The sequence below is a fragment of the Nitrospinota bacterium genome (genome assembly GCA_029881495.1).
Taxonomy (GTDB): domain Bacteria; phylum Nitrospinota_A; class UBA7883; order JACRGQ01; family JACRGQ01; genus JAOUMJ01.
Genome location: JAOUMJ010000007.1, coordinates 57,672 through 115,342, shown reverse-complemented (window position 1 = coordinate 115,342; position 57,671 = coordinate 57,672). Strand labels below are relative to the sequence as shown.

Here is a 57,671-nt window from a genome sequence, read left to right as displayed (position 1 = left end):
GAAACTCCCGAGGAGCGCCTGGCGTCAAAAAAAAGCGAGGAAGGTTTGATCTCTATTGCCGCCACCGCCGGCGATACGATGATGAATATTTCCGTAAAGGATAACGGCAGGGGTATTGACCCGGAAAAAGTGAAAATGAAAGCCATCAAAGCGGGACTGCTTGATAGCGTCACCGGCGGCACTCTTACGAAAAATGAAATCCTCAACTACATATTCGTCCCCGGATTTTCTACTTCAAGCACTATCACCGAAACATCCGGCAGAGGTGTTGGAATGGATATCGTACATTCATACATCACGGAAATGGGGGGGAATATAACTATCAATACTGAGATCGGAAAGGGCCTTGAGATCATATTACGTTTCCCCCTCACACAAACCACGCTTGTAAAAAAAGGTCTCGCCATTTCGGTTGGAAAGTCTGTATTCCTTATCCCTATAGAACTGGTCATAGAATCATTCAGGCTCAAACCTGGTGAAATTTCTTCCGTGGAGGGGAAAGCGGAAATCATCCGAAGGCGCGGGGAAATCCTGAAACTGGTTCGGCTTCACCAGCTTTTCAAAGTCAAATCGGATCATACTGATCCATATGAATCGATTATCGTGCTGGTACAACAAAAGAGGAGAAGAGTATGTCTGATGGTAGATATGGTTATAGGTCAACGCCAGATCATCTACAAGAATTTGGGGCTTGAGACTTTGCGAAAACCGTCTCCGTATGAAGGGGTTTCAGTATATGATGGTAGCCGGTTGGCCATGATTTTGGACATCAACGGTATAATTGAACAATCAGAGCAATAACTTTTAGCAAGGAAGTAATAATGGAAAAGAAGAATGTATTTATTTTGCCGGGTGAAATGGCCGTTTCCAAGCATCCTGCCATGTTTTCCACCCTGCTCGGCTCCTGCGTTGCTATATGCCTGTATAACCCGAAGATGAAATACGGCGGCATAAACCACTACATGCTCCCTACCGGAGAAAAGGTCGAATCCATGAAAGGGAAGTACGGCGACTATGCGACTGAAAAACTTGTCGAGATGATGATGAAACTCGACCCGGATATAAAAAATCTTCAGGCGCACGTTTTTGGCGGCGGAGCTGTAGTTGGACATCTAAGCGCCGGGGAAGGGATTGGTAAAAAGAATATCGAACTTGCCAAAACTCTGCTGGATCACTACGGAATAAAGATCAAGACATGGGAAGTGGGAGGCAACAACGGTAGGAAGATCTATTTCGACACCGAAAAAGGCGAAATAGAGTCAAAACTTATCGAACGCTCGGAAATGACCCTTCAGCTTGAACAGAAGAAAAAGGCTCTTGCCAGCAGAAAGATAAGGGTACTTGTTGTCGACGATTCATCCACCATCAGGCAGATCATCACCAATGCTCTTCATACCGACAAGGATATTGAGGTGATCGGCGACGCGGAGGATCCGTACCATGCGAGGGAAAGGATACTGGAGCTGGATCCCGATGTTATTACCCTGGATATAATCATGCCGAAAATGGACGGTGTTACATTCCTGAAAAAGCTTATGATCCATATGCCAAAGCCGGTCGTTATTGTTAGCTCCGTGGCTCAAAAGGGGAGCAAACAGCGGTTCAGGGCGGAAGAAATAGGCGCGGTAGACGTGGTGGACAAGGAAGACCTTCAGCTTTACAAAGGGCTCGAAACGACCGCAAAAATACTGATCCCAAAAGTGAAGATGGCCGCCGCTACCATTGTAAAGAAGAAGGTCAAAGAAGACATTCAACACATCTGACTTCGGCGATCAAGCCTCTTTTCATCGGCTGTTTCCGCGTATATGGCCGGCTTCCGCGCTACAGGCTTGCCTACGTCTGGAGGTTCACACAAAGTTGAATTATCATCCCGTAAAGGCAACAATATAGCTGGAATCTGATGTATATGTTTTGTATTGTTGAATTTCAAAACGCCATGAGGGAAAGATGATATCCATAAAGAAGGGGAAGATTTTCCTTTACCGCCTCCATGATATCGGCTGGTCAATAGACCTAACCGCTCTTGAAACGCTTCTGAAGGGGGATGCCCGCAGAATGAAGTTCAACAAAATACCGAACATGAAGGTTCTGGAAATTCCGAACCCCCCTGTTTCAATGGAGATGAAATCATTTGAAAAAATGGTTTTCGGGTCCAATATGAATGTCGGCGTTATCGCGAAAGCATTCGATTTCGGGGTACTTTCGATATCCTTTGTTATCGAGATACCTCCATCCGCAAGCATTCACGATATTGAAGAAACCGCCTTCGAACTTGATAACGACACAAGCCTTGATTCAAAAGCCATAGAGTATATTCATTCCTTTCTGCAGATTGCCGGGGATACGGTTAAGAACATCAGCATTAAAAAGGAGTTTGCCGAATATTTTACAGCATACCTGCTCGAAGATGTTTCGCCTCCTGCCGACTCTGCCGACTTTGGAAAGGTATTCGACCCTTCAAGGCTTATCCTCTGCGAGAAAAACAAGGTTAGCCATATGCAAAAGGAAGAAATAAACATAAACCGGTTCAGCTACTTCCCATCCGACCTCGTGGTACTGCACACCGACAGCGCCCTCGTCATAGAACCGTCCGATTCTACCGACGTACTCGACATATTGGAGTTTGCCAAGGCTCAGCTTCTCGAACTTCGATACTACGACAAGGTGCTCGATAAGGAACTTGCCGATACCTATAGCGAAGTTTCGGAAAAGAGGGATATCTCCATCTGGAATATCCGAACATACGAAAGAGCGGCGCTGAAACTCAGCCGAACAGTCATGGACATTACGGAAGTGAAAGAGAGGGTAAATGTCGCCTTAAAAGTTACCGAAGACGCCTACTACGCGAAGATATACCGCCGTGCGATGGTTCTGTTTCGCAGTCGGGAACTCGAGGAGAGCATTAAAGGAAAACTGGACGCCCTTACCGACTACTACAAAATAATTTACAATGACATCGCCACCAAACGGGGTCATCTCCTCGAATTAGGCATCATAATATTGATCATAATCGAAATAATAATGTTGCCCTTCCTGTGACTTTATGTCCGTCGCCTGGGAGCCGATGGATTATAATGATAGGGAGAGAACGGAATAGGCAACAAGCCAATGCTCCACGCCCGATTTCGTTCCGTTCTTTTGAAGCGGAGGTCTGCTATTAACGTATATAAAATGGCCTGGAGAAACGTCTGGCGAAACAAGCGGCGTACAATTGTCACCATCGCCGCCATGACCCTCGCCCTTATCGTCACAATATGCTATCAGGGGATTGTTCAAGGCTATCTCGACAACATGGAGCGCAATCTCCTCGACTACGCGGTCGGCGACGTCCAGATTTTTGCCCCGGATTACCGCGACAATCCCTCCATCTACAAACGGATAATTGATTCGGACAGCCTTCGGAAAAAGCTGGAAGACGCAGGCTTCAAGGCAACTGAACGGCTCCTTGCCGCCGGTCTTGGCGCCGCTGGAGATACCTCTTCCGGCGTTATGTTTATCGGAATAGATATTGAGCGCGACGCGAAGGTGAGCCTCATCTACACCCAGCTGATATCGGGGAAATGGCTCGACGATGATGACAGGAACGGCGTCGTTCTGGGGAGAAGGCTGGCGCGCACACTTGATATCACCACTGGTGACAAACTGGTGGTCCTCGGCCAGGCCTCGGACGGCAGTATGGCAAACGAAATTTTCAGCGTACGGGGGGTGCTGAAAGGGGTATCCGATTCCGCCGATCGTTCCGGCATTTTCATGACAAGCGGCACGTTCCGAAACCTTATGGCAATATCAGATGGGGCTCATCAGATGATAGTCCGGCGTCCGCCGGAACTGGACCTTTCCTCCGCCGCAATAAAGGTTCGGTCGCTTGCACCGGATGCTGATGTAAAAACCTGGCGGGAGATCATGCCTACTATCTCCTCGATGCTCGATTCAACCCAGGGGATGATCGCGGTGATGTCATTCATCATCTACATCGCTATCGGGATCCTGATACTGAACGCGATGCTGATGGCGGTCTTTGAGCGCGTTCGCGAGCTGGGGATAATGAAAGCGCTAGGCTTTGGACCGACAGGAGTAGTCGCGCTTATCTTTCTCGAAACGGCATACCAAACAGGATTGGCAATCGTCTCCGCGCTGATAGGCGGCGCTCCCCTCTTCTGGTACCTCTCCAAATATGGAATTAGCATGGGGGGAGATACCGGTATCGCAATGATGGGATTGGCGTGGGATCCGGTCTGGTACGCGGTCATCTCCGTGGAATCAACATATACCCCGGTCTCCATGCTCATCTTTGTCGTTGGGATGGCCGTCTGCTACCCTGCCCTGAAGGCGGCGTACATAAATCCCATAAAGGCGATCCAATACCATTAGGAGCGAAGGATGAATGAAGCGAAACTCTCGATAATGGCATGGAGAAACCTCTGGCGGCACAAAAGGAGGACATTGATTACCCTCTCCGCTATCGCCTTTGGAACTTTTCTCGCCATAATATTTACAGGTATTGGCGACGCCACCTACGGGGGGATGATAGACCTCGCCGCGCGGCTTGGCAGCGGACATGTGACTATCCAGCACCCGAAATATCTAGATAAGCCGACGCTCAACAGAACAGTGACCGGCGTAAAGGAAAAGAGCATGATTGCCATGGAAGACAGGGAGGTTTCAAAGGTGGTCACCAGGATCACCGGGAACGTCATGCTCGCGACTGCCGGCGAGAGTTACGGTGCCGGATTCATTGCCATCGACCCGGAAACGGAGGACGCAAATACCTTTGCCCTAATGGATGATTTCTCCGAGGGGGAAATGTTCGCAACCTCCCGTGACAAAGGGATCATTCTCGGCGCGGTACTTGCCAAAAACCTCGGCGCGAAGATGGGGAAGAAAGTTGTCTACACCATGACAGACAAGAACGGCGACATAACCAGCGGCCTTGCAAGGGTGTCGGGGATAATCAAAACCGGCGCTCCCGGCGTAGACCTCGGCCTCTGCATACTACCGATTGATACGGCGAGAAAGATACTAGGCTACTCTAGCGATGAGAGTACCAACGTCTCGATATTCATTAACGACCAGCGTGACAGCGACAAGGTGCGAAACCGCCTCAAGCACCGCTTTGAGCCGGAAAACGCGGTACACATCTGGAGCGAGACACAGCCGGAGCTAGCCGGCTTCATAACAATGAAAGTCTCAGGCTCAAAATTCTTTGAAATGATAATCATGATCCTCGTCGCCGCAGGGATATTCAATACCCTGTTCATTAGCGTGATGGAGCGCCTCCGCGAATTCGGGATACTGATGGCTATCGGGATGAGTCCCGGCGGACTTTTCAGGCTCGTCATGTGGGAAAGTTTCTGGCTAGGAATTTCCGGTCTTATCTTTTCGGCTATTGTTACCGCATGGCCTTACTGGTACTTGAATACAACCGGCTTGGACATGACCGCAATGGTAGGCGAAGGGAATACCGAGATCGCCGGTGTTGCATTTGACCCGATCATGTACGTAAGTATCTTCCCCGAAAACCTCCTATTGATTGTTTCGGCGGTAATGATTGCTACGCTTCTCTCCGGCTTTTACCCTGCCCTCCGCGCCGGACGCGTAAACCCGGTCGAAACCATCCGCCTCGTCTGAGTGAAGAGCTATCTCCCCCCTACTTGCTGACCTCGCCTTTCAGGTAATACTCGGCGAGTTCCTTTCGCAGGAAAAGGCGTGCGCGATGGAGCCTCGATTTTACCGCCGCGACGGAAATATCAAGAGTGCTTGCGGTCTCTTCGGCGCTGAACTCCTCCATCTCCCTTAATACGAAAACCAGTCTGTACTTCTCGGGGAGGTTCAGCAGGCTTTTCTTGATCTGCTCCTTCAATTCGTTATTTAAAAGCTCTTCAGCAGGAGCGTTATACCAGCTTTGCGCTATCCCGTCTTTCTTCTCCGCCTCACCCGGCAGGAGATCATCAAGCGACAGATGGTAGCTCGGCTCATTTTTTTTCCTCCGCTTGCTTCTCAGGCATGATGTGGACGCTATTCTGTAAAGCCACGTCTTGAAGGATGCGTCACCCCGAAAACCTTCCAGATAGCGGTATGCTGTCAGGAATGTCTCCTGCACCATGTCTTTTGCCTTTTCAGTATTCCCGCACATTCTGGAGAGAAAACCGTAGATCATGCCGTCATACCGCTTCACAAGGTCGTCGAACGCGCGTTGTTCCCCGGATCTGAACTTCGCTATGCTCTTTTCGTCAAGTTCCTTCGCTGATTCCATCCATACCATTTTACTTTGATATCTCCACTTTATCCCTTTTTTTAACCTCAACTCCAATTGAGTCGGATAATCCTTGAAAATCCACTTGTTTTGGAAAATCAGTCTGTATATTATTCATTTCCTTCACTCTTGATGTTAATATTGGGCGGTTGGGACAAACAGTTTAATCTTATTTGGAAATTCTTAAATAATGCTGAAACACTTTTTGAAACGGTTATACGCGCTGGCGCTTGTTATTATGCTCCTCCCTCTCTCGTGCAGTGGAAAGCCTGACGCCGACCTTAAAAACTCGACCTTTAAAAAGCTCTCTTCCATGCGTACGGCAAAGAAGGAAACCGTAATCTCGCACCTTGAGAGGCTATTCAAAAAAGCATCCAGGGCCGGAGAGGACAAAATCGTTGTTGACTATTTTTTCCGCCATCGCTCCAGCGACAAGAGCCTGATAAGCGCCAACCCTTTGTACTCCGCCGATGAAACGTCGCTTGAGTATTATTACGTGAAGGAACTCCATGAATTTTACGACATCCTCTTTATCGACAGCAGCGGGTTCATTTTCAGCACGATTAGAAAGGAAGCCGATTACCGGAAAAATATATTCGAAGGGGATCTGGCAAAATCGCGTATATCAACGCTGCTGAAATCCGACCCCTATGTCCGATTTGTGGATTACGACTATTATGCCCCGTCAAAAGAAGCAGCCTCCTTCATAATCAATCCGGTAAAGGAGAAGGGAGAGCTTGCCGGATGGATCGCTTTCCAATATTCGATCAACACCATAAACGCGCTTCTCACCGATGTCATAACGACCGGCGAACTCGGCAATACCGGCGAAATATACCTCGTGAATGAAGAAAATTTAATGCTCTCTCAATCCCGCTTTTTCCCTACAAATACAATTATGAATTTCAATGTTGATACGGAATCGCTTAAAAAAGCCATTGGGAAAAATGAAGGTGAAATAATCTCGGAAGATTACAGGGGAGTGCGCGTGTTCAGCTCTTTTGAAAAATTCAGCTTCATGGGGAACAACTGGATAATCGTCTCCGAAGTGGATGAAGATGAAGTGATAACAAAACACTTCAGGGAAAATATGGAATATTTTATCAACCGGATGTATAAAAAGCTCTCAATCGGGTACGACGACGGTTCGGGTATCAAGGAAATAACCGAAAACCTCATAAAGGTCGATATCAATGAATATGCCAGCGGGAAAAAGGGGGAAGCTCTTTCGACCTTAGGCATAAGCACCTGCACAGGTCTGGTAATCTCATACCCCGGACGGTTTACCTATCTAGGGCATATCTATCCGCTTGACAGCACCTTCTTCTCATCATTCGAGAGGTCGGCCATCAACATCCTTTACAAAGCCAGGGGGGAGCTTTTCGGCGATGGGACAAACGATCTGCTCGGCAACATGTTTCGCGAGATCAGGGAATTCAAGATCTACCCCTATGAAAAAAGGGAATTAAAGGCTGTAATAGTCGCCGTTCACACGGATAATCTGAAAACCATTATTGAAAGGCTTCTTGATTTCGGCTTTATGCTTTCCCAAATCACGATTGTTTACTCTTCGGATATGGATTATGCCAACATATATACCCGTGTTGGGGACGATTCCATTTCAATCGCGTGGATAAACGAACAGTCGCAGGGAAAAATCTATACAAACCCTGCAAATAATAAAAACCTTGGCGAAATATTCAAGGAAATTTCTGGTTACTCTTTAAACTAATTTTCAACTTTGCAACCGCTGAATGCCACAAGATAACTACTTGATTTTTAACAACATACTTATTCGCTCAAATCCGTCGCTTTACGCATAATTTTTCCCTTAACCTGCCAGCGGCTTTGTGATACTATCCACCCCTATTAAACGAAGGTACGCCCGGCAAATTATCGGTCGGTAATGGCTCTTTCAACGGTTATTTGGAATGATTACAAAATGTTAAAACTTCCTCTCGATTTATATCTTACGTTCGACGATGTTATGCTCCTTCCGGATCACTCCAAAGTGCTTCCAAGGGATGTCGAACTAAAGACGAATCTCACAAAAACGGTAAAACTGAACGTCCCTCTGATATCTGCTCCGATGGATACGGTGACCACCTCCACCCTGGCAATAGCTCTCGCCCAGGAGGGGGGCATCGGGATAATACACCGAAACCTCCCTATCGACCTTCAAGCGGCTGAGATCGAAAAGGTAAAGAGGTACAGTTCCGGTATGATAGCCGACCCGATAACCCTCACGCGCAAACAGACCATCAAAGAAGCGCTTGAGGTTATGAACAAATACAACATTTCCGGGATCCCTATTACCGAAGGGGACAAGCTGGTAGGTATCCTCTCAAACCGCGACCTTAGGTTTGTAACGAACATGAAACTCCTCATCGACGACCTTATGACCAAGGAAGACCTTGTAACGGCTGAAGTCGGCATCTCTATGGACAAGGCTAAGGAGCTTTTGCAGAAACACCGCAAGGAGAAGCTCCTCGTCGTCGATAAAAAAGGGAAGCTCGTGGGATTGATCACCGTTAAGGATATCGAAAAATCGATCACATACCCGGATGCCCTTAAGGATGAGAGGGGTCAGCTCCTTGTCGGAGGCGCCCTCGGAACAGGCGACGACCGGTTCGACCGCGCCGATGCCATCGTAAAATCCGGCGTAGACGTAATTGTTATCGACACCGCGCACGGACATTCCGAAGGTGTGCTGAGGACCGTCGATGAAATAAAAAAGAAACACCCTGCCATCTCCCTTATTGCCGGAAATATCGCCACTGCCAAGGCGACCAGAGCGCTAATAGACGCTGGGGTCGACGCGGTCAAGGTCGGTATCGGCCCGGGCTCCATCTGCACCACAAGGATAATCTCAGGCGTTGGTGTTCCCCAGATCTCCGCTGTCGCTCACTGTGCCGGGGAAGCGAAAAAGGACGGAGTTCCTGTCATTTCCGACGGCGGGATCAAGTATTCAGGCGATGTCGTAAAGGCGATCGCCGCCGGTGCATCATCTGTGATGATAGGCTCCCTTTTTGCCGGCACTGAGGAGAGCCCGGGAGAGAAGATCCTCTATCACGGCAGAACCTACAAGGAGTACAGGGGGATGGGGTCCATCGGAGCGATGCAGGAAGGGAGTTCAGACAGGTATTTCCAGGAAGCGGGCGCTACCAGCAACAAGCTCGTGCCGGAAGGGGTCGAAGCGAGAATACCGTACAAGGGGGCAGTCTCCCAGGTCGTGTTCCAGCTCCTTGGCGGGCTCCGCTCCGGGATGGGCTATTGCGGAACCGCCACAATACGGGAACTGCAGGAGAAATCCACATTTATCAGGATAACCAACGCGGGGCTGAAGGAAAGCCATGTCCATGACGTTGACATTACCAAGGAAGCTCCCAATTACGGAATTGAGTAACTGATGGATGACGTCGTACATCAGGAAAAGATCCTGATACTTGACTTCGGTTCGCAATATACACAGCTTATCGCGAGGCGCGTAAGGGAGATCGGCGTCTATTGCGAAATTTTTCCCTGCAATGCCCCAACTTCCAAGATCCGTGAATTCAATCCGAAAGGGATAATACTTTCCGGCTCCCCATTCTCCGTGCATCAGCGCACGGCGCCGAAAATCCCGAAAGGGGTGCTTGACGCCGGGCTCCCGATTCTCGGCATCTGCTACGGGATGCAGATAATCACAAAAACACTCGGCGGAACGGTGGAGCTATCAAAGACGCGCGAATACGGCCATGCTATGCTGAAGATCGACGACAAGTCCGACTTGTTCCGCGGGCTGGCCGACAGCGAACAGGTCTGGATGTCCCACGGCGATCGCATTGTAAAAATACCGAACGGCTTCACCTCCATCGCGCACACGGACAACTCCCCCGTGGCGGCGATGAAAAACGGGAAGGGTGTTTTCACCCTTCAGTTCCATCCGGAGGTTGTGCATACCCCAAACGGAAAAACAATACTCCAGAACTTCGTGAAGGATATCTGCGGCTGCGCGTGCAACTGGAGCATGAGATCGTTCCTCGTCTATGAAGTCGAACGCATAAAGGAGATAGTCGGCAAGGACAAGGTTCTCCTTGGGATTTCAGGCGGAGTCGACTCCACTGTCGCCGCGGCGATAATTCACAAGGCGATCGGGGATCAGCTCACTTGTCTGTTCATAGACAACGGCCTCCTTAGAAAAGACGAGGCGAAAAAGGTACTTAAAACATTCAAGGAAGAGCTTCATATAAAGGTTAAATTCAAGGATGCCTCCGATGTTTTCCTCAAGCCTCTATCAAAAGTCACGGATCCCGAGAAGAAGAGAAAGATAATCGGAAGACAGTTCATCAACGTCTTCCGCGAGGAAGCCAAAAAAATAGGAAAGAACGTGAACTTCCTCGCGCAGGGCACGTTATACCCGGATGTGATCGAATCGGTTTCCTTCAGAGGGCCGTCGGCAGTGATCAAAAGCCATCATAATGTAGGGGGACTACCGAAGGTCATGAGAATGAAGCTCCTGGAGCCGTTCCGCGAACTCTTCAAGGATGAGGTGAGAACCCTCGGCCTGGAGATGAAGATCAGCGAAACCCTTATACACAGACAGCCTTTTCCCGGTCCCGGTCTTGCAATCAGGATAATCGGGGCCGTTACGAAGGAGAGGCTTGAGATACTAAGGAACGCCGATGAAATCGTCGTGGATGAGATCAAGAAAGCCGGCCTGTACAGGGAAATATGGCAGTCTTTCGCAGTGCTCCTCCCGGTAAAATCGGTAGGGGTAATGGGTGACGAACGTACCTATGACAATGCGATAGCCGTCCGGGCGGTGAACAGCAAGGACGCAATGACAGCCGACTGGGTGCGCCTTCCGGGGGATCTTTTGGCCAAAATATCCAACCGGATTATTAATGAAGTTAATGGTGTAAATCGGGTGGTTTATGATATATCCTCTAAACCGCCGGGAACAATAGAATGGGAATAATTTGGAGGCTCATAAATGGTAGATCCTAAATGGGGTAAACGCTATACCTGTCACAAGTGTGGAGTACGATTCTACGACTTGAACAAACCTGAACCGAAGTGTCCTAAATGCAACGCCGACCCGTCAAAGGCTCCTGTCAGGGGCTCATCCTCACGCGCCAAGACAAAAGCATACGTCCCCGTTGAGGTCGAGGCGGATGACATTGTGGATACGGATGACGATACGGAACTGGTGGCAGACGATGAAATTGAAGACCTGGATGATGACCTCCCGGTGCTATAGCTGAGGAGCGGAAATGGCTCATGAGGATTTCGTCCACCTCCATCTCCATTCAGAATACTCACTCCTGGACGGCGCTATACAGTTTCCCGACTTACTAAAAAAAGCGGAAGAGTTCAACATGCCTGCCGTGGCGGTCACCGACCACGGCAACCTTTTCGGCGCGATCGATTTCTACCAGAAAGGGTTCAAAAGCCCGGTAAAGCCGATAATAGGCTGTGAAGTATACGTTGCGTCTGGAAGCAGGCACGACAAGACGTCAAATGAAAATCCGGATGACGACATCTCCCATCACCTGATACTCCTTGTAAAGAATCTGGAAGGATATAAAAACCTCTGCAAGCTCTCATCGGCCGGATATACCGAAGGATTCTACTATAAACCGCGTATCGACAAGGAACTCCTCGCACAGCATAACCAGGGACTTATCGCAATGTCGGCATGCCTCAAGGGGGAAGTAGCCCGCAAACTCCTTTCCAACAAGCAGGAGGAGGCGGAAAAAGCCGCCGGATTCTATAAGGAGCTTTTCGGCGACAGGTATTACCTTGAGATCCAGGATCACGGCATACCTGAACAGAAGATGGTCAATCCTCAGATAGTCGAGCTGGCTAAAAAGATCGGAACAAAAGTAGTCGCCACCAACGACGCCCATTACCTGCAAAAGGAGCACTCTCACGCGCACGACGCCCTCCTATGCATAGGCACGGGAAAAATCCTCAGCGATGAAAAAAGGATGCGCTTCTCCTCACAGGAGTTCTATTTCAAGTCTGCCGAAGAGATGAGGAAACTTTTCGCATGGATACCGGAAGCGATTACGAATACCAGGGAAGTTGCCGAAAGATGCAACCTCGACCTTCACCTGGGCCAATACCACCTCCCGGAGTACACGGTACCTTCCGACTACTCCTCTCCGCAGAAATACCTCGACGATCTCGTGAGCCATAACCTGGAGATACGCCTCCATGAGAAGGAGAAAAAGGAGGGGAAACTGGATGAAAAAACCGTTCAGATGTACAGGGAGAGACTAAAACTGGAGCTTGGCGTTATAAACAACATGAATTTCGCAGGATACTTCCTGATAACATGGGACTTCATACAGTTCGCATTTAAAAACAAAATTCCTGTTGGCCCGGGCCGCGGTTCCGCCGCTGGAAGCCTCGTGGCCTACTCCCTCTCCATAACCGACATCGACCCGATAAAATACGGTCTTCTCTTCGAGCGGTTCCTGAACCCGGAACGTATCTCAATGCCGGATATCGATATAGATTTCTGCATGGAGAGGCGCGATGAGGTAATCAAGTATGTCTCGGACAAATACGGCGAAAAGAGCGTAGCGCAGATAATCACGTTTGGAACGATGAAAGCAAGGGCCGTACTTCGCGATGTCGGACGTGTAATGGATATGGGGTATTCAGATGTCGACCGGATAGCAAAGCTGATACCGGAAACCCTGAACATCACTATCAAGGAGGCGATAAAGACCGAACCGAGGCTCGCCGACCTCATCAAGAAAGATCCCCGCGTAAAGGAACTGATGGAAACGGCTGAAGTGCTTGAAGGTGTGTCGCGCCACGCATCGACCCACGCGGCTGGCGTGGTTATCGCCCCTTCGGAGCTTACAGAGTACCTCCCCCTTTACCGCACAAACAAGGGGGACGTAGTCACGCAGTACCCGATGAACAACTGCGAAGACCTCGGCCTCCTGAAAATGGACTTTCTCGGACTCCGCACACTAACGGTCATCGACTGGACGGAAAAGAAGATCAAATCTAAAAAGGATCCCGCATTTTCCATCAAGTCGATCCCGATGGACGACAAAAAGACTTTCAAACTCCTTTCGGAAGCTAAAACACTCGGCATATTCCAGCTAGAATCGTCCGGCATGAGGGATATACTTCGAAAACTGAAACCTGAGAACTTTACCGACATAATAGCCCTGGTAGCTCTCTACCGGCCAGGCCCTATCGGAAGCGGTATGATAGATTCATTCATCAGGCGAAAGCATGGCACTGAAAAGACCGAAAATATACTTCCGCAAATGACCGAAGCGCTGGCGGAAACCTACGGCGTAATCGTATACCAGGAACAGGTCATGAAACTGGCTAACGTCCTGGCAGGTTTTACGATGGGAGAAGCCGATACTCTTCGCAAGGCGATGGGGAAAAAGAAGATGGACGTTATGGAAAACATGCGCGAAAAATTCATGGAAGGGGCGAAAAAGGCGAAGATCAACGAAAAGAAGGCGGGTGAAGTTTTCGACTTGATGTATAAATTCGCCGAATACGGTTTCAACAAATCACACTCCGCCGCGTATGCCCTCCTAAGTTACCAGACAGCCTACCTCAAAGCGCACTATCCGCACGAGTTCATGTCCTCCATGCTCACAAGCGAAATGGACAACACCGCGAAGGTGGTTCTTTACAGGAACGAATGCAAGGATATGGGGATCGATATAAGGCCTCCCGACGTGAACCTTAGCGGTGAATACTACTACGTTGACGGAAACGACATCATCTTCTGCATGGCAGGAATAAAGAACGTCGGCCTCGGCGCGGTACGGGAAATAATTCGCGCCAGAAATGAGAACGGTCATTTCAAGACGGTAGTCGACTTCGCAAAAGCGGTAGACACAAAACTGATCAACAAAAGGGCTTTTGAATCTCTGGTTAAATGCGGGGCGTTTGACAGTCTCCACCCAAACCGGGCGGCAATTTTTGAAGCTATCGACAATCTTTTCGATGAATCAGCAAAAGCTAGAAACGATAAAACAAGCGGACAAAAAAGCATGTTCGACCAATTGGAAACCGAACAGGAAGAGACCCTTCGGCTTGTACCCGATAAAAATCCATGGCCGGAACGTGACAAGCTATCCTACGAAAAGGAGATGGTCGGCTTTTACATAACCGGACATCCGCTGGAACCTTTCCAGAAGGATATCAAACACCTCGCCACCCATTTTGTAACCGACCTCGCCGACACGCCTAGCAAACGTGAAGTAAGGCTCTGTGGAGTAGTCAGCTCGCTTCGAACCCAGCTTACGAAAAAGAAAAAGCTGATGGCCTATGTCACGCTTGAGGATCTTACAGGCTCGATTAGCGTTATCATCTGGCCCGAACTCCTTGAGAAATCCCACTCGCTTCTGGAGAGCAACGATCCTGTTTTCCTTGTCGGCCAGCTCGACGCCGGCGAAAATGAAACCAAGATGATCGCGAGTGAAATCATCTCGCTCAAGGAGGCAAAAACCAAGTTCACAAACACAATTCACCTGAAGATCAATATGGTGGGCCTGGAAGAAAAACTGCTGGAGGAGATACGCTCCGTCGCGAAAAAACACAGGGGAAAAAGCACCCTCACCCTCCACTTCACCTTCCCGGATAAAAAGAGGGTATTCGTTAACGCCTCCGACAAATATGGAGTGACCGCGGACGACAAATTCCTGGACGAAATAGAAACTATACTCGGTCCGAACTCCGTCTACTGCTCCTGATTATGCCGACATGGCCCGTTACGGCATCTCGACTACCATCCCGAATCCGACGTAACTGTTCCCCGTGAGAGTGTTGTACCCCACATCCAGCGATACTTTAGGTAGCAGTATCTGGATACCGGCGTTTACGTTCAACCCCCATTGATCGCTCGAAGTTTTCGGTTTGTAGAAATCGGGATCCGTTCCGTTTCCTCCGCTACTTAGCGCGCTTGACAGCCAGCTTCCTGTAGAGGGCCTTCCGGATGTATCCCACCCTTCGTATGCCTTCTTCAAACCGAGACCAACCCCGGCGTATGCCCCAAACCAACTGAATATGCTTCGGGTCGCGCCAATATTCAACATGTAGTTTCTATAATAAATCCCGCGCATTTCATCCTCGGTTTGTACTTCGTTATCGGCTGAACGATCCCCAGTTAGGAAAAACGAGTTAACATAAAAACTAGTGGGGGATTCCTTCGAGAAATGGTATATCCCGATCCCTATAAGGCCAAGGTTGTTCCCGCTTCCACCGTCGACCACAGGGCCGGCAGTGAGCAATTTCCCCGCAAAAGCGGACATGGACAGATTCAGTAGCAACAGAATTGTGAAAAACGAAATTCGCGCCCCCATACAAATCCTTTCAATAATGATTATTAATGCTTAATATTCTGATTATATAACAGGGGAATGGATATCCGAAAATCAGGTACTTGAGTCCCGCCACGCTTACCGTACGCACCAGAAGCGCACCCCCTGCTCCTCAAGGAACTCCTCCGCGTTCGCGCCATGCAGCATGGCAAGCGTCGCCAGTATCCCCGCATTTGTGCATGTATCATCCGCTACGGTCACTGAGGAGGGGGCGTCCTCCACGGGCCAGCCGGTTAAAGGATTCAGTATATGCCCAAGTCTCTTGCCGTCCTTCAAAAGATATCTTTTTGTATCGCCGCTTGTAGCGAGCGCGCCGTTGGTTATCTCAAGCACCTTTGATGCCTTCTCCCCCCCGGAAGGATCCTCTATACCAACCAGCCACGGCTTGCCGTCCCTCTTCTCCCCGCCGGTATAGATATCCCCGCCGAAATTCACCAGTAACGCGATTTTTTTTGCTTCACGCAGGAGGAGAACCGTTCTGTCTACCGCGTACTCCTTTCCAATGCCGCCAAAATCAAGCTCCATCCCGGCGGGCATACTGAAGTAAGGCTTCTCCCACGTCACCTTCCCCCAGCCGACATTGGGCAGAATGCTGTCTATCAGCACCTGCTCCGGAAGGTTGCTGCTTCCGTCGAATTTCCAGGCCTTCCTTAACACGCCGGAGGTTACATCGAATAAGCCCTCGCTGAGTTCAAAACAGCTGTTTGCAAAATCGATAAGGAGAGCGGTCTCGTCGTCTACCTTTACCCTTTCCCCGTTGGCGTTGTTGATCTTGTCGATGATATTCCCGCTCACGTAGCGGCTGTATTTCCTTTCAATGCGGAAGGCCTCGCGGGCGGCTATGCGAAGGAGTTTCATGGCGAGCTTCGCGTCATCGGTCTCCATTAGTATTTCGCACGGACTCGCCATGGCGCTGAAACGCCCTATGAAATAGCTATCGGCTTTCGCAAGAGTAACGGCAGGTTCCGCCCCTGCGGGGCGGTTTGGTCTGCTTCGAGGTATGTATTTCTTTTTGCGCTTTGGTTTGCTCTTCAATAGGTCACTAGTATTTGAACAATGAACGCGTGGATAGTCGGGAACATGTCCATATCCTTCTGCACTCCGATCGCGTCGGCTGGATGGCTGTTGCCCGACTGCCTGTAATATTCAAGCCTTATGCTTGCATCCTTTTTAAGAAACATGTCGGTATTGAATTTCACGCCGACGGTGATCCCGTCCATATCGCCAAGGCGGTAATCCGCGCTCGCAAATTCAGGATACCGGCTCGCATCAGATTCATAAACGAGGCTGTGCCGGTAAAAATTGGTCGCCGACTGATGGTAAAGCCTTATATGCGGTTCGATGAAATCCTTTTCGCCGAACATGATCTGGTATGTGATATCCACCGTATTTGATACGACCCCCCAGTCATCCCAGTAGTACCTGTACGCCAGACCCGCAACATTTGTGGCAAAGTGGTATCGCCCCTGCCAAAGGAGGCTCTCCCGGATCCGTAATTCGGGCCGGTTCTCATAAACATACCTGATAGGTTTTCCGGTAGTTCTATCGACGATACTTATAAGCTTGTATGGATCATTCTGGTAGCCGTTTGTTTTGCCATATGAGTAATTAAGCTGCATGATGGCGTGGCGGCTAATAATCTGGGTTAGCCCTATAAGCCCGTCCTGAACGTCCCGGGATTGTTGCGCTTCAAACGATGCCACCTGTCCAGGTGGGATCATATTAGTCATGTGGGTTGGTATCCCTCCGGTGGGATTTATCGTGTTCGCTTCGGTCGATATCGACAGAGTTAGGGTAGTGTTCCTGCTGAACAGATCCTGAGCTATTCCAACGCCTGTTCCGAGTGACTGGAAATCGTTCTCTTTCGAGAAGTTCAGGCCGATGTTCCCTTTTGTTATTCTCGTGATCGGCTGATCCCAGGCGGCGCTAAGCGCAAGGCGGGTATCCTTAAAGTGGGGGTGTACCGGCGCATCACCCTCATTTACCGTGTAGGTCATTACCCCCGACGGGCTTGTGAATGTCTGCGGCTGGTCGGAGGGTGACGCTCCATTGGGAGAAGCACCGCTCACGGCGTCAAGCATAAGCCTCAGGTTCAGGAACCTGTCGCCTCCAAAATCCTTCTTTCCGTTTATTACCGGCTCAACGACAGTGATCCGATTTGCTTCAGTGTAGAGGAGAAACGCTCCATCTAGCTGCCATCCGTCCAGATTTGTGGCGGCAGAAGCGATGGACGTCACCCCGAGCAGTGTGCAGGTAGCCGTTGCGAGCGCGGCGCGTATCGGCCCTTTCTTTTTCAGTTGCATCCGCATCCGCCTCCGCCAAGACCGCGTCCGCCGCTTGATGCTTCCTTGCTGAAATATATATGTTCCTCAAGCGCAGTCTGGATCGGGGTGGAATCGAATTTCATCGACTCTTCTGCCAGGAGATCCCTGTCCCAAACCTGTACGCCTATCGACGCGCATCCCGACGAAAACAGCAGAATCGTGAACAGCATAAATGAAATGACCTTTTGTGAACGTGTTTTACCCATTGTTGCCAGTTCCTTCAAATATTATTTTGCAGAATTGCCGGAGGGAGACTCTCCAACCAGCTCTTTTATGTGCGCTTCGTAAGTCGATAACTGTTCCAGAAAAAATCCCTTGTGAACATACCTTACTTTCCCCTCCCTGTCGATCAGGTAGGACGTCGGCATAGCCTGAAGCTTCCACTTGTTCGCAAGTTTCCCGTTTGGATCAAGAATTACCGGAAATTTGATCCAAGGGAACTTCGCCATAAACCGGTCTACAGCATCCTTTTTTTTGTCAAGATTCACGGTTACAACCCTGAAGCCTTTTGGGCCGTACTGCTCTTCCATTTCGCTCATCCATGGGAACGATCTAACGCATGGATCGCACCACGACGCCCAAAAATCGAGAAGAATAACATCATATTTGTACTTTTCGAGATCAAGAAACTTCTCGTATTCCCTCTGCGGTGGGTCATCCTCCGCGTGAACGGAGACTGGAAGGCTGGAGACTGATAAAACAAAAAACAATATCTGAAAAAGATGTTTGAATTGCATCGGGAAAGTATACAGATTTTAAAATTTGTGGGCAAGAAAAAGAGGTTCCCAAAAACTCCAGCTACTCATATAACCAGATAACCTATTGTTATTACAGCTATATTTACTTGAAAACGGTCATGTATCTCCGGTCTTCCTCAAGAATATGGTTGAGCATCCAGTTTGAAAGGAAGTCCGCAACCTCCGATACTTTCGGTTCCGAATCGGCCAAAAACATCGAGCTGTATTCATGTATCTGCTTGCCAAATCGCGCATGTTCCTCTTTTTGTTTTTCCAGGTTTGCGTACCCTCGCGATTCAAGCTCTTTTTCTTCCTCGCTGAAATGATACTTGGAGTATTCATACAGCTCTTTAAGGATGCTGACCACGGAAGTATCTCCACCTTTTCCCGCGTTTGCCGAATCCATGAGCGAATTAATAATGCTTAGCAGTTTCCTGTGATGCTCGTCGAACTTCTCCACGCCGACGCTGAATTCTTCTTTCCACTCAATCGTCATCTCTCCTCCTTTTTGAAAACCGCAACTGAAAAAAATATCATTTTCCCAATGCTGCATGGTTTGAACGCACACCTGTGGCTGGCCCAAATATAGCCGGCTTCTGTGCTTTAAAAGTAGTAGTTTACCCTGAGAGTAACCACATCCATGCTATCGACAAATTTCATTGGTGAATCCTCCTTGCCGACATCCATGACAGTACCGCTAAATTCCGCGGAGATATTATCGCTGACAGAATACCTGAAATAGAGTGCCTTTACGAGATACTCGCTATTAGTATCATAACTTAAAAATATGACGGCGTTAAGCGTTTCATTACGAAACGATCTTGACCCTCTTGCGGCATATATGGAGGTATCTCCATCGCTCCCTTGTCTTACCGAAGTTTCAAAAACAAGCGAGTATATATCCCTGATGTTCACATCTACCCCAAGCCCTGCTTCATCCGAAACGATCTTCTCACTGCCGGATGGAACTCCCTCCCGCTCCTTGTGCGCCACTTCCACCTTCCAAAGCAGGTTTTCCGCCCTTATGTTCACGGCGGCGCCACCAACAACAAATTTTGGATATTCGGATGTAAAAACCGGTTCTGGTGCAGTCCCCTTGAACGTATAGACGGCGTCATCCGCATAAAGCGAAGCCCCCATAAAGGACAGGTCCATAATTCCAGCATTCTTTTTCCATTTAAAACCGAACTCGGCATTGTTACCAAATGATCCCGGTTTATTCTCCTCGAGGATAAAACTTGTTGAGCCAAAAGACTTCGCGAAAAGATTTCTCGCATCCCCGCCCGGATATCGGTTCGTAAGAGGGATGGGATTTATAAAAATGCCCGCTGTCCCTCCAAGCGCCTTGTAAAACTCATAAAGGACTATTGCCTGCCCTACCCTCGCATCCTCCGGGGCTGTGAATGCAAACTCCGAGTAGTCCCATGGAGTTACAACGTCTGTGATTTGGACCATGTCCAGCTCTCCCCAAACGATCACCTGGTATCCGGCTTTCAAACTCCAGCAATCCGCCCCCTTTTGAATATAGAGGTCGCGCAATCTTAATGAACCTGCGGCGACATCCCTATTGTCGATGAACCGTGACTCGGAATTTCCGATCACCCCCTTGGCGTCGAGGGAAAAAAAGAGTCCATTATCGAAATAACGCCCCCACTGTGTGCGAAGGTCAAACCGGTAGGAGCCCTCGGAGGCCGATCCTTGCGGAGGCATCCCCCCACCGGCGGAGATGGTAAATCTTAAATCTTTACTTAATAAAGGCTCCGTGGATGTTTCATCAATCTCGAAATCCTCGCCAAGTTCGAATGTTTCGAAATCGGTGTTCCCTTCCGCACCGGCTGGCGCCGTGTATGGAACCAGCCATCCGAGCATCATCAAAAGCGCAACCGCTGAATAACGCATGGCTTGCCTCTCTTCCCTTTATGGCTATTTTTTTGCCACGCGGATATCCCGCATGTTCCCCTCGCGGAAGGAATCGTCGGTCAGCGTACGTTCCGTAAAGAGCGAATCATCTACCGCAATATTGATGGCCACATCATCCAGTTTCAAAGTTGAAATTCTTCTGCTCTGAACATTGTTGATATTCATTTTCTTCGCGATCCATACTCCATCCTTCAAAACATAATCGCTCTGGGTCATCTGCTTTGCAGGTTTTCCGTGGCGATCGTACATGATCGCGCGGTACACCACCAGGCGCTCCTTGTCTATCCATTGAACGGTCTTGCTGTAATTGCTTTTCCTGGCGTGCTTCGGAGTTGGAACCGACTCAATTACCCAGCATTCCCTGCCATCGTACTTCTCCTCTATCAGGAGTGTGTAAATGAAATCATCGATATGCTTCACTTCCACATCTTCATAGGAAATTTCCGATCCGAAAAGGGTGCCGGTTTTCGGCTCATCGCTCCGTCCCGAAACTACCCGCTTTACCTTGCCCAGAGCGGAAAGATACATCCACTGATCGGATTCCTTCTCCTGGTCTTCATAATCATATTGAAGAAATCCTATACCTCTTTCGGATGAAGGCTCCAAAATCAGGCTGACGCTTTTAATATCCTTCCCTTTAGGGCCGTAATCCTTCCGGATCGTTTCGACGACCTTTGTCCGCGGGGTCTCGGCACATGCTATGGTTTTCTTTTTTACTTCATATCTACATGTGGAAACCGTCTGCACGCTGTACTGGGAATTTCCATTCTCGCGATCAAGCACCTTCTGCATTATCTCTTTTGCATCCCCGCCATAAGAGGTGCCATATGAGAAAGCCGCCATCAAGAGTGTAAATACGATTTTTTTCATGATACTTCTCCCTGGTAAACGGTTTCGGTTGCCAATTGATCACCTTTAATTTCCTTGATCATCCCTGCATTCGTTACACTTAGCAGAGCCGGAAGCAAAAACAGATCCGCCAATAGCGCGGTTGTTATCGCAGCCGCGGAAAGAATTCCGAAATTCTTCAGCCCATTATGATCCAGGCCGAGGAAGCAGAGAAATGCTCCGGCCAGTATCAACGTTGTAAATACTATCGCCTGTCCCACTTCGCGGAACGTGGAAATTATTGCGCTGTTGATATCCCCCCCTTTTTGGAGTGAGAGCCTGTAGTGTGTCAGAAAATGAATCGTATCGTCAACGACTATCCCTATCATCAGCGGAGCGACTATAAGAATGTCGGTATCGCAGGGGATTCGCATATACCCCATCATCCCGAAAACGACGAATATCGGGAAAAGATTTGGAAAGAGCGCTATCAGGCCGATGCGTATCGAACCGAATGTAAAGAAGAGGATTATGGATATCGCCGTCAGCGCCAGACCGAATCCGTATATTTGCGACCAGGCAATGTAGTTGACTATGGTCGCAATCATTGTCAGCCCGCCTGTGACGGTAACCTCAAGCCCCGGATACCGTGTTTTTAACGGATCAAAGGTTTTGTCAACCTCAGCGTGAATGTCATCCAGCATACCGGCGAAATATTTTGACCCCAAGTTTATGATAGTGGCAGAGATATGCCCCTGGCTGTAGTCGTCCGACACCACTTTTCGCCTGTCCGCGGGATTGGTATTATCAAACAGGAATATCGTCTGTTTCAACAAAGCCGGATCCTGCGGTATCGCGTACTCCTCATCGCGACCGCCGTTCAGGGCCTTGTTCGACTCCTTTACGATATTTACAAGCGAACGAGTTGTGACTACCGGGTCAATATCGTTCTCAAGATAGTTTTGAACACTTTCCATCGCGTTTAGGATGTCGGGCTCGCGCAAAGCGCCCGGCTGTCGGGCCTCGATCATTATTTCAAGATTCTGCGAACCCCCCATTTTGGTATCTACAAGATTATAAGCCCGACTAACGGATGAATCCTTTGGAAAGAGTTTGATAATATTCGAATCTACCTCAACCTTCAATGTCCCGAATATCAATACGATTGTTACTGCGGTGAAGATCGCGATGTTGACATACGGTTTTGAATGACTCCAGTGTTCCGTTTTTCTCAATACCTTCTGCACAAAATGATGTCGCGGTTCCGATGCGTCAATATTGGTTTTCCATGTATATGGATTCCATATATCAAGCATGAGAGGAAGCATGAAAAGAGTAATCACGAAAGCGAATAGCACGCCTACCGCCGCCGCGAAGCCGAATATCTTCAGCGGTACTATTGGAACGATCAGCAATGCGAGCATACCAAGTGAGGTTGTTACGCTTGTGAGCATCACGGCAGGCCCGGATTTTTCGTACGTAGACCGAAGCGCAGTGCGGTGGTCCTCGCCTTTCTTTCGGAACAGAATATAGCCAGATAGGATGTGAACCGAATCGGCCACACCGACTACGAAAACAAGAAGAATAATGATGTTTACCATCATGTTCATCCGCAGATCAAACCATCCTAGAACCGCAACTGTCAATAAGGCCGATATCATGACGATCACGATAGGCCAAACAACAGCCGCCAGCGAGCGGAACAGTATCCAAAGCATTGCCATTATCATCAATGTAGTGGCTATCATGACAGCATTTACCTGTGGTACAAAGTGGTCGAAAATGAATGTATCGAAAATTGGCCTCCCTACTGGGAAGTACTCCAAGGCATCCATGTATTCCGGTTTATCAGTTATGCTATAAATAGCGTGGGTCAGGTTGACATAATCCTCCATCTCCACAAATTCAAATTCTGAAACGGTCTCAGCGGACGTTGAAACGGCCCCCACTTGTTCGGTTACATCGAAATCTCCAGGTTCATCCATATCCAGAAGTTTTTCTTCGGAAACATCTCCAACCTTGTTTGTCTTGAAATCGGTGCGAATAAGTATGCCGCCATACTTGCCGTCTTCCGAAATATAGACCTTCGGATAGTCGGGATGGTTCAACGCACTCTCCCTCAGTTTATTCCGCTCTTCCTCATTCGCCGGGAAATTGTTTCCGATAAAAGGTCTTGAAACCAGGGCTGTTTCAGAAGCCTCCAGATAGCTGACGTTTAAAATCGTGGTGACATCGACAATATGATCAAGCGGCGACCTCTCCCCTGGTTGTAATTTCATGCGGTATCCGAGGAGTTCTTCCTGAATACCGTACAACGCCTTAAGCGATCTGTCGGAGAAGACGTCGCCATCCTTTGCCCTGTATACGAAGTAGATCGACTCGTCACCGCCGAACTGGGAGCGAAAGCGGTCATATGCTATCCGCACATTGTCCTTCCCCTGAAGAAATGCTTCATCCGAAAGATCAAGCTGGAACCTTCCAACCCCGGGAGCAATCATAATGGTCAGCAAAATGAAGATTGCCCAGACTTGGTATTTGCGTCTATGTACCCAATCCGGAATATCCTTGAAAAACCCGATTTTTTTGAAATTAAACAGTCCCATTTATAAGCCCTCCTCTATTAAAAGCGAACCTTCGTTTTGTATAAATATCCAAAAAAAACTGACGGTCCTCATACCTATAATACCTCATTGACTTTATTTTCATTCCGCGAGGAACCTTTGCCTTCAGCTCTCATCCCGTCAAGCAGCACCTCAATGACTGTTTCCTTGTAGGCGTTTATGTCGATCTTTGGATTGATGTTAAGCTGTATGGAAAGTGACTGAACCACGCCGAAAAGGATCTGTGCAAGTGCATCAGCATCAAGTTTTGAACTTATTATCTTCTCTTTCTGCCCTTCCAACATCATCTTTTTGATATTTCCCAGTACAGCATTGTAGTTTGCAGAAAAGAGTTTATTTAGTTTCTCGTTTGAGAATGATTCCGATAGCACCATGATATCCATTCTTGTGCAAGTGCGTCTGAAAGGGTCGTGCAGGGAATCAAGAAATGCACTAAGCGCGATCCTGAATTTTTCCAGGTAATCTTTCCCTGTCGTATTCGCGGACATGAACCTTTCGTCACTTTGCTGCTGTCCAATTTTCGCGATGCTCTCTATTATCTCGTCCTTGCTTTTAAAGTAGCTGTATACAGCGCCAGCGCTCAGATTAGATTTTTTGCAAATATCCTGCATTGTGGTTTTATGAATTCCCTGTTCCGCAAAGCACTCAAGCGAAGCAATAAGGATCTGCTCTCTCCTCGCCTCCTTGTGTGACTCTTCAACTTTCGGCATACACACTCCTTTAAAACGAACATTCGTTTTTCTTAATTAATTTATATATCCACGAAACAGAAAAGTCAATCCTATCTTATTATTTTTTTTCTGCGTCGCTATCTATTTGATATGTTTAGGCTTTTGACAATATTAGTTCAATAGCACCTCTTGCTGTGAATTTTCGGAGACGGACACGACCTTAAATGCACCGTGCAAATATCGGTTTTTACGACTTTGGAATTTAAGAATTCTCTGAAATATTCGCTCAGCTAGAGAACAAACCTTTTTACCCTGGGGACGAATTCATCTATATGAATTGGTTTGTTTATAAAATCATCCGCGCCAAGGCTGAATACCTCCTGCCGTTTTTCAGCATCATTGCTGGCGGTTACAACAATTATTCTGATGTTATCCCACTTGTGGTTTTGCTTTATCTGTTTGATCAATGCCAGCCCATCCATTTTCTCCATAAACAGATCAGTAATTAATAGATGTACCGTCTCCTTTTTTAACATCTCAAGCGCGTCCGTACCATTTTCCGCCTCAAGAAATTCCACATCCATTCCATTCAGATACTGTTTTATCAGACCCCTTATGCCTGGGTCATCTTCAACTATCAGGATACGAGGACGAACATACGGGAGATTGATCACAAAGATGCTCCCCTCCCCTTTTTTAGAGACAACGTCCAGACTGCCGTCATGCGCCTTAACTATGTCGTATGAAAAAGGGAGGCCAAGACCTGTTCCCTTTTCCCCCCTCGTACCCGGGGAGGTTGTCTTTTCTCCGTGCCGGAACAGTTTTTCTATATATTCGTTATCAATACCAACTCCATTGTCTTTCACGGCAATGCTCGGCTTCCCCGCTTCAGGCATGTAGATCTCCACAAGCCCGCCCTTATCACAAAATTTAATCGAGTTCGAAACAAGATTGTGTATCGTTTCCCTGATAAGCGCAGGATCCGCATATATTCTTGTCCCCTTTGGAATATTATTGGCAACAACTATCCCCTTATCCTCCGCAGAGTAGGAAATGTTTTCAATAATCCCCGCCGAAATGGCTGATGCATCTAAAAAATACTTTACAGGCTTTAGTTCCCCTGTATTGAGCCTGCTGATATTTAACAGGTCTTCTATCATTTTCAGCATCCCTTCGCTGACGCTTATCACCCTCTTCACAAGTTCAAGTTTTTTCTCTCCAATCGGTTCTTCATTTTTCTTCTGTACTATCTTTAAGAAACCTATAATGGAATTAAAGGGTGAACGGAGGTCATGCGCAACAAGCGATACGAACTTATCCTTAAGTATTGTTGCGCGCTCAGCCTGCTCTTTGGCTTCTCGAAGCTCCTTCTCGGCAAGCTTCCTTTTTGAAATATCCCTTTTGATCGCCACAAAATTGGTTACATTGCCTCCGTCATCCAGGATCGGACAGATTGTCATCTCTTCGTTGTACAATTCGCCGTTTTTGCGTTTGTTGACAAGCTCCCCTCTCCATACTCTGCCGGCTGAAAGCATTTTCCACATTTCTTCATAGGTTTCCTTCGATTCAAGACCAGACTTGAATATGCGCGGGTTTTTACCTAACAGCTCATCCTCGGTGTAGCCGGTAATTTTTTCACATGAAGGATTTACATATTCAATAAAACCTTTCATATCAGTTATTATGATGCTCTCCTCCAGCGTCTCAATTGCCTTGCTCATCTTCTTTAGGCTGGCTTCTGCTCTTTTTCGTTCGCTGATATTTTTAAAATATCCAAAATGACACAATCTGTTCTTGTAATTGGTGATGTTAAGCGAAATTTCAACTGGCACCAATTCGCCGGATTTTACGCGGTGAATTGATTCAATGAACAGATTTTGTACCTTTTTGATTTCTTCCACATGCTCAGGAAGTTTTTCAAATGTAAAATTCGGATCCCAATCCGGAATCTGCCATCTCAGTATCTCTTCTTTCGTAGCTCCGAAATGCTTTACCGCGGCTTCGTTCACATACGCCATTCTGCAGCCGTCGTCATCATCTATGAGAAACACCGGGTCGCCGGTCTTTTCTATCATCATCCTGTAAAGTTCCATTTCTTCCGCCGCGTTCTTTTCCTTTTGATTTGCCTTCGCCTCGACCCAGGAGCCGGCGGCAAATAGCACTAACAGCAGACCGTATAAATTCAATAAACCTGAAAACTGTTCGGTCGATACCCCGTCTAGAACTTCTTCGGGAATGCGATTTACGATTTTCCAGTAATATTCGGTATCCGCGACGTTGTGACTAGTATGAGAAAGGTGCTTTTCAAGTGCGTTGCCAGGGACATGATCTTCCATAAGCGGATAAACTGTTATAAAGCTGAATAATTCATTGTTGCTCATGAATTGGCCGGATTCCGCTTCAGAGATCTTCTTCCATGCGTCCGGGAAAACTGCTTCATATCTTTTATTCTTCCTTGCCTCGAGCATGAAGCCCCATTCATCTTCGGAATTCTCTCCTACCAGCCAATAACCATCCTGATTCAATAGTGAGGTTCTACCCTTGGAGCGTTTTGAAAAATCCTTTATATTCGCGATCAATATCTTCCCAAGATAATTTAAAAAGACTATCCCTTTGATCTCGCCTTTGCGGTTATATAACGGTGTACCAACGCGAATCATCGGCTTAAAGGGTTTTTCGATTTGTCCTTTTTCGACGTTTAGATCAAAGGGAGAGATATATATCTCTCCTGTGTTCATTTTTAGCGTCTCCTTGAAATAATATCTGTCCCCTTTGTATTGAAGCTTCTCTTTTGGCAACACTTCAGGATCGCCATCATTGTAATTTATCCTTACTATTTCATTGCCGGTTGCGTCGATTATCCGAATCTGTTCGTATAAACCTTTCCTTTTTGAAAAAGTACGAAGATCTCCCTCTAATGCCGTCAGATCGTATCCCTTCTCTCCTTCGATCATTTGAGCAAGCTCATGCTGCTCAGAAAGATATATCAAATCGGAAAATATATGGCTCACATCTTGCGAAACCAGTTCAATCTGCGTTTCCAGGTTCTCCATTTCGTTAATTTTTAATGCCTCCAGCCTGGCATTCGACGATGTGTAGTATATGGACCAGAAAAAAATCGACAGAATAGTGGAAAATGAGAGGAACGTTGTCGCAAAACGTTTTTTCATAATATAAAAACCCGCAAAATATTATTTCCTCAACGCCTTAACCGTAATCGTATGACCCTTTTGATCCTGCATACTCTTCCCTTTTGCAAAATGATTACGAACAACGTCCGCTGTTCAGGAAAAGCACTTTCAGGATTCAGGATCCACCTGACATGTGATTTTACCCCACATTTCGCAGATGTAAAATCTAAATAGTTTCCTTTTAAAAGATAGCTGAGTATGCGCGGTTTCAACATATTCAGAGGTCACTGTGGTCTTTAAACCATCTCATCTCAACTGGAGGCATTTTTGCGTATTTTTTTTCGGGCCGCCTGGAAAAAAAATAAATCAAAGCCCTGGATCTCAAGCGATATTAAAAAGTAGTGCATCCTTCGCCAACTTCTATTATACTTACCGGTTTTATTAGGGAATTTGAATGATACAGGCAAGCAGTATACAGAAATCATACGGTGCGCAGACTCTCTTTGAGGATGTCTCTTTCCTCATCGGCAAGGGGGAGCGTGTTGGCCTCGTCGGTCGCAATGGTACTGGAAAATCAACACTTTTCAGAATAATCCTTGGTGAAGAACATATTGATTCCGGGGAGATTTCCATGCCCAAAAACTACAAGATAGGGACCCTGGAACAGCATATACGCTTCACGAAACCAAACGTACTTGACGAATGCATACAGGCGCTCCCACCTGAGGAGCAGTGGGACCACTACAAGGCGGAGATGATCCTCTCCGGACTCGGATTCTCCCAAGCCGATTTCGAGAAAGATCCGCACTCCTTCAGCGGCGGCTACCAGGTCCGCATCAACCTCTGCAAAGCGCTCCTCAATAATCCGAATATGCTGCTTCTCGACGAGCCGACAAACTACCTCGATATTCTTTCGCTCCGATGGCTGAAAGGGTATCTCACATCATGGCAGGGGGAGATGATGCTCATCACCCACGATCGCGATTTCATGGACAAGGTGACAACCCATACCATGGGGATTCACCGAAGGCAGGCGCGAAAGGTGAAAGGCGACACCATCAAGTTCTACGAGATGATCATGATGGAGGAGGAAACGTACGAACAGACCCGGCAAAACATCGAGAAGAAAAAGAAGGAGATGCAAGCGCTTATCGACAGGTTCAAGGCGAAGGCTTCAAAAGCGGCCATGGCGCAGTCACGCGTGAAGATGATGGCAAAAATGGGAACGCTGGACAAGCTGGAAGACGAAAAGACGCTCGGTTTCCGCTTCAACCATCTCGCATGTCCAGGCAAAACAGTAATGTCAGCGCAGAATATCTCCTTCTCTTACGACGGGAAAGAGGAAAACAGCATCTTCAGGAATATATCATTCAGCATAGGCCGCAGTGACAGGATCGCCATAATCGGTGCGAACGGAAAAGGAAAATCGACGCTACTCAACTGCCTCGCGGGGGAACTGAAACCGACGGCAGGGACAGTCACAACCCATCCTGAAACACGCATAGGGCATTTTGGTCAGACGAATATTGACAGGCTGACCGCCGATAACCGCGTTGTCGATGAAATACAGAAATCAAATCCGAATCTTTCACTCCAGGCATCGCACGCGATCTGCGGTGCCATGATGTTCGAAGGGGATATCAGCAAGAAACTTATCAAGGTACTCTCCGGTGGAGAGCGTAGCCGTGTTCTCCTGGGAAAAATCATTTCTCACCCCACGAACCTCCTGCTTCTCGATGAGCCAACCCACCACCTCGATGTCGAATCGATCGAATCGCTCATAGAGGAGCTTGACTCCTACCCCGGAGCCGTGGTCATAGTCACCCACTCCGAGCTTCTCCTAAGGAGCCTTGCGCAAAACCTCATCATTTTCCACAGCGGCAAAGCGGAATATTTCCTCGGCGGGTACGACGACTTCCTCGAAAAGATAGGATGGGAAGGGGAGCCTGTCGCCGAGAAAAAGGAAAAAAACAAACTGAGCAAAAAGGAGGCCCGCCAGCTTCGCGCGCAGGAACGTCTCCAGACTACACAGGGTGGGGACTCGGCAAACAATGATGACAAGAAAGGCCCTAAACGGGGAAAGAATAAGGGGAGGTAGCAAACAGTCTTTCGATCATCATATTTGACTATTTAAATCTTAAAGATTTGAAATATTAAATAACGTAGAAATTATTTCAGGATAAACGGTACAGCCATCAATCCTGCCGATGCGGCAAAAAGAGTTATCGCTTCCGGTATGAAATAGGGAAATACCATCAGCCCCATTCCGGCAAAAAGCGCTATGAAGCGTGCCTGCTTCTTCCCGTATACGAAGTATCCCATCCCGATAATGCCGAAAAACATCGAAAGATAAAAGTGCGCGCCGATTTCGATGTTCATCACAGCTTTTCTATCGGAACTTTTACAACTGTCTTATAAACAATTTCCGATTTGTTGCGCATCAAACACGGTTTATGGGCGTCGGACGGATAGAAAACTGCATATATCCCTGAGGAAAGGAGATGCTCGGCTTTATCAACACCATCCTTGTAGAAGGTGACGTCTTTTTCTTCGTCATATGGGGTTTCAACTGTAAGTACTTTTATATCTGATGTTTGCGCTATCTCATTTCCCGCAATTACAGCCTGGATATCTATGTATTTTCGATGAGATTCAAAACGCCCTTCTTTCTCCTCCTTGGTCATGTAAACCTGCTCCATGGCAAAAAGACCGTCCGAAAGCTCCACCCTTGCTACATCGCCCGGCTCCATTGAAAGTAGCCTCTCACGCGTTTCGCTTCCTTCATATAGAAATGATCGTATATATTTGAATGCTTCAATCCATATATTACTTTCGATATGTGCTTTTTCCGGATTTTCTATCCTTCCAATGATAGCCATATCCCCTCTTTTTCTAGCTTAGCCGATGCTACTTGGCCTGTTTTATGACTTCAAATGACGATTTCATCGGCGGATGGAATGAGCAATAATACTCGAATACTCCGCTCTCCGGCACCTCGAAGCCGATGCCGACCATGCCGCCGTATTCGATTACGTCACTTTCTATCTCTTTCGATGGTATTACGATATTGTGATGTATCCCTTTATCACGGTTTCTCACAACCAGCTTTACGATACTCCCCGGTTCCAGCTCTACACTGCTGGAGGACTGAATCCATCTGTTCCCTTTTGCTTCTATACTTATCGTGTTGAATCCGTAAACATAGCGATCCAGCGCTCCGGTCATCCAGGTCTTCACCACAACTGCCAATACCGCGGCAAAAAGAATTATGGCGATGCCGATCCTCTTTAAATAATATCCGATATCTTTTTCCATATGTTTTCCGTTTGTTATTGTATCCTTTTACATCGGACTTTCCTACTTACTGTTCAAATATTGACCAACCCCCAAGTGTGATACCAGCTATAAAGTTTCATATTTCTAAACAGCAACCGGTATCGATTCAACAGCTTCTGAAGCGGGTGGTCGATAGCCCAAGGAACTGTGTGGCCTGACAGTATTGTATTCCTGCCTCCATCGTTCTATCAAGACCTTTGCTTCAAGTAAGGTTTCAAATATTTCTCCATTAAGAAGCTCATCCCTAAGTTTGCCGTTGAAAATCTCGATATATCCAATCTCCCAAGGACTCCCAGGCTCGATGTAAAGAGTCTTCACTCCAACTTGTTAACCACTTCCGGATTACCTTAGCCGTAAACTCCGCCCCGTTGTCAGAGCGTATATGTTCTGGAACACCTTTTAAGATAAACAGCTCTGCCAGAGTCTCTAATACATCCTGAAAGGTCAGCCTTCTTCCAACCTCCAAAGCTATGCATTCTCTGGTGAAATCATCGATAAGAGTCAGGATTTTGACCGGCCTTCCATCATAAGTACGGTATATACCAAAATCGTAACTCCAGATATGGTTTTTATGGTCTGCCCTAAGCCTGATGGAAGAACCGTCATTGAGCCATAACCTTTTGCGCTTTGGCTGATTTATTGGCTCCTAATTTTGACCAGTCTATAGCCATAAACATGGTCTCGTTTAGTGGAGAAAGGTCACTGAAAGACGAAAAGAAATAGGCCCATACCTCAGCTAACAAATTTACAGATATCACCTTATTTTTGTTTTCTTAAACAATCCAAACTCCTGCTTTCAATCCATAAAAGAAGTTGTGGATTTTATTCATAGATTTCAAACTGTACAGGGAACTTACAGGGATTTCCAAAGCACATATGTTATATGTTTCAATTGCTTAGTGGCGGAGAGGGAGGGATTCGAACCCCCGGAACTTTCGTTCGGCGGTTTTCAAGACCGCTGCCTTAAACCGCTCGGCCACCTCTCCGGTCATGTGCCAAATTCGGAAAAATAATTGTATACCAAACTCCGCCGCTTGAGGCGAATAAACGTAAAAATATTTACGCCTTCTCTATCTTCTCCATTCCGCCCAAATAATGGCGAAGGACTTCCGGCACGGTTACGCTCCCGTCTTCGTTCTGAAAGTTTTCCAGTATCGCAACGACCGTACGCCCGACAGCAAGCCCGGAGCCGTTCAGCGTATGCAGAAGTTCCGGCTTCCCCTTCTGCTCACGGCGGAAACGTATCGCCGCGCGCCTCGCCTGGAAATCCCCAAAATTCGAGCACGAAGAGATCTCAACATAGCGTTCCTGCGATGGCAACCATATCTCCAGATCATAAGTCTTCACTGCCGAGAATCCGAGGTCACCCGCGCAGAGCTGTACCACGCGGTACGGTATCTCAAGTGCCTGAAGTATCGCTTCCGCATCCGCCGTCAAACTCTCCAGCTCGGCCATCGAATCTTCCGGCTTGCTGAGTTTCACCAGTTCAACCTTATTGAATTGATGTTGCCGGATCAACCCTGTCGCGATCTTTCCGTATGAGCCCGCCTCGCTTCTGAAACATGGAGTATATGCGCAGAACTTTTTTGTAAGTTCGCTTGCGCTTAGAATTTCGTCGGCATAAATATTCGTCACCGGCACCTCGGCAGTAGGGATGAGGTAATACTCTCCCCCTTCAACTTTAAAAAGATCCTCCTCGAATTTCGGAAGCTGTCCCGTGCCGGTCATGGATTTTCTGTTCACCATGAAAGGGGGGATGATCTCTTCATATCCCTTCTCCGCGTGCGAATTGAGCATGAAAGAGATAAGCGCTCGTTCCAGCTTTGCCCCGGCGCCACGATATAGCACGAATCGCGCTCCCGATATTTTAGCCGCGCGCTTGAAATCGAGTATGCCAAGTGATTCACCTATCTCGACATGCGATCTCTGCTTGAACGAAAACTGCCGAGGCTCCCCCCACTTTCGTATCTCAATGTTTTCGTCCTCGCTCTTGCCGTCCGGCACAGAATCGTCTGGGAGATTCGGTATCATGTAGATCAAACCATTAAAACTTTCTTCGCGCTCGCGGAAAAGTATCTCCTTTTCCCTTATGCTGTTAGAAAATTCCTTCAGTTCGGACTTTGCCTGTGTGGCGTCCTTCTTCTCTTTTACGAGTTTTCCAATTTCCGCGGAGGCTGTGTTCATCTTCCCCTGCATCTCCTCAAGCTCGGTCTTTACGGAGAGATACTCTTCATAGGCGATCAATGCCGGCCCGATATCGACGTTGCCCGAGCGCCGGGAAAGTTTTTTCGCGATCAAGTCTTTTTCTTTTCTAAGGAGTTTTGGGTCGAGCATTAATCCATCCTTCTCAGCGGTTCTTGTCTCTCATGCGCGAAAGAACGGCGTCGATCTTTCTCTCTATCAGTTTCGTATTCGGGTACTTGTCGAGTATTTCGCGATAGATGTGAAGTGCCTGTCCGTAATCCTCCTTGCCTTCCAGGCAGACTCCGGTCGAAAGCATTATGTCGTATCTTTCCGGGATGTCGGGAAAATTCTCCAGCGTTTTCTCGTACTGCTTTATCGCCTCTTCGCAATTATTCATCACGAAATAGCAGTTGCCTATCTGATAAGACGCTTCAGGCAACAGCTTGCTCGATGGAAATCTTTTGCGGAGATTCTTGTACTCGATAATCGCCTGTTCGTAATCGTTCTTCTTATAGAAACATCTCGCAAGGGCGAATTGAAATACATCCCCTTCGAGTCCCTTGGAATTATCTATGAGTATTTGATACTGGATCACGGCGCTGTCGTAATCCTTTGTTGTATTTTCCATTATCGAGGCCATGTTGATCCTCGCGGTTCTGGCTTTTTCGCCGTGGGGAAACTCTTCGGTGAGCCTTTTGAAATACTCAAGCGCCTTGTTATGATCCGAGAGGTTAAGCATAAACGTCTCCCCGGCTCTCAGCAGAGCGGTCTCCGCTTCTGGAGTATCCGGGTACCTGTCTATTATCTGGATGAAAATCCTTACAGCTTCGGAGTACTCGTTTTTATACCATCGGTTTTCAGCCTCCTGCAGAAGGAGTGTCTGCCTTGACGTACATGCGGCAAATACAAGAATTGCTATCAGGATATACAGTGTGCCCGGTCGAACCATTACTTTTCCTTGTCTTCCTTCTCTTCCTTGTCCTCTTCAAGCACCGCCACAGATATGACATGTTTCCCTTCGGTGTCGAGTATCTTCACCCCCTGGGTGTTCCTTCCGATAACCGATATTTCGCTCACGCGGGTCCTTATCATCTGCCCATCCTCGGTGACAAGCATTATCTCGGCATCGTCATCTACAACTTTCACGCTTACAACCTGACCATTTCGCTCCGAGGAGATGATGTTTATCATCCCCTTGCCGCCGCGTCCTATGACGCGGTACTCGGAAATTTTTGTCCGCTTGCCGTATCCGTTTTCTGTTACCGAAAGGACCGTTGAATCGGGACCCGGAAGGGCGAGACCGACCACCTCATCACCTTCATTCAGATTGATGCCGCGAACGCCTCCGGTATGCCTGCCCATTGAACGCGCGTCCTTTTCATGGAAATGGATCGCTTTACCATGAGCAGTGGCGAGAAACACGGTGCAGTTTCCATCGGTAAGCTCGGCTCCTGCCAGCTGATCCCCTTCTGAAAGCTTGATCGCGTAAATCCCGCGTTTGTGAATGTTTGCGTATGCCTTTAGCTCGGTTTTCTTTACTGTGCCGGCGCGCGTGGCAAGGAGAAGGTACCTTTCGGTTTCCTCAAAATCCTTTATGGAGAAAACTGCGGCTACCTTTTCGTTTGGCTCTACTTCAAGGAGGTTTGCGAGCGATTTCCCACGCGCCGCCCTTGAAGCGAGCGGTATTTCCCAAACCTTTATCCGGAAGACCTTTCCCGAAGAGGTAAATATAAGAAGATACGAATGAGTAGAAGCTATGAAGACCCTTACAACCACGTCTTCATCCTTGACGCTCATCGACTTGACCCCTTTGCCCCCTCTTCTCTGCGCCCGGTAGGTACCTATTGGAACACGCTTAATGTATCCATCCTGGGTCAGTGTCACGACCATATCCTCATCGGCAATCAGGTCCTCTTCGTCCAGTTCCTCTTCAGCCTCAACGATCTCTGTTCGCCTCTTATCGCCGAATTTCTGGGAGATCAAAGCCATCTCCTCCTTTATCATCGCGAACTTCTTCTCTTCGTGATCCCTGATGTACTCAAGCTCCTTGATCTCTTTCTTTATGCTCTCCAGCTCATCGATGATCTTCTGCCGTTCAAGGCCGGTAAGACGCTGTAAACGGAGTTCGAGGATCGCCTTGGCCTGTTCCGCCGAAAGTTTAAATCGTGTTTTGAGCCCTTCCTGCGCTTCAGCCGGTGTAGCGCTTTTCTTTATCAGATCTACCACTTCGTCAAGATTGTCTACCGCGGTGCGAAGCCCTTCGAGTATATGTTCCCTGGCTCTCGCCTTTGCAAGCTCGAAGAGCGTCCTTCGCGTAATGACCACGCGCCTGTGGTCTACAAAATAGTGGAGCATCTCCTTGAGGTTCAGGAGCTTCGGCTGCCTGTTCACCAGCGAGATCATGATGACGCCGAACGTATCTTGGAGGTTTGTATGCTTGTATAGCTGGTTCAGCACGACGCTTGGAATAGCATCCTTTCGCAATTCAATGACTACGCGTATTCCGTTTCTGTCCGACTCGTCCCTTATGTCAGATATACCGGTGACCCTTTTGTCCCTCACCAGTTCGGCAATCTTCTCAAGCGTCTTCGCCTTGTTCACCTGGTACGGGAACTCGGTGATGATTATGTTCTCCTGATCCTTTCTCTTGTTCTGCTCGAACTCGCACTTGGCCCTTACCCTAAGATGCCCCTTCCCGGTTCTATAGGCCGAGAGTATCCCGGCGCGCCCCTGTATTATCCCGGCTGTCGGAAAGTCCGGGCCTGGTATGATCGCTATCAGATCATCGACCGAACAGTCGGGATTGTCTATCAGATACTCAACCCCCTTGCATACCTCTTGAATATTGTGAGGGGGGATGTTCGTGGTCATACCGACCGCGATACCTGACGACCCGTTAACAAGGAGATTCGGGAACCTGCACGGCAATACCGTCGGCTCCTTCATGGAATCATCGTAGTTCGGCGCGAAGTCGACGGTATCCTTGTCAAGATCGTCAAGCATTTCGTCGGAGAGTTTGTCGAGCCTGATCTCCGTATAACGCATGGCGGCGGCGGAATCGCCGTCTATTGAGCCGAAGTTACCCTGTCCGTCGACAAGCGGGTAACGCATGGAGAAATCCTGCGCAAGACGGACGATGGTATCGTACACCGCCTGATCGCCATGCGGGTGGTACTTACCGATTACGTCGCCGACTATGCGTGCGGATTTTTTATACGGTTTGTTATGATGGTTCCCCATCTCGTTCATCGCAAAAAGAGCCCTGCGATGAACCGGTTTCAGTCCGTCACGGACGTCGGGCAACGCCCTCCCTACGATGACGCTCATCGCGTAATCGAGGTAGGAGGTTCGCATCTCGTCTTCGATGCTTACCTGTATCAGCTTCCCTGTATTTTCATCCATAAGCTAGGGATTTTAACATTTATACGGTCGGTTTTGAGGTTTATTTTTTCCTATTATGCTTTATATATTCAATTGGTTAGCTTAGCAGACAGGTTGCAAAATCATTGATTTTGCATACCTCGTTACAATAATGTGAAAAAGAGGTTTCCAGGTGTGATATTTTCGGTCAAAAAGGGCTAACTTTCCCTATTTATCGGCATAACAGAAACATATAGATTGCTCATATCTTTCATACACAAGCGCGCTTTCCGGCTTCGCGCTGTTTTCTTGCTCACTTTTCATACCTGATAGCCGGGAAAAATTATTTATCGGACATCTTTTTCCCGGTAAGGAAAATTGAGACCGCTATAAAGAAAATACCTATACCGAGATAGAGCAGGTTTAGGATCGTGTCGTATTTCAAATGTACCGCGTGTTTGAAAAAAACCACGATAAGCACCATCAGTATCACCTTCGCAAGCTTTTCCTTAAGCTCATCGAGTGAATGCACCACCAGTATCCCGGAACCTTTGGTATCCCTTTCGAGAAAATCTATTTTGCTGATGAACAGCTCGTAAAGGCCGACACCGAAGATCAGGAGAACTGTCGCAATCAGATAGGCATCTATCGCGCTGATGACATGCGTGAGCATCTCGGTATGGAACTCCTTGTACAACTCCCTGTTTTCAAGAGTGTGGAAGAACTCGACCAGCACAAGGGCTATGTCGACAGTGCCCGTGATAATAAGAACAGCCGAGGCAATGATGCTCGACACTACTGCGAGCAGAACAATGAGCCTGCTCTGCCAGATCAGCCACTCAAACCAATATTCTATTTTTTCCAGCACTGCTGTTTGATCCTCATAAAGTAAAAATATATTCTTCGAAGCGAGACAATTATACATTAAATTACCCTCTCCCGCCTCTCCCTCAGATGCGCCGGGAAACATGACGCCGAGGACAGCTAAACCGGTTTGGCGTATGTATCTATGATCCCGAATATCTCTTCTATCTTCTCCTCCCCTTCCCCTTTGTTTACTGCATCGGCAACACAGGTCTTTATATGCCCTTTTAGCACTTCCAGGTTCGCTTTTCTAAGGAGTGACATCGCCGACAGTATCTGCTTCGATACGTCGATGCAGTACCTGTTCTCATCCAGCATTTTTATTATGCCGTCTATCTGACCCCTGGCTGTTTTCAGCTGATGGGCCGCCTCGCTGTGAGCTTTTGCATCCATCGCGCCGCTACTTTCCGGATATTGCGGTGACCTGATATCCCGCTTCCGCAACCGCCTCGGATAGCGCGGCTTCGCTTACATTATCGTCCATCTCGACAATCGCCTTTTTCTTTTCAAGCTCGACCTTTGCGGATGTTACCCCGTCGATTCCTGACAGCGCTTTCTCAACGTGCATCTTGCAGTGTCCGCATGTCATCCCTTCTATCGATAGAACCTTTTCCATTTCAATTTCCTCCTATTTAAAATTTTTCAACCGTAGCGCGTTTAGAACTACCGATATGGAGCTGAAACTCATTGCCGCCGCCGCGAACATCGGATTCAGCGTCGGCCCTCCGAAAATGTACAGGAGGCCTGCCGCAACCGGTATACCAAGGGTGTTGTAGAAAAACGCCCAAAAGAGATTCTGTTTTATGTTCCTGATAGTCGAGCGGCTCAGCCTTATCGCCCTTGCCACCCCTTGCGGATCTCCGCTGACCAGCACCATGTCGGCGGTTTCAATGGCGACATCGGTACCTGTGCCGATCGCTATGCCGATATCCGCCCGCGCCAGCGCGGGGGCATCGTTTATGCCGTCCCCCACCATCCCGACCTTCCGGCCAGATTCGATCATTCTCCCTACCTCCTTCTCCTTCTCTTCTGGAAGCACCTCGCTAATGACCTCGTCGATGCCCGCTTTCCCGGCGATATCAAGAGCAATCCCTTTCCTGTCTCCCGTGATCATCACGGTTTTCAATCCAAGTTCATGGAGCATCTCCACAGCCTTTACAGCCGTAGGTTTGATCTCATCGGCAACCATGAAATGGCCAATATATTTTCCGTCAACGGCAACATTGATGTCGCCTCCAGTATCTTGTGCGATATCGATCCCTTCCTTCGCAAGGAATCCGCTCTTGCCGGCGAGAACCACCCTTCCATCCACCCGGCCTGATATACCAAAGCCGGGCCACGTTTCAACCTCGGACGGATTTGGAAAGGATATACCCCTGGCAACGGCCCCCTCCACAACCGCTTTCGATAGCGGATGTCCGGAACCGCTTTCAAGTCCCGCTGTATATCTCCAGAGCTCTTCCTCGCTGGTTCCATTCGATGCACTTGCGAGCGTCACTGCCGGTTTCCCCTCGGTTATTGTGCCGGTCTTGTCAAAAAGTATGGTGTCAAGCTCCGCCGCCGCCTCCAAGGCGCGGCCGTTCTTAACAAGAACGCCTAGCTGTGCCCCTCTTCCCGTGCCGACCATTATCGCCGTCGGCGTGGCAAGGCCAAGAGCGCATGGGCAAGCGATGATAAGTACGGATATGAAAATCGAAAGGGCAAATGTAAAACTCTCACCCGCAAGCAACCACCCACCGGCAGAAAAGAAGGCTATCACAAGAACCGCAGGCACAAAGATCGCCGATACCTTGTCGGCGAGAGATGCTATCGGCGCCTTGGAACCCTGCGCCTCCTCGACAAGACGGATTATCTGCGCCAGTGTGGTGTCGCTACCCACCCTTTCGGCGCGGACCTCTATGACTATGTTGCCGTTCACGGTCGCGCCTGTCAGTTTATCCCCCGGCTTCTTGTCTACCGGGATGCTTTCGCCTGTGATCATCGATTCATCAACGCTTGTCTCACCCTTCATGAGAACTGCGTCGGTCGGTATCCTTTCTCCCGCCTTGACCAGCAGGAGATCCCCCGGCTTAATATCCTCCGCATCAATTACGCGATAGCTGCCGTTCTCTATCAAAGTCGCCGTGGGAGGGGTGAGATTCATCAGCGCCTTGATCGCCGCCGACGTCCTCCCTTTCGCGCGCTCCTCCAGATATTTTCCTATCAGTATGAGGCCGATGATGAACCCTGCTGATTCGAAGTAGAGGTGATGGATGTAGTGGACTTCTCCCGAAACGATCCTCCACATCCCCCAAAGCGAATAGAGTATCGCCGAACTCGTGCCAAGCGCGATAAGCGTATCCATGTTCGCACCGCCATGCAAAACGGCGCGGCTCCCTGACGTATAGAAACGTCGCCCCGCAATGATTATAGGTGCCGTAAGAAAGAGTTGCAGGAACGCGTTTCTAAGAGGGTTCGTTTCAGGTTCTATGAAACCGGGCAAGGGGAAACCGAGCATATGCCCCATCGTAAGAAGCGCGAGCGGAAAGAGGAAAGCGAGTGCAAGCGCGAGATTGAAACCTGGCGATGAAATGAGGTTTTCCTCTTTTTTCTCCTCCTCCTTTTCAAGTGAAACCGGAGCATATCCGGCAACAGTGATAGCATTTTTCAGGTCTGAAACCGACGCGACCTCTGAATCGTAAAATATGGTCCCTTTGTTTGTAGCGAGGTTTACAATCGCATCCTCTACACCCGCCGTTTTTTTAAGCTCTCTTTCTATTCTGCCGACGCATGAAGCGCATGTCATCCCATCAATACCGATGGTGATCTTTGACGGCGTTCTTTTTTTTATACCGTAGCCGGCGTTTATGACCGCCTCTTCTATCTTCGAAGGATCGATCCCGTTTTCCGGGTCTGCAACTACTACCAGTTTTTCATTCAGGAGGTTTACGCTTGCCTCCTTGACGCCGCTTACTTTTTTCACAGAGCGTTCGACGGCTGAAGAGCAAGAGGCGCATGTCATACCAGTAACGTCGAAGGTCATTTCAGATTTATTGTTATTATCCATATTTTCAACCTCTTTCTGCAGTGTGAAGCGGCTCTACCCCTCCCCCTATGGGGGTGGGGATGTCTACAATATAATCCTATCCAAGGCCGATGTCAAATATCTACATCTCCTCTTACCACCGTGAAAACTCGAACCGCTCCATATAACCAGAACGGCATATTTGACTGAGACCGATGGCTCCGCGCCGCGGAAAAACTACCCTCTTTTCATGTTCTTTGAAAGATAGTCAGGCATGGGGCAACTCCCGCAGTGAGAGGGGAAGCTGAAGCAGAAATCGTTATACAGCTGTATCAGTGCCTGCTGATGAAGAGCGCTCCTGACAATCCCACCTCTCTCTTTTCCAAAGAGGTTGCGCGACATGAAATCGACAACCGAGTTTGAAGAAGGTTTCGGGGCGGCGTAGATTGCCGAGACAAGTTTCTTTTCCAGCTCGATATCGTGTCGCGAACGGCTTATCGCCAGGAATAGCGGGATCAGGGAATCAACCAATATCGCAACCGCACGATCACGCCCCACAAGTTTTTTCCCACCTCTTGCCCGGCTGCCTAAACTGTACCGGTAATCCCAGAACGGATCCGAGATCCTGCAGAAAATCTCCATCACTTCGGTGATCGTTTTCCTCGCTTCCTTGATCTTCTCCCTTCCAGCAGTGATGGACGAGAACTGTTTTTCAAGCATGGCTGGATCAAGCGGCTCCACAACCAGCCGGGAAAAGGCGGCAATTCTCCTGAATGGTGAATTGGCAGGTCTGCTCCCGGCGATACTCCACTCCCCGGCATCATAGATCGGCTCTACTCCCTCGGCTTTCACATCGGCATAGACGCGGAGAAATTCTTGCAAGGCGACATCCGCTCGATCCGTTTCGATCTCCATATCGAGTCCGGCAAGCCGAAAAAACACCCCCTGCACCGTCAACGCCGGTTCGATCCCACTGTTGGCTTTGATAATCTCTTTAAGCCTTTTCAGCGGCATAGCCTTTGCCATATGTCCGAACTGTTTTTTAAATCTTGAATATCCAAGCGCCTCAAAAACGGTTTCATACAGAACCTGTTCAGGGTCGGATGCTTCCAGCCTTTCAAATAACAGGTTGGATTTAATCAGCATTCTCCCCTCGCCTATGACATCCATGAGACGCTCAATTTTGCCCGTCGGCGTTTCGGAAAAATACCTTCTGCATGGAGGATTTTGCGCCCTTCCAGATAGAGGGGTATCACCCAGCTCCACCTCCCTTTGCAACTCATCGATCGAATGACGAAGGTAAAGGCCCAGTTCAAGCTCGTGCGGCGACTTCCCGTTCACCGTAACCGATGGCCTGGCATCCTCCGTCCTGTTCAGGAAAACATGGAGAATAGTTCTTTTATAGTGGGGGGAGAGGTGGTGCTTATGATCGTACCACTCGCGCGCTTCCACATGGATTTCCACGTCTCCGGCAACCTTCTCTCCGTTCAGGAGAAGTACGCCGTTCTTGAAATCTGGCCCTTCCCTCCTGTTCAGGCGCCCCGGCTTCAGTATCTTTATCGGGATGCCATCGGTAGTCGTCATTGAACCGTTGTTGTATAGGATATTTTTCCAGACCAGCTGAACCAGATGTTCCGAGACCCCCCTCTTTGGAACCGGGAAGTACCGCCCCTTTGCGGGCTCCTCCACCTTGTCTACTGTACGGTTCAATATAGAAAAATATTCGTTGCTGAAACCGTTGCTACTCTCCACTTGAACCTTTCTGCTTAGCCAGGCTTACCGAAACCTTTTCACCTTTTGCAAAGTTCGAAAGGAGCGCCGCGTTTCCATTTCTCGTAAATATCTCCACGTATCCAAAGGAGTTCACTATCGCCGAAAGCTCCCCTCTCCCGCCAAAGGCATATGCACGGCATAGCCCTTTTATCGTTCTCCCCCCTATCGTTATCTCCAGGTCGTCAGCTTTGCACCCTTTGAAAGCCTCCTCCAGCATCTCATCTCTGATGTTCGTGAAGAGGTTTCCGAACCTGTCGATATATATTATCTCCCCTTCTATCGCTCCTGCTCCCGTTTCCACCGCTGGAAAATCGAGTTTTGTTATCCCTTCGAGCCTCTCTCCAAACTCCTTCATCTCGGTGCTGAAGAGCCGCGCGGCTGCAGGAGCGAAAATATCCCGCCCGTGAAATGTCGCGCTCGGCCTTTTTGCTATAAGCTTTTCGTTGCTTATTCTGACCACTTCCAGTATCTCCGGCTCTATCAGCGTGAAGATTCCGTTATCCGGTCCGACATAATAATAGCGGTCGGTTCTTGCGATGATGGGATTTCTGTCGGTACCGACCCCCGGGTCGACTACGGCGAGATGCACTGTCCCCGGCGGAAAACTGTTTTCAATACTTCGGAGGGATATCGCCCCCGCGGCTATATCTTGCGGAGGGAGATCGTGCGTCATATCTATGAAATCTATTTCGGGATCTATGGAGAGCATCACCCCTTTCATTATCCCGACGAAAGGATCGGAAAGGCCGAAATCGGTGGTGAGAGTAACTACCTTCCTCACGCTATCTTGCCGCGGAGCCCTGTTTCCGTAAGCGACTCGGCAGTTATCTCTATCAGCGAACCTCTCACCGCTCCCCCTCCATCAATCTCCACGGAAATGAAGTTGTCGCTCTTCCCCTTTAGATGTCCAGCTTTCGTGCTCTTCTCCTCAACCAGGATGGAGAGCCTCTTCCCTATGAACCTTTCGCGGAACAGCCTGTTCTTCTCGTCAGCAATACTTTTCAGATGCAACATCCGCTCCTTTTTTACATTCTCCGCCAGCTTTCCGTCAAAACCGTGCGCTGTCGACTGCGGCCTGTCGGAATATGTGAAAACATGCGCGTAGCTGAATGGAAGAGAGGCCAACATCTCCGCAGTCTCGCTGAACTCCTCCTCGGTTTCTCCCGGAAACCCGGCCAATATATCGCACCCTATTCCGGCATCCGGTAGCGCGGCGGCCACCATTTCTATTTTCCTTTTGTAGTCATCGGCAGTATACGGGCGGTTCATTCTTTTCAAGACCGCGTCGCTCCCAGACTGCATAGGGATATGGAGGTGCTTGCAGATATTCTCATTATCCGAGATAACGGCTATCAGCTCTTCCGTAACTTCGCGGGGATTTATGGAGCTGAGGCGGAACCTTACATCCTTGCGCTTGGCCCCCCTTTTTAAAATCGACGCGAGAGTCGGGGCGCCGGGGATGTCGTTCCCGTACTCTCCGATATTTATCCCTGTAAGGACTATCTCCCTTGCGCCTCCGTCGGCAAGCTCGTCTATTCTCCTTTGCACAAATTCGGGGGTAGCCGACCTGCTCTTCCCCCTCGCGATTCGGACAACGCAGAATGAACATATCTCACCGCATCCGTTCTGTATCTTCAGGTATGCGGCCGTGCGCCCGGTCAATCCCCCCACCCGGCTCTCTATGAAATCGGTCGCGGCTTTCACTGCGCCGGTATGAACCTCAGTCTCCCCGTTTTTGTCTGCGCCGAACTCATTCACGCGGAACTTCTCCTCGTTGCCAAGGACGAGATCCACACCCTCGATAGCCTTTACCGCTTCCGGATCGAGTTCCGCCCAGCACCCCCCTACGACTATCGCGGCACCGGGATTCTCCTTCACCGCCCGGCGTACCGCGTAGCGGCTTTTCGCCTCCGATTTGGAAGTGACGGCGCATGAATTGATAATTACCAGTTTTCTCTCTCCTGCAGGGTTCAGGCGTTCCTTTATTTCGTCGGATTCGTACCTGTTGAAACGGCACCCGCAGGTGATTATTTTCGCTTTTTCCATCCGTTGATTATGTTTAGTAACACCTGCATAGTCAAATCGTATATAATCTCCAGATGAAAAGTTGCGATTCAAAATACTCGGTCTGCATTGCCTCAAAGCCGCTCCTCGTCATACTTGTCATCTTCTCGGCAGTAACGGCGTGGGATCTCCTTAAAACCGACAATCCAGCATCCGACATTCCGCAGACCGCCACTGCTTCGCAGACCCAGGCGGGGCCGATTTCGCCGGACGATGAGAGGATGTTGCGCGCGCCTAGGGAGGGTGAAGGACACCCGCTCTTCAACAGGGCTGAACCGGACAGGGCCGCCCAGAGGTCACCGGGCATTATCAACAAACTGCTGGAGCACTTCTCTATCGCGACAACACTCGTGATCCTTATCGTTGGGGCCACCGTTCTCTTCATGGGACCTTTTATCGGCTACCTCTACTATCTCCGCAAAAAACACCCGGAAAAATATTCGTAATCTTTTTCCCGCCATCACGAACCCGGCATAGCAGTCTCTCCTTTGGGCGTACTCTGACGCATCCGCCATTGAGAGCGTAGCGAAGCAATCTCTCCTCTTTTTGGTAGCATAGACTTTAGTCTCTGGTTGCCCCGAAGGGCTAAATGTATTGGTAGCACAGGCAATCTTTCCTGTGGTTCACGCAAAGCGTGTAGTCTTCTTGGTAGCATAGACTTTAGTCTGTGGTTGGCCCGAAGGGCCAAATGTATTGGTAGCACAGGCAATCTTGCCTGTGGTTCACGCAAAGCGTGTAGTCTTCTTGGTAGCATAGACTTCAGTCTGTGGTTGCCCCGAAGGGGCAAATGTATTGGTAACGTTGACAGTCAGTCGCTATTCACCCATCTTTTCTTTTAAAATGGCGATATTCTTTTTGGTTAAGGCAATTTTATCTTTTGCCCCTAACTCTTCAAAGAGAACTAATGCTTTAATGAGAAATTCCATGGCCTTTTCAAGTTCCCCTTTTTCTTGGTAGAGAACCCCAATGTTACTATAGTTAGAAGCAATTCCTTCTTTTCTTCCCAGTTCTTTGTTAATTTGGATTGATTTATTATAAAACTCTTTAGCCTTATCACGTTCCCATTTTGTATGACTGATATTCCCAAGGTTGGTATAGTTATCTGCTACCCCTTCTTTTCTTCCCAGTTCTGTGTTGATTGCGAGTGCTTTTTTGTGAAATTCTTCTGCCTTATCATGTTCCCCTTTTGTTTGGTAGATTACTCCAAGGTTGCCATAGTTATCAGCTATTCCTTCTTTTCTTCCCAGTTCTGTGTTGATTTGGATTGATTTATTATAAAACTCTTCAGCTTTGTCAAGTTCCCATTCAGCCTTATCAAGTTCCCATTTTGTATGGCAGATATTCCCAAGGTTAGTATAGTCACCAGCAATTCCTTCTTTACTTCCCAGTTCTTTGTTAATTTCGAGTGATTTATTAAAATACTCTTCAGCCTTATCAAGTTCCCATTTTGTATGGCAGATATTCCCAAGGTTAGTATAGTCACCAGCAATTCCTTCTTTTCTTCCCAGTTCTGTGTTAATTGTGAGTGCTTTTTTGTGAAATTCTTCTGCCTTATCATGTTCCCCTTTTGTTTGGTAGATTACTCCAAGGCTGGTATAGGTATCAGATATCCCTTCTTTTCTTCCAAGCTCTATCTCTATTGCGAGTGATTTATTATTAAATTCTTTAGCCTTATCGAGTTCCCCTTTTGTTCTGCAGATAATCCCAAGGTTGCCATAGGCGGTAGCGATATAGACTTTTTCGTGTAGCGCTTTGCCTGTATCGAGTAGCTTTTCAAACTGTGCAATTGATTCATCAAGCCTTCCGATCCTAGTAAGATATAGTCCGAAAAGGTTTATAATTTCCGGTTCCGGGTAGGTCTCTAATGCATGCTGGAATTTGGCGTTTGCTTCATTTACTCTACCTTCAAGCGCGATCTTTGCCGCCTCTCTACCGAGATAGAGCGAACTTAATTTTAGTTTAATTTCGGCAGTTTCCTTTTCCCTTTTTAACCTTACTATTTCGTCTTCCAATCTTTTGTACTCTTCGATGGGGATTGGTGATTTGTTCCCATCTTCCTGCGCTTTTTTTATCAGACTGTATACTTGGTCTTCATTGAACATATTTCCGTTTGGAGGTTTTGGGGAAAAAATCCAATTCCAGATTGATGAAACAATAGTTTTTATGGAATCACTGGCTAACCCTATAATTGCCGTAATCATTGCGATTATCGAACCAATCAATATTTCAGTTATGTGAGTAGTTATAAATTCCAAGTTTTCCCCTTTTCTGGTTTTTCGTATTTTAGTGCAATATGGTCTGAAAATCCCCCCCTTTTATGGCAGTATGGGAATCGAGAAGCACTAAAGGGGTGGGTAAGCTCCGAGATATCTGGGGGTACAAATACATTTGCCCCTTCGGGGCAATTACAGACTAAAGTCTATGCTACCAAGAAGACTTTGCGCTTTGCTTGAACCACAGGCAAGATTGCCTGTGCTACCAATCCATTTGCCCCTTCGGGGCAACCACAGACTAAAGTCTATGCTACCAAGAAGACTTTGCGCTTTGCTTGAACCACAGGCAAGATTGCCTGTGCTACCAATCCATTTGCCCCTTCGGGGCAACCACAGACTAAAGTCTATGCTACCAAGAAGGAGAGAGATTGCTTCACCATGCTCGCAATGAAGGATTCTCGGCAGGGTGCGTCTTAAAGAGAGCTTGACTTATTATGCCTTAAATCAAAGATAGGGCACATGGTATTGAAGTTAATTTGCGTACCGCGGTGCAAAAAGGAGGGAAAAATTTCCGTTTACACCGCATACACCCGGCAACCAAAAGGGAAAACTTTAGAAAAATAATTCGATCCATCTTTCCCGCCCAAATAACCTTTTTATTTTCAATATTTTTCAGTCACACAAAATTCGATACCCTGCCAAAAAAGGGGTTAAGGTTTAAAAATGAATTTCCGATAGGAGAGGTGAACGATAAATAGGATAGATTGAACAGATAGGAAGTGATGACAATGGTAGTAAACAATATGGATGTGGTAAAGGCAGTCGCAAGGCAAGTTCGCGCCGACGCTAAAGAGAGCGCACCGAAACCCGAAAGCGCCAAATCCGCACCAAAGGTCGAAAAGGTAAAGGCGGAGAGCTCCGCTCCGATTCAAGACCTGGTTGACGTGACAGGCGTAAATCCCGGTGAAAAGGTTGAGAGGCCTGAGATGAATTTTTCAGAGCCGGAGAAAGCTGGAAACTATCTCGACTATACAGTAAACTCCGATAATGAACTCGTCATCAAGGTTAAGAACAGAAACAACGGCTCTGAGGTCAGGCAGATCCCGAGCAAGGCGGCGCAGGCCGTCAAGCAGGCGATACGCGACGGCATCAGCCAGCTTTTTGATAAACAGGTCTAGCAATTTACTTAGCGGCCACTGGCCAGGACCTCCTCCATGCCGCCGTCCGGCATGCTAAAAGATTACAAAGGCCAGTGGCCTAAAATAGCCCCTTCCGCCTTCATAGAAGATTCCGCCCAGATCATCGGCGATGTCGAAATAGGCAACGATTCATCCGTATGGTTCAACGCGGTGGTGCGCGGAGACGTCAACTATATCCGCATCGGCGACCGGACAAACATCCAGGACGGTTCGATAGTCCACGTTACCCACAAGACCTTCCCTACCCTCCTTGAGGACGATATCACGGTAGGCCATTCGGTTACTCTTCACGGATGCGTGATCCGCTCCCGCGTTCTCATCGGTATGGGGGCGATAATCCTCGACGGCGCGGAGGTTGGATCGGACTGCATCATCGGGGCCGGCGCCCTCGTTACGGAGGGGAAAAAGATCCCGTCCGGCTGGCTCGCAATCGGGTCTCCAGCAAAACCTGTAAGGGAACTTACGGAAAAGGAGCGCAAAGGGCTTCTTGAATCTGCCAACAACTATGTTGGATACAAGAACGATTACTTGAAAACCGGGAAATAACAGGCTGGCAGCTGCCCAGTTATCAGGTCCGTTAAGGGGTAGATGAGAGAGGTCAACCAGGCAACCGCCAGCTGATCTTGGAGATTTCTCTCGCCCTTCCAATGTTATTTTATCACTAAATCCTCTCCATAGGCAGAAATACGGGGCGTATGACTGCAAAACCGCCCACAAAGCCCGACCCTAGACCCCTGCCATTATCTTGGCTGTTGCTATCATAAATTCATTTTTGGCTTCATTTTTTATATCTTCTTGATTTTCCTTTTCTTTTGCTATATATCTTTTTATTATTTGTTGTTTTTAATTATTGACTATTCCACTAAGGTTTATTATTATCATCCTCAACATAAATGGAACTTCAATTTTGCATTGAGGAAAAGCTGAAATGAAAAGTGAAAAGAAACTGAAGATAACGGTAAATCACAACATCGAAGAGGGTGTTATGAAGAAAATAACCGTGGATGCCGATATCGCCGGACGAAACGAGATGGGGAAGATAGATTTCGCCGCCTTGAGAGCCGGTGGCCTCATAAAACAGAGGCAGAAAGACAAATTCACCGTAAGGCTCAATTGCCCGGGGGGGAGGATGTCTGTCGAGAAGCTCAAAGCGGTTGCAGAAGCGGCAGATGAGTTCGGAGGCGATTTCGTCCATTTCAGCACAAGGCAGTCGCTCGAGATAACTTCCGTCGACTATCACAATTTCAAGCCTCTTATCGAGCAACTGAAGGAGAAGGGGCAGGAGGTCGCCTCTTGCGGGCCGAGGGTCCGCGTCCCTACAGCGTGCGGCGGATGCGAATACAATCCAAACGGAATTACCGACACCCAGGCAATGGCAGAAGAGGTGACAAAACTTTTTTTCGGCGAGAGGACAAGCCACAAGTTCAAGACCGCGTTCTCCGCGTGTCCTCACGACTGCATAAGGTCCGTTTCAGCCGATCTTGGTTTTCAGGGAGCGATATTCCCGAAATGGGACGAAACTCTCTGCACAGGGTGCACCATCTGCGCGTCGGCCTGCACGGAAGATGCTATTGTGTCGGACGCCATCACGGGCAAACCGATCTTCGACGCTTCGCAGTGCGTATATTGCGACGACTGCGTCCGCGCCTGTCCCACATATTCCTGGAAGCAGGAAAAGGAGGGGCATATAGTCCGCGTCGGAGGACACGGAGGACGGCATCCGATTATCGGCTCTATCGTCGCCAAATTTTTAACCGACGTGGAGGCTCTCGACCTTATCGACGCGACCATCAAGTGGTACGCCAAGGCCGCGGAAGGAAAAGGGAAGATCCGCATAGGCAACCTGCTTCAGGAGAGGGAACTTATGGACGATTACATGAGAGCGCTGGAAAAAGCTATCGGGAAGGAAAAGCTGGTAGAGAACCCGGAGCTTCCGCAGAGAATAATTACAAACCCGAAAGGAGTAGCAGTATGACAACCGAAAATGTGCCTGTCAGCGACAACATTCTGGACATCTCCCAGGAGGTCTGTCCGATGTCGTTCATACTTACCAAGCAGGCTATCGGGTGTATTAACACGGGAGAATCTCTGGAAGTTGTATGCGGTTCCGGCGATCCCGTGCGAAATATCAGCATTCAGCTTAAAGAAGAGGGTCATACGATAAGCAACGTGAAGCGGGAAGGCGATACGTTCAGGCTTACCGTGACTAAAGGTTAATAAAGTAAAACATATTTGGAGGTTATCGTGTCAGAGAATATCAAGGAATTGGTTGATTCACTTCACTTCGGTGAAAAGGTAGCGCGAGCTGAAAAGCTTTTGGCCGAGTTTTACGAGAAGTACGGCGACAAGGCGGTTGTCGCGAATTCACTCGGAAAGGATTCGATGGTTGTCTGGGACATGGCGACAAGGATCAATCCTAATGCCAGGGGATTTATCGTTACTACGCCGTTCAAACCGCGCCAGACAGTCGATTACATGAACTGGCTTGTATCCGAGTATCCGAACCTGAAGATATACCGGTCGAACGAGCCGACCCGCGAACTTTACAAGGAGAACGCGGACGAGTGCTGCAACATTTACAAAGTGGAGCCTGTGAAAAGAGCGGTTGAAGAGATGGACGTAAAGGTCTGGATAACCGGCCTTCGCTGTACCGAAGGTAGAACACGGACAGATTACAAGGAAGTGGAACAGAGGGACAGAGATCTGCTGAAACTCAATCCAATACTTCTTTTCAAGGAGCGAGAGATCTGGCAGTACCTGGCGGTTTACGGCGTGAAGGCGAACGAACTTTACAAGACCGGCCTTCGATCGCTCGGATGCGCGCCGTGTACGGCGATCACAACGTCTGAAAACGAAAGAGACGGACGCTGGGCCGGTACTTCCAAGTGCGGAGGCGAATGCGGAATTCATACTAGGCCTCTCAAAGACGACAGCGTGGCGATGGTCTAAAGATTGCCCAACCCGTGAGCGGGATATCTATGTCCCGCTTGCGCATCCCATAAAAGGGGAGGACCCCATCCTCCCCTTTTTTTATTTCTAGAAAAAGCGGTACACCCCCATATGCGACAATTTGCGATTTTTCTTTCTTTTAGCAAGATTCTAGTTTTTAATAGGGAACTTCTGAGAGAAATTAATAAATACGACTGCATGTTTGACGGAAGGTTCGATAAACATGCAAAGGTAACGTAGATTAACCTTGATAATAAAATAAGCCGGCTAATTGCGCATCGGTATAATCTATGGGGATGAGAGTTGAAAATCGAATACTTCAGCGATATCAAAATATATTTATTTACATTTTCTGCAATACTGTCGTATGAAATTGAGCGACCTCGGTTTCGAACAATGGTTTGAAATACATCCTGCCCAGTTCCTCCATGAAGGAGACGAAATTGCGCGCGTATCGGCAGTCGATCGCGGTTCATACCTGATAAGAAATGAATTAGGAGAAGTCTCTGCCGAGCTATCGGGAAAGTTCTCTTATCAGATTGAAAGTCCTGTTGACCTGCCGTGTGTTGGAGATTGGGTATCGGCACAGTACTATGACAATCACACGGCAGCTATCATCCATGGGGTTTTTCCGCGAAAAACATTTCTGCGCCGCAAGAGCGCGGGCGCGAACATCGATTTCCAAATGATTGCGGCCAACATAGATGTCGCATTCATTGTTCAGTCATGTCATTTCGATTTTAATCCCCGCCGCCTGGATCGATACATGGTCATGGCAGCGGATGGTGGCGTTGAACCAATAGTCTTGCTTACCAAAACAGACTTGATCACCCATGACGAACTGGAGCAGAAGCTTGCGATCCTCAGCACCGCCGCCAAAGCCAGGGTACTCGCTCTCAGCAGCACCACGGGGAGCGGATTTAGCGAATTCCAACAGACACTCTATCCAGGAAGGACATACTGTCTCCTTGGTTCATCTGGAGTCGGAAAGACGACACTCATCAACCGCCTCGTAGGACGAGAAGCCTTCGACACAAAACCGGTAAGCGTCACGGGAGAAGGCACCCACACGACTTCGCGACGGCAGCTCATTGTTCTCGATCAGGGCGCGATGCTGATAGATACCCCCGGCATGAGAGAGCTTGGCATTCTAAGTACCGGCGGCGGTATCGATGCGGGTTTCGAAGACATTGTGGGACTATCTGCAAATTGCCGCTATGCGGATTGCAACCACGAGCATGAGCCGGGATGTGCCATCCGGGCCGCGATCGAAAGCGATAAATTGAGCGAAGACCGATATACCAGCTATATCAAGCTGAAGAAGGAATCGGAGTACTACGAAATGTCATACCTTGATAAGCGAAAAAAGGATAAGGCATTCGGTCGGTTTATCAAATCGTACAAGAAGAAAAAGAAAGAGTGATTTATCGGCGCCAACCCATAAATTCCATTCGATGCGTTGCTCGCGCGCCATGTACGGCTATCACAACGTCTGAAAACGAAAGAGACGGACGCTGGGCCGGAACCTCCAAGTGCGGCGGCGAATGCGGAATTCATACTAGGCCACTCAAAGACGAAATCGTGGCGATGGTCTGAAGCTAGCCCAACCCGTATGCGGGATATCTATGTCCCGGTTGCGCACCCCCTAAAAGGGGAGGACCCCATCCTCCCCTTTTATTATTTCCTGAAAAAGCTCAATAATTCAGCCCGGTTGTATAGCACGACCGTTCGTGTTATATTACTGGCATGAAAAAAGAGCGCGATACTAAATTAAAAATCCTGGATGCCGCACTCCTCTATGCCAGCGAATACGGCATCGAAATGCTTACAATCGGAAAATTGTCTGAAATCGTCGGAATGTCAAAAAGCGGTCTCTTTGCGCATTTCAAATCAAAAGAGACTATGCAAATTTCAATGCTCGAATATGCCTCTGAGGTTTTCATTAACACCGTTATGGTGCCGGCAATCAAAAAACCACGAGGCATTGGGCGAATCAGGGCAATTGCGGAAAATTGGCGCATGTGGGATACCAATTCCCTCCCTGGCGGCTGTCCTTTTATCTCCGCCTCGGTGGAGTTTGACGATCGGCCCGGAAAAGTACGAGATCGTCTTCAATCCCTTCAACAGCAATGGATAGATACGCTGGCTCATTCGGCCAAACTGGCTGTCGAGGCAGGGGAATTCAAAAAGGAAACTGACTGTAAACTTTTTGCATTTGAATTTAACGCCTTAATGCTCGGATACAACCACTATCTCAGAATGCTTGGCGACAAAAAGGCGAAGGAACTTCACGCTAAAGCTTTAGATAATTTGATAGAAAAGAACAGGCAATAAATAAATACATCCAGGGAGATTTATCATGAATAAAACATCTGCTAATAGTAATGGCTTCTACGGTCAAAGCAATTTATCAAAACGTCTTGTATATACTTTTACCAAATTCATATGGCTGATCGCACCTGGATTTACAACGCAATTCATTTTCAGGATGTTTTTTTCACCTAAAGGTTTCAAAACCAGCGAATCACAAAAGACTATGCTTCAAAAGGCCGAGGTATTTCACATCACTCTGAGAGACAAAACGGTAAAGGTATGGAAATGGGGCGAAGGCCCGGCTGTTGTTCTTGCCCATGGATGGGGAGGCAGAGGAATACAGCTTTCCGAGTTTATTTCCCCTCTAATTGATTCAGGACACTCGGTGATTGCCTATGACAACCCTGCGCATGGTGATTCAGGAGGAATAAATACAAACTATTTTGAATTCGTAGAGACTATTAAGGCGGTTTACGACTCCACTGACGGCGTCAAAGCAGTGATAGCGCACTCCTTTGGTGCCGCGGCCGCCTTGAATCTTGATGACGCGGTAAAAGGAAATATAAAACTTGTCCTTATCTCGCCAATCTTCTATCTCGAGGAAGAGATCTATAAATATGCGCGTATGTTCGGCCTCTACGAGGCGCCGTACAAGAAAGTGATTGAGGAACTTGAATTGAAACATGGTTTCAACCTGTCCGACGTCTCGCCCTCAACGCTTTCTGAGAGGGTTTCCTCTCAATCACTGATAATCCATGACGAACTGGACAAGATCACACCAATAAGCCAGGCAACCATACTCAGGAAATATCTTAAACATTCCAAAATAATAAAAACGTACGGCCTTGGACACAGCAGGTTATTGAAGGATATAAAGACAGTGGATCATGCGATTCGATTTTTGAATGGCTCGCAGAATGGGAAATAGAGGCAAGCCTTTTGAAAAGGCTTGCCGTCTTTAAAATCTTATCAGGTGTCCGCCAGCCTTGAGGTCAGGCGGATTTTTTCTTTTCGGCTGCCGGTGCGACGGCCGCGGTCTCTTCTTCCTTCGCCCTTTTCACGCGTCGTTTCGCCTGGGCCGATGCGTCTCGGTCTACAAGCTCAATGACGGCCATCGGCGCGTTATCGCCATGCCTTACGCCCGATCGAAAAATGCGGGAGTAGCCCCCTTTGCGAGCCGAGTATCTCTCCGCAAGCGTGGAGAATAGTTTTTGAACAACTTCCTTGCTCTGGACGAATTCGAGCGCCCTTCTGCGGGCGGCGAGATCACCCTTCTTACCGAGTGTGATCATCCTGTCGAGGTAGCGTTTAAGCTCTTTTGCTTTCGGCAGTGTTGTGGTGATCCTCTCGAATTCCAGAAGTGAGGTTACGAGATTCCTGAACAGCGCCTTCCTGTGGCTGGCCGTCCGGTTTAGTTTTCTGCCGTCTTTTAAGTGTCGCATTACCCTATTCTCCCGTTTTCCTAGTTGCCTTCAATTTCTTCTTTGGACATGCCGAGCCTGAGTCCCATCTCGGTAAGGATTGCCTTTATCTCATTAAGGGATTTTCTGCCGAAATTCCTTGTCTTGAGCATTTCGCTGTCCGTTTTTTCCACCAGCTCGGCGATGGTCTTGATGTTTGCCTTCTGAAGGCAGTTATATGAACGCACCGAAAGTTCAAGCTCCTCAACGCTTCTATTGAGGTTGATCGTCGGCTGCTTGACTTTCTCTGCCTTGCTCTCCTTAACCGGAATTTCAATTTCGTCTTCCTTGTTCATGAAAAGGAGCATATGGTCGCGCTGTATCTTGGCCGCGTCCGAAACCGCGTCCTCGGGATCGATCGTCCCGTTGGTCCATACGTCAAGGATCAATTTATCGTAGTCTGAATAGTGACCTACCCTTGTTTTTTCGACTATCACGTTTACTTTTAATATCGGCGAAAAATTCGAATCGAGCGGGATAAGCGCTATATCGGTGGAATCGACTTCCTGCTCTTCGGAAGGGACGTATCCTCTCCCCATCCTGGTGAAAAGCTCTGCCTTGAAATTGGAGTTTTTATCCATCAGACTCGCGATATGTATCCCCTTGTTTATTACTTCAACATTGGCAGGGCATTTAATGTCGTCGCCGGTGATTTCTTTTTTCCCAGATTCATCTATCGTAATAGCCGCCTTGTCCGTACCTTCCTGATGCTTTATGACCAGTTCCTTGAAATTAAGAATGATCTCCGAAACGTCCTCGTAAATGCTTGGAAGCGTGGAGAACTCGTGATGTATGCCTTCTATCTTGATGGCGTAAACAGCCGCGCCCCTAATTGAGGATAGGAGATACCTCCGTATTGAGTTACCTATTGTCGCGCCAAATCCCCTTTCGAGAGGCTCTGCGACGAATCTACCAAATGTTTTGTCTGCGCTTTTTTCCACGCACTCAAGACGCTTGGGACTCACCATATCCTGCAAATCCATACTCATAAAACCATTTCTCCTTACTTCGAGTAAAACTCAACGATAAGCTGTTCTTTAACCGGCAGACCGAAGTCCTCAATTTTTGGCTCGTCCAGAACCGTTCCTTTCAATTCTCCCTCGGCCCATGAAAGCCATGAAACGAGCGGCAATTTCGATCTTCTGTCCACTGTTTCCGTGAAGAGTTTTTTCTTCAGGCTCTTTTTCCTTACCTCTATCACATCCCCTTTTTTAACCATGTATGAGGGGAGGTTGATCTTCTTTCCGTTCACCGCAACGTGGTTATGGCCGACGAACTGTCTTGCCTGCTGTCTGCTGGTGGCAAAACCGAGGCGGTAAATGACATTGTCGAGCCTTTTTTCAAGCATCTGAAGGAACACTTCGCCGGTAATACCATCCTTCTTCTGGGCTTTCTGGAAAGTGTTCTTGAACTGCCTCTCGAGAAGACCGTATATCCTGCGGGCTTTCTGTTTTTCACGAAGCTGTATTCCGTATTCAGTCTCTTTTTTGCGCCTTGCATTCGGCCCGTGCTGTCCAGGGAAATAGTTTTTCCTGTCTATCGAGCATTTCGCCGTGACGCAACGATCGCCTTTAAGAAAAAGTTTCGTGCCTTCCCTGCGGCACAGCCTACAAGCGGGTCCAGTGTATCTAGCCAAGTATTCCTCCTTTAAACCCTTCTTCTCTTGGGCGGACGGCAACCGTTGTGCGGTACCGGCGTGACATCCCTGATCATTTCAACCTGAAGTCCGGTGGCCTGAAGCGCCCTAATAGCGGCTTCTCGACCGCCACCCGGTCCTTTTACCTTTACTTCCACTTTTTTCATTCCCGCTTCCATCGCTTTTTTAGCGGCGTTCTCGGCGGTCATCTGAGCGGCGTACGGAGTACCTTTTCTGGAACCTTTGAATCCCAGGTGCCCGGCTGTCGCCCAAGCTACAACATTGCCCATCGTATCGCTGATGGTGATGATCGTATTATTGAAGGAGGCGAGAATATGCGCGATTCCGTTCGCCGGGGCGACCTTCGCCTTTTTCTTTCCGCTTCCCTTGCCTTCTTTTTTCTTTTCAGCCATTTTTCATTCCCGTCTTTTTATTTATTTGCTACCTTTTTGGACGCCGCAACAGTCCTCTTCGGACCCTTCCTTGTGCGCGCGTTTGTTTGTGTACGCTGTCCGCGAACCGGCAGGCCCCTTTTGTGCCTCATTCCCCGGTAACTGCCGATATCCATGAGGCGCTTAATATCCATCTGTATGTTACGCCTAAGGTCGCCTTCGACCGTATGGCTCTTTTCAATAATTGTTCTCAGCTTATTTACGTTCTGTTCGGTAAGATCCTTAACCCTTGTGCTCTCGTCGATACCCGCCGATTTAAGTATCCTCCGGCTGGTTGTCTCGCCAATGCCGTAAATATATGTTAGGGCTATTACTACCCTTTTCTGTCTCGGTATGTCTATGCCAGCTATTCGAGCCATGTATACTCCCGCCTATCCCTGTCTCTGTTTATGTTTGGGGTTCTCGCAAATTACCCTTAAAACACCTTTACGTCTCACTACCTTGCACTTGTCGCAAATCGGTTTCACCGATGTTCTTACTTTCATTTCCAGCCTCTCATTTATACCGGTAGGTTATTCTTCCCTTTGAAAGGTCATACGGAGAGAGTTCAACCTTCACCTTGTCCCCGCCGAGGATACGTATGTAATACTTCCTCATCTTTCCCGAAATATGCGCGAGCACCGTGTGCTTGTTCTCAAGCTCCACGCGAAACATCGCATTCGGGAGGGCCTCAATGACCGTTCCTTCCATCTCAATCGCTGACTCTTTCGCCATCATTCCTGCACCAATTCACTTAAAATATCCGGGCCGTTCTTCGTAACCGCTACGCTATGTTCAAAATGGGCGGAAAGTTTTCCGTCCAGCGTAACCACTGTCCAGTCATCGGACAGCACCTTTACTTCGTGCGTCCCGACGTTAACCATCGGTTCAACTGCCAGCACCATGCCGGCCTTCAATTTCGGCCCCTGCCCTGGAGGTCCGTAGTTCGGAACCTGCGGATCCTCATGCGGCGCCCTGCCTATGCCGTGACCGACAAAGTCGGTAACTACCGAAAATCCATTCATCTCGGCATGCTTCTGTATCGCG

54 protein-coding genes, 1 tRNA gene and 1 pseudogene (2 of these 56 cut by a window edge) are annotated in these 57,671 nt (G+C 48.3%); 20 read left to right on the top strand and 36 right to left on the bottom strand.

Annotation, left to right across the window (positions count from 1 at the left end; all coding sequences use genetic code 11):
* The 5 genes from OEY64_04895 to OEY64_04875 form a co-directional block, all read left to right on the top strand.
* A protein-coding gene (locus OEY64_04895; GenBank protein ID MDH5542285.1) for a chemotaxis protein CheA crosses the window boundary here: on the top strand, nt 1-801 show its final stretch. The gene continues 1,377 nt to the left of window position 1, outside the view; 801 of the gene's 2,178 nt are visible here — the last part of the coding sequence; its start codon lies off the left edge, out of view; it ends in the stop codon at nt 799-801.
* 20 nt (nt 802-821) lie between these two features.
* On the top strand, nt 822-1,763 hold the full coding sequence (locus OEY64_04890) for a response regulator (protein MDH5542284.1): 942 nt from the start codon (nt 822-824) through the stop codon (nt 1,761-1,763).
* Nucleotides 1,764-1,947: 184 nt separating this feature from the next.
* A complete protein-coding gene (locus OEY64_04885; GenBank protein ID MDH5542283.1) occupies nt 1,948-3,039 on the top strand; it encodes a hypothetical protein in 1,092 nt (363 codons plus the stop codon).
* Nucleotides 3,040-3,171: 132 nt separating this feature from the next.
* Nucleotides 3,172-4,371: an ABC transporter permease gene (locus tag OEY64_04880; GenBank protein MDH5542282.1), complete on the top strand. Its 1,200-nt coding sequence runs from the start codon at nt 3,172-3,174 to the stop codon at nt 4,369-4,371.
* A 9-nt stretch (nt 4,372-4,380) separates the two neighbouring features.
* Nucleotides 4,381-5,628 (top strand): FtsX-like permease family protein, encoded by a 1,248-nt coding sequence (locus tag OEY64_04875; GenBank protein MDH5542281.1) that lies wholly within the window; start codon nt 4,381-4,383, stop codon nt 5,626-5,628.
* A gap of 19 nt (nt 5,629-5,647) precedes the next feature.
* On the opposite strand, the gene OEY64_04870 is transcribed toward OEY64_04875, so the two are convergent.
* Nucleotides 5,648-6,262, bottom strand: coding sequence for a sigma-70 family RNA polymerase sigma factor (locus tag OEY64_04870; GenBank protein MDH5542280.1), 615 nt, complete (start codon nt 6,260-6,262; stop codon nt 5,648-5,650).
* Nucleotides 6,263-6,443: 181 nt separating this feature from the next.
* Between OEY64_04870 and OEY64_04865 the strand changes: the two genes are divergently transcribed.
* From OEY64_04865 to dnaE, 5 genes are all read left to right on the top strand, one after another.
* Nucleotides 6,444-7,985: a cache domain-containing protein gene (locus OEY64_04865; protein ID MDH5542279.1), complete on the top strand. Its 1,542-nt coding sequence runs from the start codon at nt 6,444-6,446 to the stop codon at nt 7,983-7,985.
* 210 nt (nt 7,986-8,195) lie between these two features.
* Nucleotides 8,196-9,659, top strand: coding sequence for an IMP dehydrogenase (gene guaB / locus OEY64_04860; protein MDH5542278.1), 1,464 nt, complete (start codon nt 8,196-8,198; stop codon nt 9,657-9,659).
* Nucleotides 9,660-9,662: 3 nt separating this feature from the next.
* Entirely contained in the window at nt 9,663-11,213 is a 1,551-nt protein-coding gene (gene guaA, locus OEY64_04855) for a glutamine-hydrolyzing GMP synthase (protein MDH5542277.1), read from the top strand.
* Between the two features lie 15 nt (nt 11,214-11,228).
* A complete protein-coding gene (locus tag OEY64_04850; protein ID MDH5542276.1) occupies nt 11,229-11,495 on the top strand; it encodes an FYDLN acid domain-containing protein in 267 nt (88 codons plus the stop codon).
* A 13-nt stretch (nt 11,496-11,508) separates the two neighbouring features.
* Entirely contained in the window at nt 11,509-14,979 is a 3,471-nt protein-coding gene (gene dnaE, locus OEY64_04845; GenBank protein MDH5542275.1) for a DNA polymerase III subunit alpha, read from the top strand.
* An 18-nt stretch (nt 14,980-14,997) separates the two neighbouring features.
* Here dnaE and OEY64_04840 read toward each other — a convergent pair whose 3' ends face one another.
* The 11 genes from OEY64_04840 to OEY64_04790 form a co-directional block, all read right to left on the bottom strand.
* Nucleotides 14,998-15,588, bottom strand: coding sequence for a hypothetical protein (locus tag OEY64_04840; protein MDH5542274.1), 591 nt, complete (start codon nt 15,586-15,588; stop codon nt 14,998-15,000).
* Nucleotides 15,589-15,684: 96 nt separating this feature from the next.
* A complete protein-coding gene (locus OEY64_04835) occupies nt 15,685-16,515 on the bottom strand; it encodes an FAD:protein FMN transferase (GenBank protein ID MDH5542273.1) in 831 nt (276 codons plus the stop codon).
* 122 nt (nt 16,516-16,637) lie between these two features.
* Complete coding sequence (locus tag OEY64_04830) at nt 16,638-17,909, bottom strand: DUF3570 domain-containing protein (GenBank protein ID MDH5542272.1); 1,272 nt, start codon at nt 17,907-17,909, stop codon at nt 16,638-16,640.
* Nucleotides 17,900-18,136: a DUF4266 domain-containing protein gene (locus tag OEY64_04825; GenBank protein MDH5542271.1), complete on the bottom strand. Its 237-nt coding sequence runs from the start codon at nt 18,134-18,136 to the stop codon at nt 17,900-17,902. The genes OEY64_04830 and OEY64_04825 overlap by 10 nt, the downstream gene beginning before the upstream one ends.
* Before the next feature lie 21 nt (nt 18,137-18,157).
* Nucleotides 18,158-18,640 carry a TlpA family protein disulfide reductase gene (locus tag OEY64_04820; protein MDH5542270.1) on the bottom strand — a complete coding sequence of 161 codons (483 nt, stop codon included), beginning with the start codon at nt 18,638-18,640 and terminating at the stop codon, nt 18,158-18,160.
* Between the two features lie 130 nt (nt 18,641-18,770).
* The gene (locus tag OEY64_04815) at nt 18,771-19,163 is read right to left on the bottom strand and encodes a bacteriohemerythrin (GenBank protein ID MDH5542269.1); all 393 of its coding nucleotides are present in this window, start codon (nt 19,161-19,163) and stop codon (nt 18,771-18,773) included.
* Nucleotides 19,164-19,270: 107 nt separating this feature from the next.
* On the bottom strand, nt 19,271-20,566 hold the full coding sequence (locus tag OEY64_04810) for a hypothetical protein (GenBank protein MDH5542268.1): 1,296 nt from the start codon (nt 20,564-20,566) through the stop codon (nt 19,271-19,273).
* 24 nt (nt 20,567-20,590) lie between these two features.
* A complete protein-coding gene (locus OEY64_04805) occupies nt 20,591-21,457 on the bottom strand; it encodes an outer membrane lipoprotein-sorting protein (GenBank protein MDH5542267.1) in 867 nt (288 codons plus the stop codon).
* Nucleotides 21,454-24,018, bottom strand: coding sequence for an MMPL family transporter (locus tag OEY64_04800; protein MDH5542266.1), 2,565 nt, complete (start codon nt 24,016-24,018; stop codon nt 21,454-21,456). Before OEY64_04800 ends, OEY64_04805 begins: the two co-directional genes overlap by 4 nt.
* A gap of 74 nt (nt 24,019-24,092) precedes the next feature.
* A complete protein-coding gene (locus tag OEY64_04795) occupies nt 24,093-24,746 on the bottom strand; it encodes a TetR/AcrR family transcriptional regulator (GenBank protein MDH5542265.1) in 654 nt (217 codons plus the stop codon).
* Nucleotides 24,747-24,997: 251 nt separating this feature from the next.
* A complete protein-coding gene (locus OEY64_04790) occupies nt 24,998-27,877 on the bottom strand; it encodes a PAS domain S-box protein (GenBank protein ID MDH5542264.1) in 2,880 nt (959 codons plus the stop codon).
* A gap of 415 nt (nt 27,878-28,292) precedes the next feature.
* On the opposite strand from OEY64_04790, the gene OEY64_04785 reads away from it, so the two are divergent.
* Nucleotides 28,293-29,936, top strand: a complete 1,644-nt coding sequence (locus OEY64_04785; GenBank protein MDH5542263.1) for an ATP-binding cassette domain-containing protein — start codon at nt 28,293-28,295, stop codon at nt 29,934-29,936.
* Between the two features lie 71 nt (nt 29,937-30,007).
* On the opposite strand, the gene OEY64_04780 is transcribed toward OEY64_04785, so the two are convergent.
* From OEY64_04780 to mtaB, 15 genes and pseudogenes are all read right to left on the bottom strand, one after another.
* Complete coding sequence (locus tag OEY64_04780; protein MDH5542262.1) at nt 30,008-30,217, bottom strand: hypothetical protein; 210 nt, start codon at nt 30,215-30,217, stop codon at nt 30,008-30,010.
* The gene (locus tag OEY64_04775) at nt 30,217-30,717 is read right to left on the bottom strand and encodes a YhcH/YjgK/YiaL family protein (protein MDH5542261.1); all 501 of its coding nucleotides are present in this window, start codon (nt 30,715-30,717) and stop codon (nt 30,217-30,219) included. The genes OEY64_04780 and OEY64_04775 overlap by 1 nt, the downstream gene beginning before the upstream one ends.
* A 28-nt stretch (nt 30,718-30,745) precedes the next feature.
* Nucleotides 30,746-31,153, bottom strand: coding sequence for a hypothetical protein (locus OEY64_04770; protein MDH5542260.1), 408 nt, complete (start codon nt 31,151-31,153; stop codon nt 30,746-30,748).
* 105 nt (nt 31,154-31,258) lie between these two features.
* A pseudogene (locus OEY64_04765) lies at nt 31,259-31,808 on the bottom strand (integrase core domain-containing protein).
* A gap of 266 nt (nt 31,809-32,074) precedes the next feature.
* A tRNA-Ser gene (locus tag OEY64_04760) sits at nt 32,075-32,160 on the bottom strand.
* Between the two features lie 73 nt (nt 32,161-32,233).
* Nucleotides 32,234-33,508, bottom strand: coding sequence for a serine--tRNA ligase (gene serS / locus OEY64_04755; GenBank protein ID MDH5542259.1), 1,275 nt, complete (start codon nt 33,506-33,508; stop codon nt 32,234-32,236).
* Nucleotides 33,509-33,521: 13 nt separating this feature from the next.
* A complete protein-coding gene (locus OEY64_04750; protein MDH5542258.1) occupies nt 33,522-34,307 on the bottom strand; it encodes a tetratricopeptide repeat protein in 786 nt (261 codons plus the stop codon).
* Entirely contained in the window at nt 34,307-36,760 is a 2,454-nt protein-coding gene (gene gyrA / locus OEY64_04745) for a DNA gyrase subunit A (protein ID MDH5542257.1), read from the bottom strand. The genes OEY64_04750 and gyrA overlap by 1 nt, the downstream gene beginning before the upstream one ends.
* Before the next feature lie 301 nt (nt 36,761-37,061).
* Nucleotides 37,062-37,586 carry a YqhA family protein gene (locus tag OEY64_04740; GenBank protein ID MDH5542256.1) on the bottom strand — a complete coding sequence of 175 codons (525 nt, stop codon included), beginning with the start codon at nt 37,584-37,586 and terminating at the stop codon, nt 37,062-37,064.
* 116 nt (nt 37,587-37,702) lie between these two features.
* Nucleotides 37,703-37,975 (bottom strand): metal-sensing transcriptional repressor, encoded by a 273-nt coding sequence (locus OEY64_04735; GenBank protein ID MDH5542255.1) that lies wholly within the window; start codon nt 37,973-37,975, stop codon nt 37,703-37,705.
* 7 nt (nt 37,976-37,982) lie between these two features.
* Nucleotides 37,983-38,198 (bottom strand): copper ion binding protein, encoded by a 216-nt coding sequence (locus OEY64_04730; protein MDH5542254.1) that lies wholly within the window; start codon nt 38,196-38,198, stop codon nt 37,983-37,985.
* A 12-nt stretch (nt 38,199-38,210) separates the two neighbouring features.
* Nucleotides 38,211-40,628: a heavy metal translocating P-type ATPase gene (locus OEY64_04725; protein MDH5542253.1), complete on the bottom strand. Its 2,418-nt coding sequence runs from the start codon at nt 40,626-40,628 to the stop codon at nt 38,211-38,213.
* 195 nt (nt 40,629-40,823) lie between these two features.
* The gene (locus OEY64_04720; protein MDH5542252.1) at nt 40,824-42,338 is read right to left on the bottom strand and encodes a DUF2851 family protein; all 1,515 of its coding nucleotides are present in this window, start codon (nt 42,336-42,338) and stop codon (nt 40,824-40,826) included.
* A complete protein-coding gene (locus tag OEY64_04715; GenBank protein ID MDH5542251.1) occupies nt 42,328-43,140 on the bottom strand; it encodes an SAM-dependent chlorinase/fluorinase in 813 nt (270 codons plus the stop codon). Before OEY64_04715 ends, OEY64_04720 begins: the two co-directional genes overlap by 11 nt.
* On the bottom strand, nt 43,137-44,405 hold the full coding sequence (gene mtaB, locus OEY64_04710; protein MDH5542250.1) for a tRNA (N(6)-L-threonylcarbamoyladenosine(37)-C(2))-methylthiotransferase MtaB: 1,269 nt from the start codon (nt 44,403-44,405) through the stop codon (nt 43,137-43,139). The genes OEY64_04715 and mtaB overlap by 4 nt, the downstream gene beginning before the upstream one ends.
* A 53-nt stretch (nt 44,406-44,458) precedes the next feature.
* Here mtaB and OEY64_04705 point away from each other — a divergent pair, with 53 nt between their 5' ends.
* Nucleotides 44,459-44,869: a hypothetical protein gene (locus OEY64_04705; protein ID MDH5542249.1), complete on the top strand. Its 411-nt coding sequence runs from the start codon at nt 44,459-44,461 to the stop codon at nt 44,867-44,869.
* Between the two features lie 369 nt (nt 44,870-45,238).
* On the opposite strand, the gene OEY64_04700 is transcribed toward OEY64_04705, so the two are convergent.
* On the bottom strand, nt 45,239-46,678 hold the full coding sequence (locus OEY64_04700) for a tetratricopeptide repeat protein (GenBank protein ID MDH5542248.1): 1,440 nt from the start codon (nt 46,676-46,678) through the stop codon (nt 45,239-45,241).
* A gap of 740 nt (nt 46,679-47,418) precedes the next feature.
* Here OEY64_04700 and OEY64_04695 point away from each other — a divergent pair.
* The 8 genes from OEY64_04695 to OEY64_04660 all read left to right on the top strand — a co-directional run bounded on the left by OEY64_04695 (nt 47,419) and on the right by OEY64_04660 (nt 54,025).
* Nucleotides 47,419-47,814, top strand: a complete 396-nt coding sequence (locus tag OEY64_04695) for a flagellar protein FlaG (GenBank protein ID MDH5542247.1) — start codon at nt 47,419-47,421, stop codon at nt 47,812-47,814.
* Between the two features lie 36 nt (nt 47,815-47,850).
* On the top strand, nt 47,851-48,381 hold the full coding sequence (locus tag OEY64_04690; GenBank protein MDH5542246.1) for a gamma carbonic anhydrase family protein: 531 nt from the start codon (nt 47,851-47,853) through the stop codon (nt 48,379-48,381).
* Between the two features lie 382 nt (nt 48,382-48,763).
* Nucleotides 48,764-49,810: a 4Fe-4S binding protein gene (locus OEY64_04685; protein MDH5542245.1), complete on the top strand. Its 1,047-nt coding sequence runs from the start codon at nt 48,764-48,766 to the stop codon at nt 49,808-49,810.
* Complete coding sequence (locus OEY64_04680; GenBank protein ID MDH5542244.1) at nt 49,807-50,052, top strand: sulfurtransferase TusA family protein; 246 nt, start codon at nt 49,807-49,809, stop codon at nt 50,050-50,052. Before OEY64_04685 ends, OEY64_04680 begins: the two co-directional genes overlap by 4 nt.
* A 27-nt stretch (nt 50,053-50,079) precedes the next feature.
* The gene (locus OEY64_04675; protein MDH5542243.1) at nt 50,080-50,784 is read left to right on the top strand and encodes a phosphoadenylyl-sulfate reductase; all 705 of its coding nucleotides are present in this window, start codon (nt 50,080-50,082) and stop codon (nt 50,782-50,784) included.
* A gap of 367 nt (nt 50,785-51,151) precedes the next feature.
* Nucleotides 51,152-52,207 (top strand): ribosome small subunit-dependent GTPase A, encoded by a 1,056-nt coding sequence (gene rsgA, locus OEY64_04670; GenBank protein MDH5542242.1) that lies wholly within the window; start codon nt 51,152-51,154, stop codon nt 52,205-52,207.
* 323 nt (nt 52,208-52,530) lie between these two features.
* Nucleotides 52,531-53,118 carry a TetR/AcrR family transcriptional regulator gene (locus OEY64_04665; protein MDH5542241.1) on the top strand — a complete coding sequence of 196 codons (588 nt, stop codon included), beginning with the start codon at nt 52,531-52,533 and terminating at the stop codon, nt 53,116-53,118.
* Nucleotides 53,119-53,143: 25 nt separating this feature from the next.
* On the top strand, nt 53,144-54,025 hold the full coding sequence (locus OEY64_04660) for an alpha/beta hydrolase (GenBank protein ID MDH5542240.1): 882 nt from the start codon (nt 53,144-53,146) through the stop codon (nt 54,023-54,025).
* 64 nt (nt 54,026-54,089) lie between these two features.
* Here the strand turns inward: OEY64_04660 and rplQ are convergent, their stop codons facing one another.
* The 8 genes in view from rplQ to map are tightly spaced (at most 20 nt apart) and all read right to left on the bottom strand, a layout consistent with a single transcriptional unit that may run on beyond the window.
* Nucleotides 54,090-54,539 carry a 50S ribosomal protein L17 gene (gene rplQ / locus OEY64_04655; protein MDH5542239.1) on the bottom strand — a complete coding sequence of 150 codons (450 nt, stop codon included), beginning with the start codon at nt 54,537-54,539 and terminating at the stop codon, nt 54,090-54,092.
* 20 nt (nt 54,540-54,559) lie between these two features.
* On the bottom strand, nt 54,560-55,546 hold the full coding sequence (locus OEY64_04650) for a DNA-directed RNA polymerase subunit alpha (GenBank protein MDH5542238.1): 987 nt from the start codon (nt 55,544-55,546) through the stop codon (nt 54,560-54,562).
* A 14-nt stretch (nt 55,547-55,560) separates the two neighbouring features.
* Nucleotides 55,561-56,193 (bottom strand): 30S ribosomal protein S4, encoded by a 633-nt coding sequence (gene rpsD, locus OEY64_04645; protein MDH5542237.1) that lies wholly within the window; start codon nt 56,191-56,193, stop codon nt 55,561-55,563.
* 11 nt (nt 56,194-56,204) lie between these two features.
* Nucleotides 56,205-56,606, bottom strand: a complete 402-nt coding sequence (rpsK, locus tag OEY64_04640; GenBank protein ID MDH5542236.1) for a 30S ribosomal protein S11 — start codon at nt 56,604-56,606, stop codon at nt 56,205-56,207.
* A 17-nt stretch (nt 56,607-56,623) separates the two neighbouring features.
* Nucleotides 56,624-57,004 (bottom strand): 30S ribosomal protein S13, encoded by a 381-nt coding sequence (rpsM, locus tag OEY64_04635; protein MDH5542235.1) that lies wholly within the window; start codon nt 57,002-57,004, stop codon nt 56,624-56,626.
* 12 nt (nt 57,005-57,016) lie between these two features.
* Nucleotides 57,017-57,130, bottom strand: coding sequence for a 50S ribosomal protein L36 (gene rpmJ / locus OEY64_04630; GenBank protein ID MDH5542234.1), 114 nt, complete (start codon nt 57,128-57,130; stop codon nt 57,017-57,019).
* Between the two features lie 10 nt (nt 57,131-57,140).
* The gene (gene infA, locus OEY64_04625; protein MDH5542233.1) at nt 57,141-57,359 is read right to left on the bottom strand and encodes a translation initiation factor IF-1; all 219 of its coding nucleotides are present in this window, start codon (nt 57,357-57,359) and stop codon (nt 57,141-57,143) included.
* Nucleotides 57,359-57,671, bottom strand: partial view of a type I methionyl aminopeptidase gene (gene map, locus OEY64_04620; GenBank protein MDH5542232.1) — the end only. The gene runs 443 nt beyond the window's last position; only the last 313 of its 756 coding nucleotides appear in the window; its start codon lies off the right edge, out of view; its stop codon occupies nt 57,359-57,361. Before map ends, infA begins: the two co-directional genes overlap by 1 nt.

Bases quoted from the DNA above. Each gene is read 5' to 3' on its own strand.
- OEY64_04890 (MDH5542284.1), top strand. From the start codon at position 822: ATGGAAAAGAAGAATGTATTTATTTTGCCGGGTGAAATGGCCGTTTCC.
- OEY64_04885 (MDH5542283.1), top strand. From the start codon at position 1,948: ATGATATCCATAAAGAAGGGGAAGATTTTCCTTTACCGCCTCCATGAT.
- OEY64_04880 (MDH5542282.1), top strand. From the start codon at position 3,172: ATGGCCTGGAGAAACGTCTGGCGAAACAAGCGGCGTACAATTGTCACC.
- OEY64_04875 (MDH5542281.1), top strand. From the start codon at position 4,381: ATGAATGAAGCGAAACTCTCGATAATGGCATGGAGAAACCTCTGGCGG.
- OEY64_04870 (MDH5542280.1), bottom strand. From the start codon at position 6,262: ATGGTATGGATGGAATCAGCGAAGGAACTTGACGAAAAGAGCATAGCG.
- OEY64_04865 (MDH5542279.1), top strand. From the start codon at position 6,444: ATGCTGAAACACTTTTTGAAACGGTTATACGCGCTGGCGCTTGTTATT.
- guaB (MDH5542278.1), top strand. From the start codon at position 8,196: ATGTTAAAACTTCCTCTCGATTTATATCTTACGTTCGACGATGTTATG.
- guaA (MDH5542277.1), top strand. From the start codon at position 9,663: ATGGATGACGTCGTACATCAGGAAAAGATCCTGATACTTGACTTCGGT.
- OEY64_04850 (MDH5542276.1), top strand. From the start codon at position 11,229: ATGGTAGATCCTAAATGGGGTAAACGCTATACCTGTCACAAGTGTGGA.
- dnaE (MDH5542275.1), top strand. From the start codon at position 11,509: ATGGCTCATGAGGATTTCGTCCACCTCCATCTCCATTCAGAATACTCA.
- OEY64_04840 (MDH5542274.1), bottom strand. From the start codon at position 15,588: ATGGGGGCGCGAATTTCGTTTTTCACAATTCTGTTGCTACTGAATCTG.
- OEY64_04835 (MDH5542273.1), bottom strand. From the start codon at position 16,515: ATGGCGAGTCCGTGCGAAATACTAATGGAGACCGATGACGCGAAGCTC.
- OEY64_04830 (MDH5542272.1), bottom strand. From the start codon at position 17,909: ATGCAACTGAAAAAGAAAGGGCCGATACGCGCCGCGCTCGCAACGGCT.
- OEY64_04825 (MDH5542271.1), bottom strand. From the start codon at position 18,136: ATGGGTAAAACACGTTCACAAAAGGTCATTTCATTTATGCTGTTCACG.
- OEY64_04815 (MDH5542269.1), bottom strand. From the start codon at position 19,163: ATGACGATTGAGTGGAAAGAAGAATTCAGCGTCGGCGTGGAGAAGTTC.
- OEY64_04810 (MDH5542268.1), bottom strand. From the start codon at position 20,566: ATGCGTTATTCAGCGGTTGCGCTTTTGATGATGCTCGGATGGCTGGTT.
- OEY64_04805 (MDH5542267.1), bottom strand. From the start codon at position 21,457: ATGAAAAAAATCGTATTTACACTCTTGATGGCGGCTTTCTCATATGGC.
- OEY64_04800 (MDH5542266.1), bottom strand. From the start codon at position 24,018: ATGGGACTGTTTAATTTCAAAAAAATCGGGTTTTTCAAGGATATTCCG.
- OEY64_04795 (MDH5542265.1), bottom strand. From the start codon at position 24,746: ATGCCGAAAGTTGAAGAGTCACACAAGGAGGCGAGGAGAGAGCAGATC.
- OEY64_04790 (MDH5542264.1), bottom strand. From the start codon at position 27,877: ATGAAAAAACGTTTTGCGACAACGTTCCTCTCATTTTCCACTATTCTG.
- OEY64_04785 (MDH5542263.1), top strand. From the start codon at position 28,293: ATGATACAGGCAAGCAGTATACAGAAATCATACGGTGCGCAGACTCTC.
- OEY64_04780 (MDH5542262.1), bottom strand. From the start codon at position 30,217: ATGAACATCGAAATCGGCGCGCACTTTTATCTTTCGATGTTTTTCGGC.
- OEY64_04775 (MDH5542261.1), bottom strand. From the start codon at position 30,717: ATGGCTATCATTGGAAGGATAGAAAATCCGGAAAAAGCACATATCGAA.
- OEY64_04770 (MDH5542260.1), bottom strand. From the start codon at position 31,153: ATGGAAAAAGATATCGGATATTATTTAAAGAGGATCGGCATCGCCATA.
- serS (MDH5542259.1), bottom strand. From the start codon at position 33,508: ATGCTCGACCCAAAACTCCTTAGAAAAGAAAAAGACTTGATCGCGAAA.
- OEY64_04750 (MDH5542258.1), bottom strand. From the start codon at position 34,307: ATGGTTCGACCGGGCACACTGTATATCCTGATAGCAATTCTTGTATTT.
- gyrA (MDH5542257.1), bottom strand. From the start codon at position 36,760: ATGGATGAAAATACAGGGAAGCTGATACAGGTAAGCATCGAAGACGAG.
- OEY64_04735 (MDH5542255.1), bottom strand. From the start codon at position 37,975: ATGGATGCAAAAGCTCACAGCGAGGCGGCCCATCAGCTGAAAACAGCC.
- OEY64_04730 (MDH5542254.1), bottom strand. From the start codon at position 38,198: ATGGAAAAGGTTCTATCGATAGAAGGGATGACATGCGGACACTGCAAG.
- OEY64_04725 (MDH5542253.1), bottom strand. From the start codon at position 40,628: ATGGATAATAACAATAAATCTGAAATGACCTTCGACGTTACTGGTATG.
- mtaB (MDH5542250.1), bottom strand. From the start codon at position 44,405: ATGGAAAAAGCGAAAATAATCACCTGCGGGTGCCGTTTCAACAGGTAC.
- OEY64_04705 (MDH5542249.1), top strand. From the start codon at position 44,459: ATGAAAAGTTGCGATTCAAAATACTCGGTCTGCATTGCCTCAAAGCCG.
- OEY64_04695 (MDH5542247.1), top strand. From the start codon at position 47,419: ATGACAATGGTAGTAAACAATATGGATGTGGTAAAGGCAGTCGCAAGG.
- OEY64_04690 (MDH5542246.1), top strand. From the start codon at position 47,851: ATGCCGCCGTCCGGCATGCTAAAAGATTACAAAGGCCAGTGGCCTAAA.
- OEY64_04685 (MDH5542245.1), top strand. From the start codon at position 48,764: ATGAAAAGTGAAAAGAAACTGAAGATAACGGTAAATCACAACATCGAA.
- OEY64_04680 (MDH5542244.1), top strand. From the start codon at position 49,807: ATGACAACCGAAAATGTGCCTGTCAGCGACAACATTCTGGACATCTCC.
- rsgA (MDH5542242.1), top strand. From the start codon at position 51,152: ATGAAATTGAGCGACCTCGGTTTCGAACAATGGTTTGAAATACATCCT.
- OEY64_04665 (MDH5542241.1), top strand. From the start codon at position 52,531: ATGAAAAAAGAGCGCGATACTAAATTAAAAATCCTGGATGCCGCACTC.
- OEY64_04660 (MDH5542240.1), top strand. From the start codon at position 53,144: ATGAATAAAACATCTGCTAATAGTAATGGCTTCTACGGTCAAAGCAAT.
- rplQ (MDH5542239.1), bottom strand. From the start codon at position 54,539: ATGCGACACTTAAAAGACGGCAGAAAACTAAACCGGACGGCCAGCCAC.
- OEY64_04650 (MDH5542238.1), bottom strand. From the start codon at position 55,546: ATGAGTATGGATTTGCAGGATATGGTGAGTCCCAAGCGTCTTGAGTGC.
- rpsK (MDH5542236.1), bottom strand. From the start codon at position 56,606: ATGGCTGAAAAGAAAAAAGAAGGCAAGGGAAGCGGAAAGAAAAAGGCG.
- rpsM (MDH5542235.1), bottom strand. From the start codon at position 57,004: ATGGCTCGAATAGCTGGCATAGACATACCGAGACAGAAAAGGGTAGTA.
- rpmJ (MDH5542234.1), bottom strand. From the start codon at position 57,130: ATGAAAGTAAGAACATCGGTGAAACCGATTTGCGACAAGTGCAAGGTA.
- infA (MDH5542233.1), bottom strand. From the start codon at position 57,359: ATGGCGAAAGAGTCAGCGATTGAGATGGAAGGAACGGTCATTGAGGCC.